The organism is Achromobacter xylosoxidans (genome assembly GCF_002192695.1).
In the GTDB taxonomy this organism is placed as follows: domain Bacteria; phylum Pseudomonadota; class Gammaproteobacteria; order Burkholderiales; family Burkholderiaceae_B; genus Achromobacter; species Achromobacter xylosoxidans_C.
The window spans coordinates 169,929-227,599 of record NZ_MTLG01000112.1 but is presented as its reverse complement, the minus strand read 5'-3'; the positions used below and the strand labels follow the sequence as shown (position 1 = coordinate 227,599).

The window sequence follows — 57,671 nt, the reverse complement described above, 5'->3', positions numbered from 1 at the left end:
AAGCTGTAATCAGAAACAGCATCCATCATTCCATAGGGATTACTTTCGAGTTCGGCCAAAAACTCCACCAGCGCAGCGGATTTTTTATCTTTAACCGAGTACCCTACGGTCTTGATGCGCTGGATGGCAAGTTCCGCCAGCCCAATCACTTCGTCGTTTTGTTTTTCCACGCGAAAGACCGGGGGGGTGGTCAACCGAACAAGAAGTCTCCTTTTCAGGGCTTCCAATTCCGTCAGAAAAGACGGCGTGCCATCTTCGCTGCGCCAAAGGCTGGCTTCGTCTAGCAGCTTGCGTTCGCTTTTTTCAAGAACATCGCTCAGGTCGTCCAAAGCGTCCGCCGCCCTTGCCGCACCATCATCAGCGAAACTTTCGAAGCGCACACGCAGACGGCGTACGGCAACAAGCCATTGGCCTGAATCGACGTTAAGTCGCTCTTCACGCATCAGGTTCTTCGCCAGATTGTCCGCCCGCCGCGCGTCGTCTTCGCCAAGCACCGAAATGCCAAGCGCGATGATTTTCCTGACAAGGCTGGCGGCCAATGGGCGAGTCGGTGCCTGGACATATTGCAAGAATAGGTTTTTTATCTCCCTTTCCTGCTCCACCCCAGCAAGCTGCGGATTACGGTCGCGCAAATCAGCGGCTAAATTCGAGCACCAGTTTTCAAGATTGCGTTCGAAAGCACTGTAATCATCTTCTGCTGCGCCAGATCGTTTTCCGAATTTCGGCACGGGTAGGCTGTTGAGCGAAAGCCGCTCGATCATGTTCTCCACCGCGTCGTGCTGAAACCCCGTCAATAGAATTTGACCTTTGACACGCACACCGCGCTTGTCTGCCATCTCGTTCAGGCGTTCTAAAATCGCAGCGATAACGGTTGTCTTGCCAGTACCAGGCGGACCTTGAATAAGCGCGATGTCGGGTGTGTTCAATGCGACCTCAACGGCTTTTTCCTGCATCACGGTTGGGTCATTGCGGAAAATTTTCTTACGAACAAATGCTGTAAGCGGTGGAATATTTTGCGGCACACGGATTTGTGCAATTTTCCCATGCTCTTCAATCAATAAACCCAACTGAGGGTTAGCGCTACGTCCCTCCAAGATTGCTTGACGGGCGGCCATTCGGCGCTCGATTTGGGCAACATCACCTTTGAGTGAGAGAATGAGCGTGCCGGATACCGATGGCAGAATTTCGGTTTTGAGCGCAAGTGAGCGGGTTTCCTTGTCAAAGTTTTTTACTGCAAAAGAAACCCACTCTTTGCTCTGTATGAATTTTTCTCCAATCTTCTTATCGAGATCCGCAGCACTTTTTATGCCTTTTTCAAAATCTTTGAAACTCAAGTTCTCATTCAGCAAATAGTCTGGCAGCTCATCTACGAGTTCGAGCTCTGGTACTTTATTTTCAGCCAAGGTGGTTATGGCTAAATCAGAGGCTTCGACAATGCGAACCGTAACAGTCCCGTCCCGCCTCTGCTCCATATCCGTGAACTGCAACGTGCCGACTGCACGTGCCTGATTGAGCAGCAGTTCACCTTCAACCTCACCAAACTCGTCCCACTTTTTCAGATAGCTTCCATCGTCCTGAGTGAGTGCTGTCATTTGCGCTTTGGCAAGAATTTGCACTTGTCCCGCCTGTGTCCAGTCCACAAAACGCAGCCTGCCTTTGGCGAGGCGTAAGGCGCGGTCAGGCTCGTTCTTTGGCTTGGTCAGGCGGGTGGCGATGAAGATGGAATTTCCGCCCGGTATTGACTTTTCAGTAGCAACGAAGCGGATAGTGTCGCCGGTAATGCCGAAGGAATTCTTTTGGCTTGCCTCTGTCCTTGTTTCGTTTGGTGCATTCTCGCCGTCTAGTTCCAGCTCTCCATGAATGGCAGAGCCAGAGGTCAGAAAGAAAAAATTGTTTTCGCCTTGCTGAAAGCTGCAGAGTTGGCCGAGTTTTTCGTAGGGGCTCTGGCCCTTGAAGCCATGCCCCATCTTCTTCAGTCCCTTTTCCACATATTCATCCACGCCGATTTCGACGTCGCCCATTTCCAGGCATTCACCAGTGAAAAAAGCGACTTGCAATTCGACGCTGCCATCGGCGGCGGGGTTTGCAAGTTGGGCGAGCAGGGCACGACCGCTGGCCAGTTCGGCGTTGAGGCGACGAATATCTGCTGCAACGACAGGGCGGACGATGGCCACCGCATTCTCCAAGCGAATTTCAAATTCATCCGCGTGGGCTGGTCTGGCATCCACCGAGAAGATAGGCTGCTCTGGCAGGGCTTCGCCGTTGTCAGACCGCTTGATGCGGACACTCAGGATGTTGGTGGGAATGTCCTGAAACTTCATTTGCCGCCCTCCACGAACTCAAAGCTGAGGTTGTCCGGGAAAGGCTGCGTGCCTCGCACAGGGACTGCGGTTTTTGCCGCGAAGTTGAGCACGGCTTCGTATACCGTGTCGTCGTGATGCTCGAATGAAAACGGGTAGAACAGCCGTTTCGGCAGCAGGAACGCCGTGGCGCTGCCGGGAATCAGGATTTCCCAACGCGGCGTTTTGACGCGAATGAAGGCCGAATGCGTCGCGCCGCAATACGGGCATTGCGCGTGTTCATCGACGAAATGACTCATGCCACATACGGGGCAGTCCAGCGACAGATCCGCAGCCCTTGCAAGCTCCAGTGTCCAGAACGCTATTGGAGGTCGGCGGTGCGGCAGTTCCCGTCCCGCACCGAAAGTTTCCTGAAATAGGCGCCGCAATCCTTCTGTTGCAACCAACGCGCGAGGCAGGCCACCAACACCTTGGTTGGCGTCGTCATCTTCGTCATCCACGAAAGGTAAATAGCCGGCGTATGCCCGATCTTCCATATTGGTGGGCGCACCGTCGCCGCTCAGCTGCGACTCAGCATCCCAACCCCCGTCCTCGTCCACCGCTTGCAGCACTTTGTTGCCGATGAAAGGGTGGCATAGAGCCAGCAGCTTGAAGGTCATTACCGCGAAAGCCCAACAATCCGTTCGCGGGCGGGACTGATCGCGGCCCTGCACCACCTCCGGCGCACCGTAACCAGGCGTATAGACGGACACGCCGCCGCTGGATAATTCCAGGCGCATGTTGTCGGCATCTATGAGCCAGACATCGGGAGTGTCGCCTTCACCAAGGAACGCATTGTTGGGGGAGAGGTCGCCATAGACCAGTCCCGCGCTGTGAAGGCGAGCGAGGATGGCGGCGCACTTTGCCAGCGCTCGCAGACGACGACGTGTAGACCCCGTGCTGGCGTAATGCAGCAGTCGAAGCGCCAGGTCCTTGTCAGGAATCTTCGTCAGCCATTGCGGCAAGGCTTGCCTTTCATCTTCTAGCTTCTTTTTGCTTCTTCCATCCAACTCGAAAACGGTGAACGGCTTCATGTCGTTCAACAGACGCATCACATAGCCCGGCTTGTCACGCAGAATGGCGAGTGGCAGGGAAACGGGGATACGTTGCGGTATGGGCAGCAGGCGGATGCGTTGGAAACGCTCGCGCAGATTGGCGTTTTTATCCGGCTGGCCGGATGCATCCAGCGGTTGCTTGACAGCCAAATCTGCATCCTTGGTGCGATAGACCACGCCTTGTCCACCGCGTGCAAGCTCATCGGCAATGTGATGGACATTGCCGTATTCATCCACAAGTGGCTTAGGAGCCCGGAGTTCGGAGTCACTCATCTGCCACCTCCTCACTGCACAGGCAGGCGAGGGTTTTATCGTCGCTGTGCTTGGGCGTAGGCCAGTTTTCGAGCATCTCGTGGATGCGCCGGTTGGCGCTTACCGAAGCGAGGGTTCGATGCGCTTCGACGAAGCTGCTCACAAACCCGTCAGCGTTATCCAAATCGTCAGCCACGCCATCGGTGCAGAGCAATACTGCGATGCACTGCTCCGCCGACAGCGACAAATATTGCCAGTCTTTGGCGGAGACATTGGCGGAAAGCGCAGTGGTGATATTGGAGAAGCCTTGCGTCTTGTTTTCCGACAGCGAAACGACTGATCCATCGGACTTGACAAGGGCTGCAAGTCCGTCGCCGAGCATTCCTATGTGGATCACGCCATCCAGACGTAACGCGAAGAGGCAGGTGGCCGCACAATCGCGAGGTTCCAGCGGGGCGACAAGCCTTAGCCAGTTAGCTTGGATGCTGCTGAACAGCGAGTTGCGTTCGATTTCACCATCAGGGCAGCAAGTCAGGACCGCGAGCTCAACAGCGAGACAAGCGGCATCGCTGCCAAAGCTGGAGAAAGGCTTGGAGCCAACCCCGTCGGACACGACGATGCCATCCCCCCAAACATGGTGGAACTTCGCCCACGCATCCTGATTTGGCAAACCTTCGGCGATATGGTGCGGGCCGCGAACGCTTGCCCCAAAACTTTTCCAAAGCGTCATGCCCATTCCTCATCCGCTTGCAGCCAGTTATCGAGCACGGAGAGCACTTCTTCTGCGACAAACACCTTTGCGCCTTTGAGCCCCTTGGACAGATGCGGGTTAGCATCCGCGCCGATTTGGATGACGCGCAGTGTGTCCGGCGGTAAGCCTTCCTGCCAGCGGCTCAGAGTCTTCACGTCGTCTCTTGTCCAGAATCCATCCGTGAGAATCAGAACCTTTCCATCCGGCTCGCTACCCAACAGTTGAACCAGCGCCTCGCCATTGGTACCCCCTTGGCAAACCAGCATTTCCACCGGGAGATCCTCCTTGACGCTCCAGTTCGGGATGTTGCGTGCCTCACTGCTCCAAGCACAAAGGTGGATTTCCGCCTGTCCATAGCCCTGCCGCACCCATTGCGCCACGGTCGTGGCCAAGGTTCGCAGGATGAAGGGCTTACCTCCTTCACTCATGCTGCCGGAGATGTCGCAAACCAAATGGAGCATCATGGCGTTGCCTCACTCGCTTCAGCCCGCTCAGTGATGCTGTTCATCATTGCCTTTATCTGCTCAGAAAGTGATGCACCACTCCAAAGCGTCAGCCTGGCATCCTTTATTTTTTTCTTGGCCGACTCAGTATTTGGCGGAACACAGCAGGCAATGATGCCGCGACCTTCAATTCCCCCGTAGAAGCGCACAAGATTTTGCAGCTTCATAATCTGCTCTTGCGTTACATTGCCTGCCTTGCATTCCACGATATAAAGTGAATAGCCATCGGTGAATGTGATATCCAACTCGCTGTATTCAACGCCGAAGCTCGAATAGCCTTTCGACTCTTCTAAACTCAAGTTCAGCTTGACATTGATACGCAAGTCTTGAATAACGCCAGCGTCTTCGTAGGGCTTACATTGCAAATAAACAAACTCCTCGAACCAGCCGCCAGATAGGTATTTAGCGAAATCAGGCCATTTCTCAAATACCATATCCAATCCGTAGCCTTGGACGGATACTGTCTCCATGTCATCCAGCTTGAATTTGAAGCCATCACGACAAATTTCGAATGGTCTGAATCCATTGTTATAATCGGTCAGTTCTCTATAGAACCTACGCACCTTTTCACGATATAGCCAAAGAGTCTCAGTTAGAAGTTGGCGATTCGGCGACATATCATTCATAAGGGAGCTGCCGGCGATCATCAAGCCGTCGCTATTAAGGCGCAAGAATGTTTCAATTGAATCAATCTGCCTGATTTTTTCACGCCGAACACTATCAATGAAAGTAACGCAACGATTCTTGCTATCAAAATAAAACGGAATGGCACCCAGTTCGCGCGCAGCAGAGAGTGCACCTGCAAACATTAATTTTGTGCCGCCGGTTAAATTGATTCCAACTCGTGTTTTTTCTGGAAATTGCTTTGCCAGCTCGGTGATTCTTTCGTGAACAGCACGATCATCCCAAGGGTCAACGGTAAGTTCGTGTAGGTCCCGGGAGCCAATAAAGGCTCGCATACATGTAGCAGGGAAGTCTTTTGAGTTAACAAAGATGTGATGCGCCGACTCAAATTGCCGGATGCTTAACAAGGCAGGCATCCGTTGCTCACCAAAAAGATGAAATGTCACATCGAACCCGTTGGAGATGTCTCGAATCGCAGCCTGTTTTACGCTGTGTCGCTCAAGCCACTCGGCAGGCAACGCTATGACTTCAGGTGCTTTGCCAATGATGGACGACGCTATGAGTCTTTTTTTGAGTTCAGGATAGCTCAGCGCCGCGAGCGCCCAGACAAAGGCCATAACCGGAGTTCCTGGGCTGAGATAAAGCGTGACAAGCTTTTCACCTGACTCCTGTTCCACCTCATTCAGCGCCCGCATCGCGCCTGCGTAAATACCTTCGGTGTCGTTTAGTTGGCAAAGCTTTTCGCTTTTTAAACGGATGCTTGCGTCGCAGCCCAAGGCTGCGGCCTTCTTTTCCAGCCAAGTCGAAAAATGTTCATGGGCGACAGCCGTATTGGCAAACCTGGAGACAAAATGATTAGTGGCCTTCCAATCCTTCTCTTGTCCCATGTTTCGTATTGACGCCAATTCGAGTGCGAATGCCTTCTGCACCTCGATCAATTCGCTGGCATCATTATCCATCCGGGTATAGCCCAAGATGACGATATCAGAATAGGACGCACCCGCAAGGGCACTCGCAATAGGGCCATCGGTATTCTCAAACCCAAGAGACGCGCGAAAATCGGTGATTCCATACCACGTGAGCAGAAATCGCTTCATCGAGTGCGTTCCTGAACATATGGGCGGAACCATGTGATGTCATTCGTCATTTTGTTTACAAATACAGCTCTGTTCGGTTTTTCAATGCCTTTGAACTTACCAATACCGCCACTCACAAGCGATCCGGCATCGTCTTCGTTCATGCAATACGCCACGCGCAATTCGAAAAATGAGAAAAGGTCTTTGCAGGTACTGGCACAGCGCTGCCAACGGTCGACAAAGGCAAATACAAACGTCCCCTTTCTTGGGCCGTCCTCGGCGAGACGCTTTAGCAAGTCAGACGGGGTTGGTGGTTCGCCTGGCTTGGGCGATCTAAACGCTGGGGCTGGCTGGAGCGCTTTCTCGGAATCCAGGCCATCGACAATCAACGCGACGCGGCGATTCCCAATATCGTCTGATATCGCTTGAAGTGGTAGTTCGGCTATATCGTCGAACATCTTGAGGCGTACACCGAGCAATTGCACTGCGGCTGAGAATCCTCCTCCAGGGGGGACTCCGCGCGCGTTGAAATACACGATTTCATCAAAGCCATCGACGAAAGCCAGACTGAAAAGCATAGCGGACAGGAGTCCGTCGTGAATCTGATCGTTGTAGCCGCTGAATAGAACATTGAACGCGGATCGACGAGTAAGTGGCACGGTCAACGGTTTTGAATCGAATGCGAGGTTTTCGCCCAAAAGAAAAGTTTCTTCATGCGCGCAAGCTGTTTGATATTCAAAGGGAGACGGCATCTCAGGAAGGAATGCTCCGCTGAAAACCTTTGTTTTGGAAGCCCCCCCAGAAGGAGATGTACGCTCTATCAAATTCGTCAGCAAATCACGTCGATGCTCACTTTCTCCGGCGAATGGAATCATGAACTTCACATTGCCGGATTTGGCACCGTTAGCATTGTTGATAATGCCTTCAGGTGGGCTGCGCAGCTCCGCAGCTGCCCAGTTCCCGCCCCCGAGGATCATTGCGGAATCTTCCTGCCCACAAGCCAGTGCAATACGGCATCCCAACTGGGTGATGATGCTCCCGATTGACTGCGCGTTGATGCCTTTCAAAGTCTGAGTAGCCAAGAGGATGTGAATGCCAAACGAGCGTCCCTGTTTCAAAAGCTTCGAGAGCAGCTGCTCAGCAGCTTCTGCTACCTGGCGACTTTCTGAAAACAGAACCTGGAACTCGTCTATGATTAACAGAACGCGGGGTAACCGTACTCCGGTTGATTTTCGGTATTCGCCGAAGTCGTTAACATTTTTCGACTTGAATATGCGTGCGCGAATTTCCAGTTCGCCCACAAGATGCCGTAGTACAGTGACACCATACTCAGGATCACTTTCCGTAGCGACAAGACGGGCTTGCGGGATTGGCGGAGTTGCGTAAACATTGAACTCAGTCGACTCCTTGTAATCCAGTAGATAAAGATCAAGCTCTTCGCTCGGATATTTCTCGCACAGCGTGTGAATCAAAACATGGAGCAGATTGGACTTTCCCGAGCCCGTCTTCCCCGCAAGCAGCACATGATGCTCGGAGTCCGTCGCGCCCAGTCTCAGGGTCGCGAAGTCGCCTGCAGTCGTCCAGCCGATGGGAATATCAAAGCCACCAAGAGTCGTCTCTCCCTTGCCGAAGCTCGTCCAGAGATCAGGCATCGTTTTCTTGAAGCGCGTCTTAGCAGCACAATCTTCAGCGAGCCTTGCGATAAAGCCATCCAGCACATCTTGTCGCGGCCATTGCTCCGGTTGATATGTGAATGACAGCCCACCAGCCCCAGCGCGTTGCAAGAGATCATTCAGTTGCGTGGTTGAGTTTTTCAGCGTGGCGTTGAGCTTTTCATATCGCCGGTCTTCCAGGCGCTGCTCATCAATTGCAATGATGGGCAGCACGCCGCAGCGTGGACCGTTTTCGCAGATGCGTCCAAGGAGCCAAAGAGATTTTTCCGATATCTGCTCTGGCACATCAAAGAGCAGTACTACCTTGTAAGGCAACGGGGCATCGGGTTGAACTGCGTTGTATTTCAACCAGTTGGATGCCTTCTCATTGAACCGCAGCTGGATCAGCTCCTCAATTTCGTCCGTCAGTTTTCCGAGCGCTGCTTCGATTTCGTCCGCACGAGTAAGAACATGACCTTGCGGCACCAATTGCTCAACCTTCAGCAATGGTAGGAACGGCTCGACCGATTGACCCTGCTGTAGGGGGTCAATCAGTGTCAACTCTACTTGACCTGCAGGCAAAGCCGACAGCAACCGCAACAAGAGACAATGCGCGAGTCTTTTCTTCTCCGCATCGCCTTGCGGAAAAACAAGAGCGCTGGAAAAGGGGAAAGAGATGACTTTTGGGGCTTGACAAGAGAGCTTCTCAAAAGAGACTTGCTCCGAGCCAAGCACAAGACCTGCTGGAATTTCCGATGCCATCAATGGCTTGTCTACGCCAAAATCCACGAAGGCAGGCTGATGTTGTCTGAGCTGTGCACTTGCGTTCGCTATAGCAGTTGCATTACTTTCCCACTCTCTGACAAAGCCTGCCTGCCAATTCGACTTCCTTATGCTCCGATTGCGCTCCTGGTCTTCGTTCAATGTTTTTTTAGTGGCATTGAATTCGCGGTCGATGCGCGCACAACCTTCTTGATAGTCCGCAATTGCCTTGTGTAGCTTGAAAATTACGCTCTGAAAATCCTTCGCGCTTTCACTCATTGATTCCACCCACTGTCTTTGAACTGGAGCTCGCGAACGTCATTCAAAGTTCGATCAATGGCGAGCGACTGCAGCTGGTAAGCCGCATTGAAAATGCGGAGTGAATCGACTTCCTTGAGAATCGGATCAAGTACATCAGCAACAATGGACGCGCCGAACGTATCACGCACTCCCTCGCGAAATTTTCCAGCGCACATCGCAGCCATTCCAAAGGCCTCATCAAACATTAGCTTCCTCCTCTTCCATATCACCATCGATTGGAAGTTCGAGAACATAGTCGTCAGCTACCGAGAGGTTTGGAAACAGGGGCGCGCAAATAGTCCCAGGCAACAAGTAGCTCGATTCGAACTCAGGGTTCTTGGCCCTGATTTCGCTTAGAAATGCGCGCCACTCTTCCTCGGACAACTCAATCGATCTGCAATCAACTGTCAGCTCCAAGAGGCGTGCGGTGGACGCATCCACGCCATCCATATCTCCGACATTTACTGCATGCAGGAGGACATCAACTTCAGCCCGGACTTGTGCGAGAAGGTCATGGCTAATAATTGCGAAACGTATTTTCATGGTTGCTCGTCCTCGTTATGGCGGATGAAATCAAGACAGGACTGATCTATTTCATTTTTCCTTGGCAACATTCCCACCATTGGTGAGCCAGCTTCGCGCAAGGCATCGCGCAGTTCTTTCTGTTTTTCTTCTGGCAAATCGTGGATGTCTCGCGAGCAAAGAGTGCATTGCGCATCTGCTTGCTTGTGCCCTTCAGCCTGAAAAATCATGTGATCTTTCTGCGAATAGAGGTATTCCGCCTTGCCGCATTTCACTTCGAATGCCATCGAGCCGCCCACCGGAGCCCCCATGCCCTCACCACGCCCCAGAATGACCGGAACCCGCAAGTCGGTGACTATCAAATCTGTTTTTGTGTAGCGTCCGTTGTCGCCCACAAAGGTTCGCCCTTGCGTCTCGATCCGGCCGCCAAGTGGCGCAAGTGCGTGCCGAACTATCTGTTCCCCGAATTCACCACTCAGGTGTATCCGTGCCTTACGTGCGACGATGTTTCGCTCTGCATCACCCTTGGCGACTACCCATTGGTTCCGAAATTTATCGACCTGCTTGCGATACGCTGGATCACGGTCGTAAAGATATTCCTGAAGCAATCGTCTCTGCTCTGACGATAGGTTCATGCGGTCTCGCAATATATCTGGCGTCACGGGACGGCCATCTTTGGCTGGATCCCATTTCAACCAAGCATGGAATTGCGCAGCGGACGGGTTTGTCGCGAGATAAGCATCCAGTGCTCCTTGCGCGGATATCAAGCGTGCAGTGCCAGCTTCAATCGCCTGATCGACAGTTGCCAAGTGCGCATTGCATGCTTGTAGGGTCTGCTCCAGGGTATGCTCTGCCATCGCCTGCGCCTGCTTCGCAAGATCCACGCGCTGCTCCATGGATATGCGATCTTCTGTCGCCACATCAAGCTCTGCTCTTGCTTGCTCCAGCATGCTCTGAGCCTGCTCAACAGCGGCTTCTGCTTCGGCGACGGCAGAGTCCTCGCCGGAGCAGTCCGGGCAACGTCCATCGTCATCGTGCGGCTGAGAAAGGCAAGCAGATAGCGCAGACTCGGCGGAAGAAAGCGAGCTCTGACTGCTATCGAGCGCTTGCTCAGCGCCGTCAACATTTTGCGTGGCGGCTTGCTCCTGCTGGATGGCACTTTCCAACATGCTTGCGCTGTTCTGCGCTTCTTCACGAGCCTCTGCGCATTTCTGCTCCGCAACAGCAATTTGTTCGCGGCATGCGGCCTCTAGCGCCTCGCGCACTGACTGCAGATCGCGCACGAGGTCTTCCAAATTCTCCACTTGCCCAATTGAAACTTGTGCCATTGCGACCTCGCTGCCCTTAGCTTTGCAAATAATCCCGCAGCCGCGCCGCGAGCGCTGCCAGATATGGAACCTGCTCAGACGCGTTGTCGTTGAAGTGTTGCAACTGCTGAACGAGCGCGTTGTAATCCTCCTCAAATCGCGCCCGCTTTTCGTCTTGCCAGGTGTCTCCGAGTGAAGCAAAGGCACCGTTAAGATTGCCGACAGCATCGTTGAGCGAATCAATAAATTGTTGTAACGAATATGCGAAGCGCTCAAGTTCTTCTGGATCGCCGATTGCTTGTGCCATTACCAATACCCTCCATCTTCTGTCGAAGAACTTTGTGTCACAGAGTTCTGTTTATCCTGGCGTGCTTCGATTGTGGCCGGCTGGATGTCAATGGTGCTCGCTTCAGGTACATTATTTGGCGTCTGTGACTTCGTGCGAATGGTCACCGACATGGTGACAAACTTGAAGAAGTCACGTAGCTGCTTGGCGTTCTCTGCGTAGAAGAGGCGATTCGAGGTGCCTTCGATAAATTTCCCAAGTACCGCCTCGTCAGCATCAGCGCCTATCGCCATTGCCAAACGGTCACATTTTGCAGAGCGTCCGTCGCTAATAAACGCGTTCAGAGGTTTTTCCCACGCATCATTAGGCCCACCATCAGAGACCAATACGACCGTTGGACGATACGCACGCGAAGGAATGACATCTTTGTCTTCGATCATCGCTTTGGCCATTTGCAATGCCGTGCCAAGCGGAGTCATGCCGCCAGCTGAAAGGTCCTGCCAATGAATATCGCTGGCACTGGCAAGCGGCTGATGCAGCGCTACCTGAGAACCGAAAGTGATGATCGCCACATGGATTTCAGTTTCACCGTTCTCGGTGTCGCTGAAGGTATCCAACATATCGCGAACGGCATCATTCACATTGCGGATTTTCTCTCCGCTCATGCTGCCGCTGACATCGAGAAGAAGCACGACTGGTAGAGGTTTCGCTTTCGGTGCCGTGAATTTCGACGGATCGAATGGGATATTGCTCATATAAAAACTCCTTTATTCAAAGCTACGGTGTTTGCACGTAGGCATGACGAAAACTTATCGTGCCGTCGCGACGGCAGAACCTACCCCTTTGCCGTCTCGGTCAAAAGATCACCAACCGAGCGCGCAACCACATACCGGGCTGGGTTCTCGCCGCCCCCCAGCGCAGTGAAATGCGCCTTGCCGCATTCGATCTTGGCGCTCTCCTTGTCGCGCAGGTCGTCGGTGAACAGGCTGCTTTTGGTTTCCACCACAAAGTACAGGTGCTGGGTGCCGTCTTCTTCCACCAACACGGCCCAGTCGGGGTTGTAGGTGCCAAGCGGCGTGGGCACTTTGAACCAGCCTGGCAGCTTGGCGTAGAGCTTGATGGCGTCATTCTTCTCCAGCCTATCGGCGAAGTCCCGCTCGGTGGTCGAGTCGTACACCACGTGCTCGTAGATCGACTTCTGGGTATCCAGCAGCATGTTCTTCAGATAACCGGTGAGCTCTTCCTTCTCAAACAGCTCCTGCGCATAGACATGCTGGTCACCGAGCTTCTGGTACTTGATGCCATCGACCAGGGCCAAGCGCTTGCAGCGGTTGATGGTCTCGGCAGCCAATTCAATGAACTGCTGGGGATTGCGTTTGAAGTCGTCAAGGCGGCCGCTTCCCGTCAGGATGCTGACGATGGTGCGCCGGGTGAGCTGGGTGCGGTCCTGCAGGTCAGTCAGCAAATCCGGCAGCTCGATATCCGCCTCGTCCAGCACCACAGTCGCCGCACCCGCTTTTTCCGTCGCGGCGACACCCGCCTTGCCGATAGCGATGTCGGCCTTGCGCCATTGCAGCCGTGCCTTGGCAATCACCGGGGCCTTCTGCAACGCTGCGATGCAATCCGTCACCAGCTTGGCGTTATCGAACTGCACGCGGTACGTTGTTTGGTGCTTGATACGGTCCCACAGCGCCTTGAAATCGTCGCTCAGATAGACGGCCTTGCCATCCTTGCCCTTGCGCAGCGGCACTTGCCGGCGCTCATCGGCATTCTTGATGTCGAGCCGACCCGACACCTTGCGCAGCACTTCGGCAATCTGGCTCTTTTGCGCATCGAACTCAGCTGGCAGTTCCAAGGTGCCGTTCTTCAGCGCCGTTTTCAGCGAATCCTGCACCTTGCCTTTGGCATCAATATGGCCGGCGGCTTTCAGGTGCTCCCACAGTGTCTTCGATTGCTCGATGCCCAGCGGTGCGGCGTGCCCATCAGCGTCGGTCACGGCAATGGCGGCAAATTGATGCTGCTCCACGATGCCAAAGCGAATGCCTGTGTCTTTCTCGATTTCCTTCTGCAGGTTTTCGGCAAACTGCTCGTAGTTTTCCGTGGCCACCACGGTCAGGGTGTTGACCTCGAAGCCGCGCACCCGCTCGCCATCCTGGTTGACACACAGACGCAACCCACGACCAATGGTCTGGCGGCGCTCGCGCTCGGTCTGGATGTCGCGCAAGGTGCAAATCTGGAATACGTTGGGGTTGTCCCAGCCCTCCTTGAGCGCGGAGTGGGAGAAGATGAACTTCAGCGGCGTGCCGAAGGACAGCAGCTTCTCCTTCTCCTTCATGATCAGGTTGTAGGCGCGCTCGGCATTCTCCCGGTTGCCCGCATTGTTCTCGGCGGTATCAAGCCAGCCGCCTTTCTTGTCGATGGAGAAATAGCCGTTGTGCACCTCCTCGGCGGCGGACTCCAGGTCGATCTCGGCAAACAAACTCTGGTAGGCCGGCAACTTGGCGGCACGGCGATATTCCTCCTCGAACATCTGCGCATACACGCCCTTGACCGGCTGGCCGTCGGCATCGTACTGACGGTACTTGTCCACCGCGTCGATGAAGAACAGGCTCAACACCTTGATCCCCAATGGACGCAGGTGCTTCTCCTTGTCCAGGTGCTCCTTGATCGTGCGGCGAATCATCTCGCGTTGCACGGCCAGCGCATCCACATCTCCGTGGGCCTGGCCAGGCTGCAAAAACACTTCGCCGCCGGGGTAGCGCAGTTCCATGAACTCGTCACCCTTGGCCGTATTGATCTCACCCACCCGAAAATCGGCGTAGATCGCGCGGCCATCGGCGCTCTGCTGAAGGTCGTCGCCATCGCTGACCGTCACCTCAACCCGCTGAACGCCAGTGGCGGTCTGTTTATCCAGCTCGACCTTGGCGCTGATGCGGCCGCGCTTGTTTTCCACCTTCACCAGGCGCACGAAAGGCTTGTTGTGCGCGTCCTCTACCGTGGCCGACGCCACCTCGATCTGCTTGACCAGTTTGCGCTCATAGGCATCCACCGCATCCAGGCGGAACACCATATGGTGCTTGTCCACATGGGTAGCGGAGTAGCGCAGCGTGCAGAGCGGGTTCATGGCATCCAGCGCTTCCTTGCCACGGCCTTCCAGCCCGCCGTCCACGCTTTGCGGTTCATCCACGATGATGATCGGCTGGGTTGCCTTGATCAGGTCGATGGGTTTCTCGCCGCCGGTTTTCTCGCTCTCTTTGTAGAGGTTGTTCACATCCTTCTTGTTGATCGCGCCCACCGTCACCACCATGATCTGGATGTTGGAGCTGGTGGCGAAGTTGCGCACCGGCCCGGGCTTGCCCGAGTCGTACAGGAAGTAATCGAACGGCACGCCCGCGTAGAGCCGCTTGAAGTGCTCCTCGGTGATTTGCAGGGTCTTGTAGACGCCTTCCTTGATCGCCACCGACGGCACCACGATCACGAACTTGCTGAAGCCGTAGCGCTTGTTCAGCTCGAAGATCGTGCGCAGGTACACATAGGTCTTGCCGGTGCCGGTCTCCATTTCCACAGTGAAGTCGCCCGAAGTCAGCGAGCCGGAAGGCGGCAAGCCACCGCGCAACTGGATGTCAGCCAGATTCTTGAGCAGCTCGTCATCGAGCAGCGTCAAGCGGTTGCCAACGCCAAGGTCGGACTGCGCCACGCCCAGTGACATCTGCACGTCATCGGGCAATTTCATGGTCACCGTGAATTCGGTGCGGCAGACCTCCTGACCACGGAAAAGATCGCATACAGCCTCGATGGCCTGCATCTGGTAGTCGAGGTTGGGCTCGAAGTGCAGTTTCATGGCAAGCCCCCTTACAAGCTGCGCACGTTCTGGATGCCGTGTTGCTCCAGAATGGCTGCGAGATTGGTTTTGGCCACGTCATCGGCAAAGGCGCTGTCGCGGAACACGCAGGTGGTGTCACCGGCAGGGGCCAACTCCTTGTGCCAGCCGATGATGCCCTGGGCGAGCGGCTCTACCTGTTCGCGGGTGATGGTCTCAGCCAGGCACGCCAGCAGCACGCCGCCGCCAATGGCATGGACGTGAAGGCCTTCGATATTGCGCTGTTCGATGGGCACACACAGATCCAGCCCCAACTTGAGCAGCAGTTCGTAAAGCACATCAGCCTCGCTGCGACCTTCGAGCAGATGATCCTGATGGTCGAATAGTGTGGCTTCCAGATCGTCTGGTTTGGGATTCCAGACGCGGATATTGGAGGTGTCGAGCTTGAACGCGCGAAAGCCAGTGTCGCCCCGCCAGTCAGGATGCTCGGCCTTGAGCTTGGCGCCGGCACGGCGCAGGCGTTCCTTGGTCAGTTCGGCGATGGTGCGCGGCTTGCCCAGCCGGTCGCAGAACTCGGCGGCCACCTTCTGATCCTTGTCCTCCGAATCAAGGGGTTCTGGGAGTTGGACTAGCACAAATTTTCTTTGAATCTGGTCCTCAGCACTCTGTTCGTACACGGCATGCGCCGTAGTCCCAGATCCAGCAAAAAAATCCAGCACTAGATCGCCCGACTCCCGCACCCAAAGGCGAAGCATCCGCCTAATCAATTCGACTGGCTTTGGGTTGCTGAAAACAGAAGCTCCCATTAACTCCGACAGCCTAGAGGTTGCCGTGGATGTGTAGAGATTTTGGTCCCACCAAGTGGTGTCAGTCTTTCTCGACTCGATAGCGTCTTTCAGATAGTACTTCTGTTGAAGATTGGATCCCACTTTAACGACGTGCCCTTCGTTCCACTTCTCCCTCATCGTTTTCTCAGAGAAGCGAAAGTATCCAGTGACCCCTTCGAATGTGTAGAAGGGATTTCCTTTCGCCGCGCCACCCGGGCCATCCACAGGAACCAACTTGTAGTTTCCGCGATCATCCTTTAAGTCGAAGCCATCGAGATTTGGCTCCAAGCCAAAACGATCCCGCTTGGCAAACACTTCTTCCCTATTTTTGGCGAAAAGCGCGATCAGATTGTGATTTGATGAAATGATCTTGTCATTGGACACCGATGCGCGGGCTTTATGACATATCGTCGCAATAAAGTTATCTTCACCGAATACTTCACTACCGATCGCCTTCAAATTGCTCGCCTCATTATCGTCGAGGCTCACAAAGATAACTCCATCATCACGCAAGAGGTCTCTGGCGAGCTTCAGTCTCGGATACATCATATTCAGCCAGTCGGTATGAAACCGCCCGCTGGCCTCGGTATTGCTGCTGATCTTCTGTCCGCCTTCGATTTGCCCGGTCAGTTCCAGATAGTTTTTGATGTTGTCCTGAAAATTATCCGGGTACACAAAATCCTTGCCAGTGTTGTACGGTGGGTCGATATAGATCATCTTGACCTTGCCGGCATAGCTTTTTTGCAGCAGCTTGAGCACTTCGAGGTTGTCGCCCTCGATCATCAGGTTCTGGGTGGTATTCCAGTCCACGCTGTCCTCCGGGCAGGGGCGCAAGGTGCCAGTGCTGGGCGTGAGCGCCAGTTGTCGCGCGCGACGCTTGCCGTGCCAGTTGAGACCGTACTTCTCATCGGCATCGGTGACGCTGGCATCACCCACCAGCGCCTTGAGCACGTCCACGTTCACCGCCACGCCGTTCGCGCCCTCAGTGATCAATTCCGGGAACAGCGCCTTGAGCTGTTCGATATTGCCCGCCACCAGGTCGGCGGACTGGGCTTCGGGGCTGGCTGCCGTGAGTTTTTCCATGGTCTTCTCCGTCATTCGTTCAATCTTCAAAGTTGTCGGCGCGCAGCGGCCAGTTCGGCCTGGATGCGCTTGAGCGTCAGGTTCAGTTCCACCTGGCGCGCCAGTTGTTTTTCCTTGGTGGCTTGCGCTCGCAGGCGGCCGATCTCGTTCTCCAGCCGCTCACAATCAGCCAGCGCCTGCCAGCGGGCAGCCGCTTGTGCCGGGGTTGTGTCAGCCTGGTAGGTTCCCGTCAGCCGTGCCGCCTGCCAGGCCCACACGCGCTCCATCCAACCCTGATAAAGGGCATGCAGCGTGGTCTGGGGTTGGCGTGCAATCGACAGGGACTGCACGAAGGCGCGCTCGATTTCGGGGGCTATTGTGTCTTCCACTGCGGCGGCATCTTCGGTTGCGTGGGGCAGCGAGGCCAACACTGGGTCGCCGTCGAGCACGACCTTACCTGCCTCGTTCTGCGCCCAGCGTTTGTGCGCCAGCGAGAGGGTCAGTGCCTGGCCTTGCACAAGCAGCAACACGGGATACGGCACGGCCCGATGCACCAATTCGGCAAGGCGAGCGAGACTGGCGGGCTTGACAGTGCCACGCAGGGTCAAGCCAAGCACGGTGACTTCCAGGTATTCACGCTGCGCGTCCCGGTAGCTGGGTACGCCAATGGTGTTGGGCTTGAGTGCGGCAAGCCACTGGATTTCTTCAATGGCGTCCGTGATCAGGCGCTTGTCGGATGCCGTGGGCGCACCGTTCTCCAGCAACAGCTTCTTGGGGACGCGCTGGTCCACCCGTGCGCTGTCGGGAAGACACAGTGCTGCAACGACATCCGTCCGGTTCATGACGACAGTTCCGCGCCAAAGGCCTTGATGGTTTCTTCGCTGTCGCGTCCGGCAATGGCTTTGCCCATGGCCTGTTCGATGAGCTTCAACAGCGCAGCAGCGCGTTGGCGGATGAAAGTATCAAAGTCGTCCGAGCGAAGTGCCTGTACCGGAATCACATGCGAAGTCAGGAACTCATCGAGACTGTCGGGGGCAACCTGCTTGGCCTTCTGGATACGGGCGAGGTAGACGCTGGGGGCATCGCCACTGATGAAGCGGTTGGTGCCTGCCGCCAGCGGAGCCTTGTTGACCACGCTGTTCCACTTTTCCTTGGGCAGCTTCTGCTTTTCGCACCAGGCGCGGGGAAAGACGTGGTGGATGTCGATGGCGTTGTTGAAGTAGGCATTGAGATCAATGGGCGTGCCGCTGGCGAAATCACGGCCGCCGTGCTTCATGAGCAAGGCGGCCAGGCCCTTGTAGGCCGCTGCGAGACGGCTTTGCAGGGTAAGCAACCTTGTCGGCGCGAAGTTGGCATCGCGAACCGTGCGCGGTTCGCCACCACCTTCGATCCAGGCGACAACATCCTGGATGTCCATGGCAAAGCGAGTCTCGTTGGCTCCGCCGTACAGTTCACCGAGCACACCGCTCCAGTACCAGCGCAACAGCTTCTGTTTGACGCCGTGCTGTGTGGTGCGGTCTGCTAGGTGAGCACATATGGCTGACAACGGTATGAGCTGTGTGGCATAGGGCAGGCTGCGGCCATCGAAGATTTTTTCTTCTGCAAGCAACTCTGCCGCGCGCTTGAACCCTTGCTCCAGCGCGGGTTCGAACGCCTTGAAATCCGCCAACGGCAGCCGCAGCACGTCGGCACGCTTGCAACTGACGGGCGTGCCCTGTGCCTTGTGCCTTTGATAATTGGCCAGCAGGGTCACGGCAGTGAGAAAGCTGGTGCCGTCCACTGCCGTGAGCACGTCATGCTTGACGGTCAACCGCTCCCGCCGGGCCTCCCAGTCGTCACGCAGATTGAATTCATCGGCTGCGAAGGTGGCCGTCATCAGCTCGAAAACGGTGAGCGTCACGCCGCCGGTATTGACCTTCTCGAACACCTGGCACACGGCTTCGCGTGGCGTGTCCTGAGTCAGCTCGATGGCGGGAACCTTGAACTGCTGGAAGCGTAGCCAGATGTCGTTGCGGAATCGTTGCATGAACTGCATCGCTTCCGCTGCGAACTGGTGATGGGCGCTGAAGCCGCTTTCCCAAGCCATGAAACCCTGAATATCGAAAAGCAATGTCACAGGGAAGAGGCGTTGGCTGTATTGCAAGTCTGGCGTGCTGACGTCCAGCTCAACCTTGCGACCGAAATCGGACGTGACTTGTAGCGTCTCCGGCACCGAGAGAACGGCTTCTTCGCGGTCTGCCGATTCGTCCAGGCATTGGGCCATGTCAAGGAAATACAGGCGGCGAATGTTCGCGCCTTTCTCCGTGCGCGTCGGCACGGGCTGGCCGCTGCGCAGCGCCAGGTACATCGAGGTCAGGCGTTGCTGACCATCAAGTACGAGGGTCTTTGGAGTAGGCGCAGGCTGCAGGTTGACGCCGGCAAACAGCCGGGGCTTGAACGGTACCCCACCTGCTTCCAGAAACATGACCGCGCCGATCGGGTAGGACAGCGAGAGGCTCGCGATCAACGACCGAATATGGTTGTCATCCCACACCCAGCCGCGTTGGAAGTCAGGAAGCTGGATTTGCCCCGATGCGATTCCATCGAGGACATCTTTCAATGCGGGTTCGGCGGTGCGAAAGCTCATGCGGGTCCTTGTAATCAAATACTTTTTTCATCGGGCAGCACGACGAGAAATGCCACCACCTCGAAGTCGTCACTGCCAGCGAACTCGCCCTTCATGGCGTGCGTGCCGCCAGGTGTGAAGAGGCTGGCAACGGCCCGTTCCTCATGCTTGCCGGCGACGGATGCCACGGCCGCCGCGAGCAGCTTCTGGGCGTGGCGCATGTCCTCACCGCTTTTTGTCGCCTTGTCGAAGCGCGCGCAGGCACTGTCATCCGGCCGTTCTCGCCCCAGCGCCAGGCGCTTGAGGCGATCCAGGATGCGCTTGGCCTGCGGGTAGGGCAGCAATACGTGGCCGTCATCGCCGACATGCACCAGGTAGTGCGGCGCGAGCGGGTAGTCGGACGACGCGGCGGATTTTGCCGTCGGGCCGCAGGCTTGTAGGCAAAAGATCACTCCAGGGGGAATGTCGGCATCCAGCGTGGTGGTGACCGCAAAAGCCCCAAGCGGCTGGGTGTCCAGCTTGCCGGGGTGGCTTTTAAGGAACTGCGCGAGGTCGATGCGGAAGTCGGTCAGGGTGAGGTCGGTGATCGCCACGCCGGTGGACAGATCTTCCATGTCGATCACCGTGTCCTGCAGCTTGAGCAGTTGCTTGCGCCGGTACTCCAGATCGTTCATGGCGTTGCCGGACTGCTGTTCGATCAGGTTTTCTTCGCCGGTGGCCGAGATATCGAGCAGCACCATGCGCCCGCTGACGCGCTGTTCCAGGTTGATGTATTCCTCCAGTTCCATGTTGGGCCAGAAGTTCACGAGCTGGATGCGTTGGTTGGGCGAGCCTATGCGGTCGATACGCCCGAAGCGCTGGATGATGCGCACCGGGTTCCAGTGAATGTCGTAGTTAATCAGCCAGTCGCAGTCTTGCAGGTTCTGCCCTTCAGAGATGCAATCGGTGGCGATCAGCAAGTCGATTTCGCCTTCATCCGCCAGGTCTTGCGGGCGCTCCTTGGCGCGCGGCGCGAAGGCTGAGAGCACGTCTCCCATGTTCTTGCGCAGACCTGGCAAGGTGGACTGGATGCCGGCGCTGCCGGTGACGACCGCTGCGTGCATGCCCTGCTTATCCCTGGCCCAGGGGGCAAGTTGGGCGTAGAGATAGTGCGCCGTGTCCGAGAAGGCGGTGAACACAATGATCTTGCGGTTGGCTTTACCATCGTGGGTGTTGATGGGTTCGGCGCATTTGCGGGCAATCATGTCGCGCAAGGCCGCCAGCTTGGCATCACGGGCGGCATCCACTTGGCGCGCTGCAGCCAGCAGAGTCGCCAGGCGGTTGCGGTCTTCCAGTAGGTCCTGCTTCCAGCGGATCAGATCCACATCGCCCAGCAGCACCTTGACTTTGCGACCGACCAGCAAGGTCTCAAACGCCGGGTCGTCGATATCGACGTCGGCAATGTCGATTTCCTCCAGCGCTTCGGCATGGGATTCGATGCGTGCCAGTGTGTTCTCTACATCCTTGAGTTGGCGCTGCACAGTCAGGGTGAAGGCCGATACACAGCTTTCCATGCGTTTGAGCACGTTCACGCGCAGCAGGTGGATCAGGCTTTCCTCACGATCGGCTTGCCGGAAAAAACCTTCGCCACCACGCACCTGGGTGCTGTATTTGGCGTCGTAGGCGGCCTGCTTGTGGGGCAGCACATAGCGCAGCGGCGCGTAGCTGGCGAGCGTGAGCCGACGGATTTCCTGGTTGATATCGCGGATGGCACGAAATTCGCCCGCAAGGTCCACGTCGGCCTTGATGTTGATGGGCGGCAGTCGGTCGGGAAAGCGGCCGGTCTCGCTGGTGCCGTAATACTTCTCCACATGCCGCCTGGAGCGGGCAATGGTGAGATGGTCCAACAGGGTGAAGTAGTCGAACCCCAGCATTTCTACCAACTGACCGGGAGTCTTTTCACCTTCGTCCAGCGCCAGCCAGCGATTGAATTGCGCCTGTGCCTTGCGGGTCGTCGCCTCGATGCTGGCGATGCCGTGTTCCATCAGGGCGGTATCGTCGCCTTCAGTGGCAAAGGCAATCTGGTTGCGCAGGTCGGCCAGGCGATTGTTCACCGGCGTGGCCGAGAGCATCAGCACGCGGGTCTTGACGCCTTCACGGATGATGCGTCGCATCAGGCGGTCGTAGCGCGACTCCTTGCCCTTGTGCGTGGCCTTGTTGCGGAAGTTGTGCGACTCGTCGATCACCACCAGGTCGTAATTACCCCAGTTCACATGTGACAGGTCGATGTCACCTGAGAGGCCGCCATCGCGCGACAAATCGGTGTGGTTGAGCACGTCGTAGTTAAAGCGATCAGCTGCAAGGATGTTGCGTTTGTCGTTGGCCTTGTAGAGCGTCCAGTTGTCGCGCAGGCGTTTGGGCGCCAGCACCAGAACGCGGTCGTTGCGCAGCTCGTGATATTTGATGATGGCCAGAGCTTCAAAGGTTTTACCCAGCCCTACACTGTCGGCGATGATGCAGCCGCCAAAGCGGTTCAGCTTGTCGATGGCACCCACCACACCATCGCGCTGAAACTTGAACAGCTTCTTCCATACCACGGTATTGCGAATGCCGGTGGCTGACTTGACGATGCGCTCCTCGTCCATCTCGTCACCGCTGTCCTGAAACAAGCGGTGCAGCATCAAGGTGTAGATGGTGAAGGGATCGCGGTGCTCACCCAGGCCTCGCAGCGCCTCAAGTACGGATTCGTGCTCTTCTCCCTGACCCTCGGAGTCGGTTGAAGCAGTAGTTTGCAAGGCTGCCCACTGGTGATCGAACCATTGGGCGAGCTGCGCGGCTTCCTCGGCCGTTTCTGACGCCTGAATCAGGTTCAATGGGTTGCCTGGCGTCAGTCCAAGGCCAGACGTGTTGAAGGCAAACGAGCCCAGGACCACTTGTGCAGGAGCCCCGTCCGGGCCGCGCATGACAGCAGCCCCCTGTGGCACCGACCTCGATGCCCGCCGGAGCGCCACTTTTTCACTGATCCATTTCGCGCACTGATTGGCCAGCCAACGTGCCTGCAGACGATTGCGCGCTGCACGGTCGCCCTCCGTTCCCAAGAATTCAAGTGCCTCGTTATCAGGAGGCACAATCAATTGAACTTGATCCAAAGCGGATAACGCCTCCCGAATTTCCGCAAAGGCGTAAAGCGAGAACGAAGGCGTTACACAGTCGAGTCGGTTGCCGTGTTTTAGATGGGGCCTCATCAAGTCGATGACGCGCTGTGTTCCGGTGTTTTGGATCAGCTTCATAGTCGTTTCCGTTCAGTCAGCAATCGACATTTCTGCACTCGGCGATGCATACCCTGGCGCAAGCACTGCATTGCGCACGCCATAAATGGCGAGATGGTCTTTCAACCAGAGCCGATATTCAGGGCCGCGCAGGCTGTGGTCAGGGGAGCAGTCCACACTCCACTTGCGCAGGATGTAGCCGGCCGTGGCGGCTCGCAGCTTCATGTGCAGCACGCCGCCCTGCATGCCGTAGTCCATTTCAGTGATTTCGGGTCGGGGCTGATCTGGATGGGGCACCAGTTCCAGCTCGACGATCCGGGTCCACTGAATGTCTTGATCGCTCATCTCATGGGGAGCCACTGACTGGTCCTTGAGGATGACGGGACGTTTGATCCGGGTGATGACGAAGTCCCGGAAATCCTGGGACTTGCGATCGAAGGCGCGAACGTGCCAGCGCAGACCGTTGTCGATCAGCGCGAACGGGACGATCTCCCGCGCGGTGCGGCCACTGGAGATGGAGTGGTATTCGATACCCAGGGGGCATTCGTAATGGATGGCCCGAGTGACGCTCGCCAGGATTGCTAGGTCAGGGTGAGTGAGCCGGGACGGGCTCTCGCTGGCCACCCACGCCTTGATGTGCATCGGTTCACCGTCGCCAAACCCCTGCGTCAGCCACGACAACACTCGCTCGGGTGGGAAATCGAAGATCGGCTGGAAGCTCGAACCCAGGACGTAGAACTTGCCTTTGCCGTCGTAGTCGATATTGCCCGGTGCCAAGTCCTTGTACAGCGCCAGATCCCTGGACGCGGCAGCGGACTGGATACCAAAACGCGCGACCAAGTCCTGGCGGCGCATCTCCCCAATGAAGCGCAGACGCAATTCCACGAACGCGAGGCGGTCACGCTGTGGTTGGGTTAGATCGGCAAGCTGTTCGTGGGGCATCCTGGCTGGCTCGTTCGGGTTAGCGAATGCTTATGCAGATTTCTGCCGAAAGTATATGGTCTGTGTGGAAAGACGTCTATAAATCCAAGTTGATTCGCTAGTTAGCTGCATTATGATAACCATTTTTGAGGCGCAAATGAGCGATCCGGCGTGGACTGGCGTGCATCCAGCAGGTCACTGCGGACGAGAACTGGTGCGAATAGATCGCTGATACGGAACAGGAGCACGGCCCATGGAACTGCGACACCTTCGCTGCTTTGTGGCTCTCGCAGAAGAGCTGCACTTCACACGGGCCGCAGAGCGCCTGCATATCGAACAGCCACCGCTGTCCCGCGCCATCAAGGAGCTTGAGGATGATCTGGGTGTGGTGCTTTTCGAGCGCAACCGCCGAGGCACGGTACTGACCGAGGCGGGTGCAACGTTCCTGAAAGATGTGCGCAGGGTGTTCGCCGTCCTCAAACAGGCTCAGGAGAACGTCCGGGCGGTCGCTGCGGGCTTGAGCGGAAGCCTTCGCATCGCCGTATCCGACGGCGCAATCGATCCCAGGCTGTCGGCCCTCTTGGCCCGCTGCCGCGAGGAAGAGCCGGAGATCGAGATTCGCCTGTCCGAAGTGCCGTTGGCCGATCAGTTGCGTGGTTTGCGCTCAGGCGACTTCTCGATCGGGTTTGCGCACACGGCGGAAGTCGGCGACGGCATCGTTACCGAGCCACTCTGGCACGATCCGCTGGTGGTTGCCGTGCCCGCCCGGCATCCTTTGCTTTCACACAAGGCTGTTCCGCTGCATCAGCTTGCGAGCTACCCACTGGTCTTATGCGATCCGCAAGTATGCGAAGGCTACCATCGTGAACTGGCGCGGCTGCTGCGACCTTTGGAGCGTCCCCCTGACGTCGCCGAGCACGTGTCTTCATTGGACATGATGCTCACCCTGGTCGGTGCCGGCTACGGGGTGGGCTTCATCACCGAAACCAGGATCGCGGCGAGCCTGCGCCCCGATGTGGTGATCCGCCCTCTGGCCATGGATTCCGCAGTCATCACGACCTACTTGCTACGGCCCGCCGGCGAGGACTCGCCGGTGTCGGTGGAGCGGTTCATCGCACGCCTGCGCGCGCATTCGGACGATTGATCGGCAGCGGCCAGGACTGGCTGCCTGAAGCCTGCCAGCGCGGTATCCGGGGGAGAAGTCTCGTCAATGATGTTCACTGGTGGTAAAATTTCAGGGTACTTACGCTCGTCGCAACCCGTGAGAAAGCAAGCGCCATGAATGTTGGACAAGCCATTCGACTGTGCCGAACGCAACGGGGCGTCTCTCAAAGCACCATTGCGAACCGAGCCAATTGCTCCGTGTCGTACTTGTCGATGCTTGAGAACAATAAGCGCGACCCGACACTTTCGACGGTTACAAGAATTGCCGAGGCATTGCATGTGCCTGTCGGCCTGCTGTTCGTTCTGGCTGCCGACCAAAGCGAACTGGGTGCGATAGACGAGCACGTCGCCGATCAGTTAATGCAGTCTGCGCTGGCATCACTGGGAGCATCGGCCAACATGACAGCGCAGGTGGGAGGCCACTATGGCTAATGCCGAACAACTCAAGGCGTTGGTGAAATCCCATATCGAGCGGGATGACCAGCATTTCTATTCTGTTGCCATGCAGGTCGCGGCCCGTGAAGCGAAGGTAGGTCACGGCAAGCTTGCCGAAGAACTCCGCGACATGATCGACGCGGCAAAAGCCCGTGTCGCGCCGGGTGGCCCCGAGGGCAAACTGGTGCCGTTGGCTCGTCCTCGCGGTGAGTTGGCAAACTTGCTGACGGTTTCCTATCCGAAGAATCGTCTGTCGGACATGGTGCTCGATGCGGAGATGGCCGAACAACTTGGTCGCATCATGAAAGAGCAGAGGCATCATTTGCGCATCCGCGAGCATGGCCTGTCGCCAAGACGCAAACTGCTGCTGGTCGGGCCACCGGGCACCGGCAAGACGATGACCGCCTCTGTGTTGGCCGGTGAACTTGGCATTCCGCTGTTCTCCGTTCGACTGGATGCACTGATCACCAAGTTCATGGGGGAGACCGCCGCCAAGCTGCGCCAAATATTCGATGCCATCAATGATGTGCGAGGCGTCTACTTCTTTGACGAGTTCGACGCCATCGGCTCACAAAGAGGGCTGGCTAATGACGTGGGTGAGATTCGGCGGGTACTGAACAGTTTTCTGCAAATGATCGAGAGCGACCAATCCCATAGCTTGATCGTTGCAGCAACGAACCATGTTGAGATCCTTGACTACGCGCTTTTTCGCCGATTTGATGACGTGATCGAGTATCGGCTCCCGAGCGCGCCGCAGGCTACCAAGCTGATCCAGTCGCGGCTTGGGAAGTTCGCGCCCAAGCCCTTTCCGCTCAAGGCCATCACAGCCAAGGCAGAAGGCTTGAGCTACGCGGAGATCAGACGTGCCGTAGATGAATCCATCAAGGAAGCCGTGATGCACGACGAGGAGCGCGTAAAAGCAGATGTGCTGACACGTGCTTTCGATGAGCGCCGCAAATTAAGTCTCAGAATGAACAACAAGAAGGTCGCACCGAGCAATGCCGGATCAACTACAAGCTAAGCGCCCACATTTCATTCTTCGAGACACATCTCAAGCCGTCGAGTTCAAAGCGCACTCTGCTGGCGGTGGATCGACACGCAGCGTGCCGACGTTGCCCCGGCAGCAGCACGGTGCATCCCTTCGCGACCAGGTTGAAAACTTGAAGCCCGCTGCAGCAGAGGCGGTGCAAGGTCAGCGAGACCTGCAACTGGAAAGCGGGTTGGGCTTGCAAATCCAGTTTTCCAGCCAACCTGATGTCGAGTTGGCATTCGAGAGCTTGGCGAACGAAACCAGGAACATTGAACTTCTCAGTGTTCGCCGCGAAGGCAACCAGACCTTCGCCAATGTCTTCGTTCCTGATGGAAAGCTGGCGCACTTCGAGAAATACATATCCGACTATCTGGAGGAGAAGAAGGACAGTCGCGGTCAAGCACGCGATCACCGGAAGTTGTTGGATGCCATCGAATCCATCCGAACTGCAGAAATCAGGGCTCTGTGGACTGACGCTCCCGAACTGCTGCCTGACGATCTTGCGACCGCCTTCTGGTGGGAGGTATGGCTTCCGGTTCGAGGGGCGGGGCAGCGGCAAGTCGTTGTAGAAGACTTCAAGAAGCTTGCTCGATTGGCGGAATGTGTCGTCAGTGACAAGCAGGTCAATTTTCCCGAACGCACGGTGTTGTTGATGTATGGGTCGCAGCAGCAGTTCTCGCGGTCGGTGATGACGCTGAACTGTGTCGCTGAACTTCGCTACGCCAAGGAGACGGCCGAGTTCTTCGACGGCATGGGCATCAGTGAACAACGGGAGTGGGCGGACGACTTGCTGCGTCGCGCCCAGTTGAGGCCATCAGGCGACACCGCTCCGCGAGTCTGCTTATTGGATTCCGGCGTGACGCGCGCGCATCCGCTCTTGGAGCCGTTGATGGATGCGAGCGATTTGCATACCGTGGAGCCAGCCTGGGGCGTGGATGATGAGGCCAATCATGGCACTGGCTTGGCGGGCTTGGCTGCCTATGGCGATCTCACAGACGCCCTGGCGTCTGCGGATTCGATCAACGTCCCTCATCGGCTGGAGTCGGTCAAGCTGATACCGGCGGAAGGTGCGAATGAAGGCGATGCGCGCCACCATGCTTACCTTTTCATGGAAGGCGTTGCGCGGCCTGAAATCTCCGCTCCGAATCGGTCGCGCGTGTTCGCTTCGGCGGTGACAGCCTCGGACTACCGTGATCGTGGTCGTCCTTCCTCGTGGTCTGCTGCCGTCGATAGCCTTGCTGCGGATACCGATGGGGTCGGTGAAAGCCCGCGTCTGTTCGTGCTGTCCGCCGGCAACACGCGCGACCCCAATGCATGGGCGGGGTATCCAGATAGCCTTTCCACCAATCTCGTGCATGACCCTGGCCAGGCATGGAACGCGATCACGGTGGGCGCTTTTACCGACAAGATCGACACGGAAGGTCATCCTTCCTTGAAGCCCGTTGCCGAAGCCGGCGGCCTCAGCCCTTTCACGACAACAACCAGGACGTGGGATCGCGCATGGCCCTTGAAACCCGAAGTGGTGCTGGAAGGAGGCAATGCAGCCAAGGATGAGCTGGGGGCGGTAGGCATGGCCAGCCTGAACTTGTTGACGACCCATAACCAGCCGTTGGATCGCTTGTTCACTACCAGCAATGCCACCAGTGCCGCATCGGCATTGTGCGCGGGAATGGCGGCGCAGATCATGGCGGCCTATCCGCACCTCCGACCTGAAACCGTGCGTGCGTTGCTGGTACATTCGGCGCAATGGAGCGAGGCCATGCGGGGGATGTTCTTGCCCGCAGCGCCCAACAAGGACGACTACGTTCACCTGATTCGCCATTGCGGCTGGGGAACCCCGGACTTGAACCGCGCGCTCTGGAGTGCGGGAGACTCGCTGACCCTACTGGTTGAAGACGTGGTGCATCCTTATGCGAAGGTTCAGGGCAAGGGCATCGTGACGCGCGACATGAATCTGCACTCCTTGCCTTGGCCGAAGGATGAGTTGGAGGCGTTGCAGGACACGCCCGTCGAGATGCGCATCACGCTCTCCTACTTCATCGAACCCAATCCATCAGCGCGTGGTGTTGCATCAAAGTATCACTACCCTTCGCATCGCCTGCGATTTGATGTGCAGCGTCCGCTTGATGCATCCACCGAGAATTTTGTCGCACGGGTGAATGCGGCAGCGCAGCGCGAGGATGAGGGTGACCCTGTGAACCCCTCAGATCCCAATTGGCTGTTGGGCGAACGGCAGCGGCATCGTGGTTCGCTGCATCAGGATGTCTGGAAAGGTACGGCGGCTGACTTGGCCAGCCGTGGCTTCATTGCTGTGTATCCTTCGGCTGGGTGGTGGCGGACACGGCCTGCGCTGGAACGTTATGGCCTGCCGGCGCGATATAGCTTGGTGGTATCCATTCAGACCCAGCAGACGGACGTTGATCTTTACGCTGCTATTTCCCAGAAAATCCCTGTGGCTAATGTTGTGGTTGTCGATACGTAAGAGGCATTCCAGTGTTCCGCTGTCGGGCTAAGCACCCGCCCGGCGCCGTTGGCTGCGACAGCTTGCGCTGCCAATATCCGAAAAGACACTTACGACCGCTATGCCGAATCTTGCGGCTCACTGCCCGCGCTGAGGTTCTTTTCAGTCGCGGCCATCAATTCGCTGGCGCTTATCCCGAGTGCGGCAGCGATTTTCAGTATCAAAGGCAGCGTCGGCACATGCTCCCCGCGTTCGATCTTGCCCATGTGCGAACGCGATATTCCCGCCTGATACGCAAAATCGTCTTGAGCGACCCCCTGCGCGACGCGAGCGGCACGCACGGCCCGCCCGAAAGCTAATGCTGGTTCGGATTCATATGTGGGTGTGCCAGGTGGACGACCTGGCTGAATAGTAAGCTTCTGCATCAACAGAAGCGTCAAACAATCCTCTTAAATTAACCACGTTAAACATATAGACGTTAAATTTCTCTCTTTACTATGATGCTGGTTTGCCCTTGACCTGCTTCGTCGCTTCTGTAGGTTCTCCGTGGACAACATCACCAGCCAACCCGCCCACCTCAGGCTTGCGATTGCGCCAGGCGTATCGTCATCTCAGCTCTCGGCGCTGCTCGCGCTGCAACGAGCGGAAGAACCCGAGGTCAGCATCACGTTCTTTGAAGTGGCAGGTGACGAGCTGCTTGATGGGCTTCGTGAAGGCCGCTACGACGTGGGAATGTCGCTTCAAGGAGCGAGCGATCCGGCCCTGGAAACCCAGCCCTTGTGGATTGAGCACATGGCCGTTGCGATACCGCTGAGGCTTCCCTTGCTTGAGCAGGCATCGCTCACCATCGCCGACCTCCAGAACTATCCGATCTTTCGCTGGGAGGCTGAGACCTGTTCTTCGCTGGATCGTCGGCTGCTCGCGCGTCTGCCTGCTGACCCGCAGAACCTTCAGTACGTGACTTCCTTCGAGATGATGGCGCTATGGGTTTCTGCCGGCTACGGTGTCGGGGTATCCGCACAATCGCGTATCAAGCACGCCCCTGGATGGGGAGTCAGCATGCGACCACTGGACGACGGCCCCTACGAAATCGTGACGCACCTGCATAGGCCCCAGGGGCAAGCGAACCCTGTTTCCGAACGGTTCGAGCGCAGGGCACTGCAGATCGCAAAAGCGCTCCCTTCCTGATCGCAGTGGCTGTCGGTAGCTGCCAGCAGAGGGCGGTGGATTTATGCCTTTCGCCAAGAGGGGTGATGTGGTACATTCAGAGGCCACTTCTGGTTTTAATAACCAGAAAAAATCTTTATTAATCAATGGGTTGGCTGCTTTGGGTGATTCCCTTCGCCCGCTCCAATTACGCTCCCCATCCAGCGCGTCGCTTTGGGAGGTCATTCCCATAGGCCAGGGCGAGCCGCCCTTGCGAATCAAAGATGGTCAAGCGGCAACGCCGTGGTGTACTTGAGTTCCTCCATCGCAAAACTCGAACTGACGTCAAACAGTTCAGCGACCTGGATGAGCTTCTTGTAGACGAAATCGAACCCGGCGATATCGGGCACCACCACCTTGAGAAGGTAGTCGGTGTCGCCGGTCATCCGATAGAACTCCATGACCTCCGGCATATCCTTGACGCCCAGCGAGAATTTCTCAAGCCAATTGAGGTCATGGCGATTCGTCTTTATCGAGACGAACACCGTCACGCCCAGCCCCGCCTTGTTGTTGTCCAACAGGCAAACCTGGCGGCGTATCAGGCCGGACGCCTGCAAGTGCTGAATCCGCTTCCAGCACGCGGTCGGGGACAGGTGGACCTGTTCCGCGATTTCATTGTTCGAGAGGCGCGCATCAGTCTGAAGCAACGCGAGGATGCAGCGATCTTTCTTGTCCATGGCTCACTCAACTTACCCTCCCTTTTGCGCGGCAGGCATATCCGGGATGCCGTTGCCGCCGCGCGGTTCGGAGGCCAAACCTGAGATCGATGTTATAGGCGGCCTTACCTCGGGGCGATACAATTCATCGAGCCAGACTTACAAGAAATTTTATATTTGAACCGGCAAGCCGGAGGCGCGATGCAAGAGGTGGACCTTACTCTCACCCAGACTTTCTTCCTCGTCGCACAGGAGGGCACGTATTCCGCCGCGGCGCGCCGGCTGAACATCACCTACCAGTCGGTGGCCAACCACATCCGGCGCCTCGAGCAGCGCGTCGGCGAGAAGCTGGTGGTGGCTGGGCGCGGCGCCAAGTCGATCAAGCTCACGCCGCGCGGCACCAGCCTTTACCGGCTGCTGGCGCCGGAATTCGATGTCATGCTGACGCGCCTGGGCAGCCTGATCGACAAGGAGCGGCCGGTCATCCGTATCGGAATGCCGCACGCGATCTTCTACTACCTGCTGCCGCCAGTGCTGACGAAGTTTCGGCGCATGTATCCCAACGTCGAGATCGTCGGCTACGAAAAGGACGTTTCGTTGCCGGAGCTGATCCGCAACGGCTCGCTGGATGTCTGTTTGAGCGAGCGCTATTTTGGCGACACCGTCATTCCGCAACGCGTTATCTGCCACTATCAGCCGGCGCTGGCGTTCCCGTCGAGCTGGCCCGCGCCAGCCGATGAAAAGGCGGTTCCGGAATGGGCGCTTGGACGGCCGCTGGTGACCTATGAACCCGGCCAGATGCTTCGCAATATCGCGCTGGACTATTTGTCGGTCGGCAACGAGCAGCCCAAGGTCGCGGTATCCACCTCGACCAGCATGAGCGTCAAGCGTTGCGTCGATGAAGGCCTGGGCTTCGCCTTGCTTCCTACCTGGTGCATCGACGAGTCGGATCGGCGCCTGAACTGCATCGCGCTGCCCAACGCGCCAAGGATTCCCATCTATTTCGGCGAAGCCATGTTCCTGAAATCGAATCCGTTCGTCCGTTCGCTGCACAAGCTTTGCCTGGAGATTTTTCCCACCACCATCGAAGAGCGCGCGGGCCGGTGGAGCTCCCACAACGCAAGCAGGCCGAAACGCGCGCGCTCCGCTGTCCGAAGCTAAGGCCTTTCATCCGTGCCGGGCCTGACCGGCATGGCCAGTCCGCCTGCGTCAGATTGTCAGGATTCGGCGGTGATTATTTTTCTCTTTTTGCCTCCGGAAGGGGTAAAAAATCGAAGAGTTTTCACCCGCTAACCTCATAGACTTGATCACGTCATCAGTGGTCACCGACTTCCCGTGGAAGCGTTGGCCGTGCATCCACGGAGATTGAAGTTCATGAGGCAAAGCACTCAACTCGTCAGCGCAGGCCGGCATCCGGAACGTTTTGGCGGCCTGGTGAATACCCCCATCTGCAGGGCGTCGACGATACTCGCGGGCAGCATGGCGGAATGGGAAGGCATGAAGCGCGCCCGCGCCGCGCAAGAGCCGGGCGCCACCACCTATGGCCGCTATGGAACCGCCACCGCCCACGCATTCGAGGAGGCCATGGCTGCCCTGGAAGGCGGGCACCGCTCCTTGGTCTTTCCATCGGGCCTGGCGGCCATCGCCACGGCGCTCACCGCATTGCTCAAGGCCGGCGACCATATCCTGGTGTCGTATAGCGCCTATTCTCCGACCCGCTCCTTCCTCGATCGCGTGCTCAGCCGTTTCGGGGTTGAGGTACAGGTCTACGACCCTGCTTGCGGCAAGCGCATCGAATCGCTCATGCAGCCCAATACGCGTGTCGTATTTGTGGAGTCACCGGGTTCCGAAACCCTCGAAATCCAGGATATTCCCGCCATCGCGGCGGCGGCGCACGCGCACGGCGCCTTCGTCGTCATGGACAACACCTGGGCCACGCCCTTGTTCTTCAAGGCTTTCGATCATGGCGTCGATGTGTCCATCCACGCCGCGACCAAGTACATCGTGGGCCATTCGGACGCCATGCTGGGCGTGGTGACCTGCAACGAAGCCACCTGGCCCAAGGTCAAGGAGACGACGCAGGAAATGGGCCAGACGGCCAGTCCCGACGATATCTTCCTGGCGCTACGCGGGCTGCGCACCATGGACGTGCGGCTGCAGAAGCATATGGCGTCGGGAATCCGCGTGGCTCAGTGGCTGGAGCAGCAAGCCGAGGTCGAGGCCGTGGTGCATCCAGCGCTGCCCTCGCACCCGGGCCATGCCATCTGGAAGCGCGATTTCAATGGGGCGAGCGGCCTTTTCACGGTAGTCCTGCGCGCAAGCGACGACGAATCAGTGGCCGCCTTTGTCGATACGTTGCATCATTTTGGAATCGGCGTGTCCTGGGGCGGATATGAAAGCCTGGCCATACCGTTCACTCCGGGTAGGCACCACGGCGATCGCTGGCCTCACAAGGGCAAGGCAGTACGCATGCATGTGGGGCTGGAAGACCCGGAAGACCTGATCGCCGACCTGAAGCAGGGCTTGGCTGCGATGGTCGCCTGCCAGCAGGCGCAGCAGCAAGATACCCGGAAAGAAGCCGCCCGCTCGGCTTGAGTCTTACCCATTCTTGATTTGGACATTACTGGAGATATACATGAGCAAGATGAAGATCACCGGGTCCTTCGTGGCCCTGATTACGCCCTTCAACAAGGACGGCAGCCCCGATTACGAAGCCTTCCGCGAGCTGCTGAAGTTCCAGGAAGACAACGGCACCAGCGCCGTGCTCATCATGGGCTCAACGGGCGAGGTTTCCATGCTGTCGCAAAAGGAGCGTCAGGACATCATCGTCGAAACCGCGAAGATGAAGACCGGCAAGATGAAGCTCTTCTATGGCTGCACCGGCAACAACACCGAGGCCACCATGGATTACCTGCGCTTTGCGCGGGCCAACGGCGCCGATGGCGCGATTCTGGCCGCGCCCGCCTACATCTGCGCCTCCGAATCGGACATCGAAAGCTATTTCCTCGAAATCGCCGATGCCACCGACCTGCCGCTGGGCATCTACAACAATCCGCCGCGCGTCAAGAGCGACCTGCACTGGGACCAGCTGCTGCGCATCTTCAAGCACCCGAATTACGTGGTCCACAAGGAATCCACCACGCGCGTGGGCCAGGTGGCGCAGGTGCTATACGGCGCGCCCGACGTATCCGTGATGTGCTGCGATTCGCCCAATCTGGGCCTGGTCGTGCCGACCATGAGCCTGGGCGGCCATGGCACGGCCAACATGACCGGCAACATTGCGCCGGCAGAGTTGACCGAGATTTCCCAGCCCTGGACGTCGCCCGAGGTCAGCGTCAGCTTCCGCGAGTCCTATTTGCGCAATCTGCAATTGCTGCACTACTCGTACTCGGCCATCAATCCCGTGGCCATCAAATCGCTGATGAAGGCCGTGGGCCTGCCGGCAGGCGAACTGCGCAAGCCGCTGCGCGCGCTGGAAGGAGAGCCCTTGCTCAAGGGCCTGCGCGCGGTCAAGGCGCTGGGCCTCGACAAGAAGTACGGCTGGAATTCGCTGCAGCTGAAGGCCGCCTGATCCGTTGCAGGACGAGTCCGGAAAGGACGTGCGTCGGAAGATTGTCCGCCTTGCGGCTTCCTGATGACGGAACTCCTTTCCGGCCATTTCATGGCATGGCTCGGGCTGCGCCTTTGCAATAGGAAACGCTATGGATTTGGGAATTCGAGGCCGCCATGCGCTGGTTTTTGGCGGCAGCAAGGGAATGGGCCGCGCCTGCGCCCATCAGTTGGCGAGCGAAGGCGTCAACGTGACCATCGCGGCGCGCACGGAAAGCACGCTGGCCAAGGCGGCAGATGAAATCACGGCGGCCACGGGAACCCGGGTCCGCTATGCGGTTGCCAATATCACCACGGATGAAGGGCGGGAGGCGGCGCTTGCGGCGTGCCCCGCGCCCGATATCCTGGTCAACAATGCGGACGGGGCGCCGCCCGGTGACTTTCGCCAATGGACCCAGTCCGACTGGCATGCAGCCCTTGATGCCATGGCTCTCGGGCCGATCGACATGATCCGGCGGGTCGTTGACGGCATGATGGAACGCCGCTTCGGCCGCATTGTGAATATCGTTTCACGCAGCGTCAAAACGCCGCAGCTTGAACTCGGCCTTTCCAATGGCGCGCGCTCCTGCTTGGTGGGTTTTGTTGCGGGCCTGGCCCGCCAGACGGTGCGGCACAACGTCACCATCAACAACCTGCTTCCGGGCGTCTTCGCCACCGATGCGCAGCGGCATCACATAGAAGGAATGCTGGAACCAGGCGGCAAGAGTTTCGAACAGCTGTGGACGGAGCGCGGATCCAACAATCCTGCCGGACGCTACGGCGAGCCCGAGGAATTGGGCGCGCTTTGCGCATATGTCTGCGCGGCCCAATCCGGCTATATATGCGGACAGAATATCTTAATAGACGGCGCCGCCTATCCAGGCACCTACTGATTCGCCTACGATCATCCCCGCTTTCCACACCCCCCTCTTTCATGGATTGCGGGCACGGGGAGGGGAGCGGTACTCGTTGCCCAACCATTTTCAATGAGATCGTTCGTCATGCGTAATACCCCTTTTCGTTCTCGCCGCTTTTGCATGAAAGGCATTGCGGCAGTTGTTGGCAGCTTGGCCGTGCTGGGCTCGGTACAGGCGCAATCGAAGTCGGACGCCTCCTATCCCAGCCGCCCGATTACCATCGTGGTGCCTCACCCTCCTGGCGGTTCCGTCGACGGCCTTGCGCGCATATTTGCCGTGAAGCTAGGCGAGGAACTGAAGCAATCGGTCATCATCGACAACAGGGCGGGCGCGTCGGGGATGGTGGGCGCGGGCGTGGTCGCGCGTGCGGCGCCAGATGGCTATACGCTGTACCTGAATGCCTCGATCCACAACATCAACCCGCTGCTCTATGGGAAGAAGATGACCTTCGATGCGGTGAAGGATTTCACCCCCATCAGTGGTCTGGCCCAGGGCGCATTGATTTTCAGCGTGAACAACGATGTCCCCGCGAAGACCGTGCAGGAATTCGTCGGCGCGGTGAAGGCAGCTCCCAACAAATACAATTTTGCAACCACGGGCTTTGGTTCGGCGGGGCACCTCGCCATCGCGCAGTTCGCCTATGAAGGCGGTCTTGCCGATCTGCAGATCCCGATCGTCCTCTACAAAGGCGGCGGCCCTGCCTTGACCGACTTGATCGGCGGGCAGGTTCACGCGCTGGCCGATCCGATGCTCTCCTCGCTGCCCATGGTCAAGTCAGGCAAGATACGTGCGCTGGCGGTAACCGGCGACAAGCGCAGCCCCTTGCTTCCGGACGTTCCGACGATGCGCGAGGCCGGGCTGAAGGATTTCGAGTTTTATTCCTGGTATGGCTTGTGGGCGCCCGCCAAGCTGCCGGAGCCGATACTCAAGACGCTGGAAGTCGCCACGCAGAAAATCATGACGTCCGCCAGCATGAAGGAGCAACTCGACAACCTCGGCTTTGAAAGCTCCTACAGGAACAGCGCGGACTTCGCGCAGTACATCCAGGCCGAGACGACCAAATACAACGCCATCATCAAGCAGGCCAATATCACCGCGGACTGAGGCCGCTTCCCCAGGAACCAGAGCGCCCCACCCAGGGGCGCTCTGCGCGTTCAGATAAGGCCGCATCCGGCCATCGGGCCTGAGGGCTATGCGGCGCGATCCAATTTGACGATTACCGGTACCTCCAGGGCCCGCACCAACGGCGTAGCTTGTTCCCAGCGCACCACCTCCACCAGTGCAGACTGGGCACTGCTTCCCTGAGTCAAGCGGGAAGTGCCCACGTCGATCGTCAACACGTTGGGGTTGCCGTGGATCTCCAGCTTCTCGTCGACAGCGTCAAACCATGCTCCCGTAGGCAGAGCCACCACGCCAGGCTTGAGGTCGGCGTCGATCACCGCGGTCGCAAGGCAGGCGCCACGGTCGTTGTAGACCTTGACGAGATCATGTTGGCCGATGCGCCGCGCTTGCGCATCCGACGGCGCGATGCGCAGCGCCTCCCGGCCATTGACCTTGAGGTCCACCGATGTCTTGCCGCCGTCCATTTGGGAATGGAGCTTGCCTGCGGGCTGCGGGGTGAGCAGATGCAGCGGCCACTGGGCCGCCTTGGGTGATCCAAGCCATTCGTCCGGCGCCAGCCAACTGGGGTGGGGCGGGCAATCGGCATAACCGAATCCGGCGATTTTTTCCGAATACAGCTCGATGCGCCCCGACGGGGTACGCAGCGGATTGGTTTCGGGGTCGCGACGGAACTCTTCGAACAGCACGAACGGTGTTTCTGGCTCGGGAATTTCCACGAACCCGCGGCTCCAGAAAGCATCGAAATCAGGGGCCGTATGGCCGCTGCCGCGCCATTCCTTGACCATGGATTCGTAGATATGCCGTACCCACTCCATCTCGCCCCGGCCTTCGGTAAAGGCATGTTCGTAGCCGCCCAGCGCGGCCAGTTCCCGGTATATGTCGAAGTCATTGCGGCTGGAGCCGATCGGCGCCAGGGCCTGATGCATGGCGAACACGTGGCGGTCGCGCGTCGAACCGCCGATGTCGTTTCTTTCCAGCGTGGTGGTGGCCGGCAGCACGATGTCCGAGCGTCGCGCCATGGGTGTCCACCAGATCTCGTGGGCGACTATTGTTTGCGGCCGGCTCCATGCGCGGCTGAATCGATTCAGGTCCTGCTGGTGGTGGAAGGGGTTGCCGCCGGCCCAGTACACCAACTTGATGTCCGGATAGGTACCTTCCCGCCCATTGAATTCGTAGCGCTGGCCAGGATGCAGCAGCATGTCGGTGATCCGGGCAACAGGAATCACCGAGCCGGTCGGATTGCGCCCTGATTCCATGGCGGGCCCTGCAATCTCCATGCGCGGGTTTCCGGCGCCATTCATGGACGCATGCCCAAACGCAAAGCCCCCGCCAGGCAGCCCGATATGCCCCAGCGCAGCGGCAAGCGCAATGCTTGCCCAATACGGCTGTTCACCGCGATGAGCGCGTTGCAATGACCATGCGCAAGTCAGCATCGTGCGAGTGTTGCGCGCCTGGCGCGCGAGCGCGCGGATCGTCTCGGCCGGGACATCGCAGATCGCCTCGGCCCATTCGGGCGTCTTGGGGGTTCCGTCCGCCTTGCCTGCCAGATAATCGCGCAAGGCCGGAAATCCTACGCAATGGACCTGGAGGAACTCCTCGTCGTGGACGCCATCGGCGATCAGCGTCTGAATCATTGCCAGCATCAAGGCGGCGTCGGTGTTGGGACGAATGGGAATCCAGCGCGCGCGCACGCCGGGAGGAACATCGCCCCGGGTTGGGCTTATGACCACAAGCTCCATGCCCGCTGCCACCGCCCGTTCGATCTGCCCGGGCACGGGATGGTCCCCGGCGCCGCCCGAGGTGATCTGCGTATTGCGCAACGGCATGCCGCCAAATGCGATCAGCAGCCGCGTATGGCTCGTGACGCTGTTCCAGTCCGTCACGCGGCCTGTCACCGGCGTATAGGTGCCGATCACATGGGGCAGCAGAAACTGCGCGGTGCCCCAGCTGTAGTTCCCCGCCTGATTCGTAAAGCCGCCGCCGGCGTTCAGGAAGCGGTGCGTCTGGGTGCGCGCATGGTGCAGCCGGCCTGCCGATGACCAGCCATATGAGCCGCCAAAAATGGCCTCGCTGCCATGCTCCGCCCTCACACGCTGGAGTTCCGAGTGGACTGCCGCAAGGGCTTCGTCCCAACTGACCTCTACATAGTCGTCACGTCCGCGCTCGCTCCCGTCGCACAGGTGCCGATCGCGCAGCCATCCCTTCCGAATGGCTGGCCGGTTCACCCGTAGCGGCGAGTGGACCATGGCAGGCATCGATTGCAGGATGCTCGAGGGAGCGCTGTCGTGGGCGAACGGCTCGCAATCGATCAGCCGGCCGCCTTGCGTGACCGCGGTGTATGCGCCCCAGTGAGAGAGCGAGGGGAAGCGGCGAATCTGTTCAGACATGATTTGACGAGGTTCTGGCCCAGGGTTCGCGCATTTCGAGGATCCGGACCGATTGCGAATATTCAACGCGCCATTCAATGCTAACAACACGGCAGGTGAATATTTTTCCCATTCACGCGGGTAGACATCAAAACAATGAAATAAATTTCACTCCGGCACCCTTTATCCTTGAATCCAGTCAGGCGGGGCACTGTCGGGCTGCACCTTCCGGCCACGCCGCGGATATCGCGATCGACCAAGACAACCATGCCCATGAAAGTTCTCATCCTAGGATCCGGCGTAGTCGGCGCCACAACGGCCTACTACCTCTGCCGCGAAGGCCACGACGTCGAAGTCGTGGAACGCCGCTCGGCGGCAGGAATGGAAACCAGCTTCGGCAATGCGGGCGGTTTGTGTCCGAGTTTTGCAGCGCCATGGGCGGCGCCGGGAATGCCGCTCAAGGTATTGAAGATGGCGTTGCAAGCCGATGCCCCTGTGCGCTTTTCGCTTTGGCCCGAATTTGAAAGGCTTCGTTGGACCCGGCGCTGGCTGATGGAATGCAATGCGCCGCGATTCCGCGTCAACAAGCTGCGCATGCAGCGCGTGGCCCACTATAGCCTTGCTTGCCTGAAACAGCTGATGGCCGAAACGCCGATCACGTTCGATTTTCATGCGGGCGGCGTGTTGCAGCTATTCCAGACCGAAGCGGAGTGCCGGTACGGCAATATTGCCGCCAGCGCACTGAAGGAATTCGGCATTCCCCACAGTGTGTTGAACGGGCGCGATGCGCTGGCAGTCGAGCCGGCCTTGCGAGACGCCACCGCCAAGATCGCGGGCGGCCTTCATTTACCGGCCGATGCCTCCGGCGATAGCCACATTTTCTGCCAGGCATTGGCCGCCTGGCTTCAGCGTGCAGGCGTGAAGTTCCGCTTCGACACCGAGGTGCGGCGATTGCTGCATGAGGGCGGGCGGGTGGTGGGTGCCGAGACCTCTGGCGGCGTACTGAAGGCCGATGCCACCGTTGTCGCCTTGGGCAACCAGGCTCCCGCATTGCTTGCGCCGCTGGGGATCGAGCTTCCCGTCTATCCGCTCAAAGGCTATTCCATTACCGCGCGGGTGACCAATGCCGATCAAGCGCCCAATATGTCGGTCATGGATGAACACAACAAGGTCATGATTTCACGACTGGGCAACAGAATCCGCGCGGCGGGCATGGCCGAACTGGTTGGCCACGACCTGTCATTGAAGGCGGGCCGCAAGGATGTGCTGGTCCGAGCGGTGCGTAGCCTGTTCCCAAACGGTATCGACTATGCCAACGCCACGTTCTGGGCGGGCCTGCGCCCCATGACGCCGGATGGTCCCCCCATTCTCGGAAGCTCGGGTTGGAACGGGCTGTTTCTCAATAGCGGGCATGGCTCGAACGGCTGGACCCAGGCTTGCGGAACGTCCCGGATCGTGGCGGATCTGGTATGTGGCCGCAAGCCCGAAATCGACCTCGAGGGGCTTACGATCGAGCGCTTTCGTAGCTAGGATGCCTATTTCACCCGGCAAACCTACAGGTGGAAATCGCCTGCGGCTTCCGGCTGATAAAGCACTTTCCTGATCCCGATCCGGCGGGTCCGGTCCGAAATCCGCCAGTCGACGGTGTCCCCTTCTTGATAGCCCAGGATGGCGGCGCCTACGTCGGAACATACGGAAAACTTTCCGGTACTGCTGTCGGCGTCTTCAGGGTAGACCAGGGCCACTTCCATTTCTTCGTCGTCCAGCTGCAGCAAGGCCCTGGAGTTCATCGTGACCACGTCCCGCGCTACCTGCTGCGGCTTGACGATGATGGCTCGCTCCAGCTCGTGCTCGAGCTCGACAATAGTCGGGCCTTGCTCGAGTTCGATCAGGCTCTTGAGCCGGGCCTTGTCGATTTCAGTGATGTAGATATCGGTGGAGTCGCCAACGGCGCCTTCGCGCAAGAGCCGGAGATAGCGCCCCGCAGTCATGGAAAACGACTTCAGTGTCGGCGTTTCGGCTTCAAGCAGAAAGCCGCTGCGCAGAAAGGTCTTCAGCGAGCGCGCGTTGTCCGGATGAATCTTGGCGATGAGCTTCTCGGCCCGCATGTCGAGGAAGGCCAGCTTCATGCCTTCGCGGATCGTGCTGGCGCCAAGGTTGCGGCCCCAGTTGTCGCAGTCTCCGATGACCAGGACGATCTCGCAGTCCGGGCCGCTCTTGACCAGGCGCACGAAACCGATGGGGACGTCGTGCCGGTCATAGGCCATGAAGAACCGGCCGCCTTGGTTGAACAGATGAGTCAGGATCGGCAGTTGCGTCCGATCGATGGCTTGCTCGATGAAGCGGGAGACATGGCGCGAATCGCTCAGATAGCAGGTAACGCGTTCATCTTCCAACCAATCCATCAGAGTCAGCGCATGTGCCCGAGTAATTTCCGGGCACAGCGAAATGAAAGGCTTGTTCATCTTCACCACACTCATTTGTAAAGGATGAAAGCCCTTCATGGCGACGGCCATGACGGTTCTTTCGGCAAACCGCGCATTTTAGGACGGAATGCGGATGGATGCTGGGCAGGCCCGGAAAGGACGCCGCGTGCCAGGCCGGGGAGGCGTGTCAGATCGGATGAACCCTGCGCCGGCGCATGATCCATTGCCAGGAATCCACATACAGTTTCGCCGACCCGGAAAAAGCGATCAGCATGGCTGCGCCGGAAAGCGTGGGCCATCGCTGCGCCCAGGGATGCTCGAACACCATGAAGACGAGTATGTGCCCCAGCGCGGCCATCAAGGGCGCGCCGATCATCCATCCCGCAAGAAACCAACGGTCGTAACGGGTAAAGACCTTCGCGAAGCTGAGGTGATAGGCTACGCGTGCGACGTAATAGGACAGTACCAGGGTCAGGAAAATGAGCGCGAGGCCGGCTAGCGTAAAGTCTTCCGACACGCGGACCTGGTACCAGCTTTGAAATATCGGGTCGCCGATTTGAAGCCACTGGATTACCGGCGGATCGTAGTGCACGATCGGGACTATCCCGACCCTGCGCGCAAGCCACCCCAATCCGTGGAAGCAGTACCAGGCAAAGACGATTGAAGCTGCTCCGCCGAGCAGCATGCGCAGCCGGTGGCTGGCCGCCGCGGAAATTCCCATAGTGTTCGAGTCCCTGAGTGTTCCACGCGCATTCCTGGCGATCCCAGCAGCCAGTCCCCCGCATGGCATGGGCCATGTATTCTTGCATGCCCATGCGACCGCCCCGAGTTTCGCCAGGGCGCAGGATATCTCCGCCCGCTACTCCTCGCTTCCATACTGTTCCATCTTCCATCGCGCCCGCGGCCCGCGCTGCGTGTACTCGCGCCGGTAATCCGCCGGCGTAACGCCGAACTTGCGCTTGAAGGCGCGGCGGAAGGCCGCGACGTCCTGATAGCCGCAGTCATTGGCTATGTCCTCCACCGAGCGCAGCGTCACCTCCAGCCACATCTGGCTTTTCCGCATCCGTACGTCAGTGAGGAATTCATGAGGCGTAATCGTCAGGTGCATCCGAAATAGGCGCGCCAGGGTCCTTTCGCTGACGGCCGCATGCTGCGCGGCGTCGCCTATCGTCACGGCTTCCTGCGCATGCGCCAGCAGCCACTGGACGGCCCGATATAGCGGGCTGTCGCGCGTGAGGCCGCTGACCTTGTCTATGGGCAGCGTCGAGGCGATGAACTGCCGCGCGGGATCGAAGACGAGCTTGTCGCGCGAGGCACCGGCCAGTCCGGCGATGCCTGCGCGGTCCATCAGCTCAAGCACGCAGTCATAGGCCAATGAAGGGGTGCCAGCCAGCAGGATGCGCTCGTCGGCCCAGACAATTGGATCGTTGGCGATGGCCAGGTCCGGATGGGTGCGCGCGAAACCTGATTGGTACGCCCATTGCACGGGCGCTTGCATCCTGTCCAGGACGCCCGCCGCCGCGACCAGCCAGACGCCGGTGCCGACCGCGCAGACATAGCGCTTATCCGCCACGGCGCCGCGGATTTCGCGCAGCACGGTTTCGTTGCTTGCGACGCAGGCGCGCAGCTGCGGCACCGAGACCGTTTCCAGCGGAGGCACGAAGATGGCGCGCTCCGTTGCCGAATCCGGCGCGCCCGGCGGCAGAAAGCACTGGTGTTCGGATGCGGAGTCCGTTCCCGCCGGCAGGGCCGCGCCCGCGCAGCGCCAAGTCACCACATGGCCGGACGCCTGCCCGCTGCGGCTGCGGGCAATACCGTTGGCGGTGCGGAAAGTATCGATCGCGGCATGGATGGGGCCATTCAGCCTGCCGGCTGGCAGCAGCAGGTCCACATGCAGAGGGTAGTTGTCTGGAGCGGCACCCATGATGTCTGTCTGGAGCGCGGTGTTTCCGCAGGAGATCGAACAAAATCAACACGCAGATATTAGATCAACCGATCCCTCCAAGGAGCTTTTCGTGCCTTATGCAACCGCACCCGACGACACCCGCATCTACTACGAAACCTATGGCGACGGCGCGCCCGTCCTGTTCATCCATGGCGGCGGCGGCAACACCATTTGCTGGTACCAGCAAGTGCCTTTCTTCGCCGGCAAATATAAGGTCATCGTGATGGACCTGCGGGGGTTCAAGAACTCTCCCTGCGCGCCGGAGGGCAACCATCCGCGTCATTACCCCGCGGACGTGCTGGCCATCCTGGACCAGGAAGGCATAGGCAAAGTAAACCTCGTGTGCCAGTCGCTGGGCGCATGGGCGGGCCTGCCGCTGGCCGTGAAGCAGCCGGAACGCGTCCAGACGCTGTTCATCAGCGGCTCGCCGACGCCAGCCTATTCGCCCGAGACCTGGGAGATCCTGCGCAAGGCCGGCAAGACCTTCGATGACGGCCGCCATGACCTGCGCAGCAAGAGCATCGGCTGGAATCGCAAGAACGTCGAAGCCCGGCCCGAGATGCTGCACCTGTACGGTTGCATCAAGGCGCTCAACCCGAAAGGCTTCCTGGCGCTGACCATGCAGGCCGACGACGTCAAGATCCATCCATCCGAACTCGCAGGCTACCGCGTGCCGACCCTGATGACGGGCGGCAGCCACGATGATTTCCTCACGCCGGAAAGCCACCATCTGGTCGCGGAGTTGCTGCCTGGCAGCCAGAAGTACACCTTCGAAGAATCCGGCCACTCGCCGTATTTCGAAACGGCGGACGAGTTCAACCGCGTGGTGCTTGAGTTCCTGGACGCGCACAACTGATTCCGGCTCCCGCAAGGAGGAGACAAAATGGCTGTCATCAAGAAAACACTGGGAATAGCGCTGGCGTGCGCCATGACGCTGAGCAGCGTCGTCGCCACGGCTCAAGCTTCCTACCCGAACCGGCCCATCCGCTGGATCGTTCCCTCTTCGGCGGGCGCTCCCATCGATGCCATTGGACGCAAGCTGGGCGAACTCATGTCCGCGCAGCTTGGCGCGCCCATCGTGATTGAAAACAAGCCCGGCGCGGCCGGAACCATCGGCGCTACCGAGGTGGCGCGCGCCAAGCCAGATGGCTACACCATGATGCTGAGCGTGGGTGATGCGCTCATTTCTTCGACCGTCACCATGAAGGTGCCCTATGACCCGCAGCGCGATTTCACGCTGATCAGCAAGATTGCTGCTTCCGGCCCGGTGCTCGTCGCGAACAAGTCCATGCAGGCCGCGGATCTGGCGGGCGCGGTCCAGCAGGCACGGACTGCGCAGATTCCCCTGGCTTATGGTTCATACGGCCCGGGCTCGTACCCGCAGCTGATCATGGAGAGCCTGGCCAGGCAGTCTTCAGTAAAGTTCATTGATGTCCCCTACAAGGGATCGCCGCCGGCCATGACGGATCTGTTGGGCGGCCAATTGGCGTTCACCTTCACCTCCACCAGCATTGCCGCGCCCATGATCGCGGACGGCAAGGTCAAGGCCATCGCCGTCATCGGCGACAAGCGTTCGGCGTTGCTGCCGGAAGTCCAGACCTTCGCCGAAGCGGGATACGACGCCTTCATATTCAAGAACAAGGCCTGGGTCGGCTTGAGCGGCCCCGCCGGCATGCCTGCGGACGTGGTACAGAAGCTTGCGGCGGCGGCCCGGCAGGTGGTGCGCGATCCGGAGTTCGGCAAGTATCTGGAGAACATCGGCTTCGATGCGATCGGCAATGCGCCGGAGGAATTCTTGCGGGAGTACCGGGAGGAGTATTCGGTGGTGCCCGGGCTCATCAAGGAACTTGGCAGCCTGGGTCAATGAAGGGCGGAAACGGGCGAGGTCAGGCGGGAGTAGTATTCGAGCTGGACGGGCTTATTCAGGCTCTTTCTTGTTCCAATTAGACAGCCTTAGCGAGAATGACGATGGAATCGCTTGTCGAGCGCCAGGCGCCGATTGATTTTGAAGTGGCCAATGCATTGATCGTGGCAACGCCGGAGTCATGGAGCATCGCGGAAATGGTGGTTCACCGGGATGATGATGCCTCCTATGAAAGGATGAGCATTTCAATTTCGAGCCCGGAAGGGCTTCGGGATCTCATCGGCCCGACGGAGGAAATCCAGGCGGGACTCTATAAGCTCTCCGGCCTGTACAGAGAGTTCGGGAAGACATGGGCCTCGGTCACGTATAGGGTGGAGCTGTTGCCTGACGGAAACTGGAAATACAACGCCAGATTCACGGATTGATCTGTGCCGGGAATGGCAAGGTCGGGCCTGATCCGGGCGCGGCTGCGGATATCGCTGATATTCATTCAATATCAAATCTAAAATTCTTAATATTAGACAGGCCTGTTAAGCACGCCTAAAGTCATCCGCTGGAACATATGGCCAGGACCGCCGCCTAGAGCGGCCGGCCATCCACCCAAAGGAGACTTCCATGCTGCACCGCAGACAGATGCTGACGGCCATGTTGGCCGTGGCAATGCTTGGCGCCGCCGGCCATCAGACCGTCGCGCTGGCCGAGACCTTCCCCTCCCGGCCGATCAAGTTCGTGGTGCCGTTCGGCCCCGGCAGCGGCACCGATACCTCGGCCCGCTATTTCGCCCGCCAGCTGCAGGAGCTGACCGGGCAGCCGGTGGTGGTGGAGAACAAGCCGGGCGCCAATGGCTTCATCGCGGTGAAGAACGTCCTGTCGGCGCCGGCGGATGGCTACACGGTCTTCATCGGCAGCAATTCGACGCTGGCGGTCAATGCGGCGCTGTTCAAGGCGCTGCCGTACGACCCGGTCAAGGATTTCGCGCCGTTGACCATGATGATGCGTTCGCCCGCCATGCTGGCCGTCAGTCCGCAGGCGCCGTACGGCACCCTGAAGGACTTGATCGCCTATGCCCAGGCCAATCCCGGCAAAGTGAATTTCGGAGCAGGGTCGGCCGGCTACCAGTTGATGGGCGAATTGCTGAACGACAGCGCCGGCCTGAAGACGGTGCATGTGCCGTTCAAGGGCGCCGGCGACGCCATCATGGCTGTGGCCGGCGGCACGGTGGACTACACGTTCGCCGAGGTGACCGCGGTGCAGGAACTGGCCAAGGACGGCCGCGTGAAGGTGGTGGCGGTGGCGTCGGACCAGCGTGTCGGGACTTCGCCCGACGTGCCGACCGCGACCGAAGCCGGCCTGCCCGGATTCGAAGCCTACACCTGGGTGGGCGCGATGGTCAGCGTCAAGACGCCGGCTGAACAGACCGCGCGCCTGGCCGAGCTGTTCACGCGCATTTCCAAGATGCCCGAAACCCGCGCCTTCTATGAACGCCTGGGCGCCACGCCGATGACGGGCGGGCCTGCGCAGATGCACGAATTCCAGCAGAAGGAAATCGCGCTGTGGCAACGCATCGTCAAGAAGGCGAACGTTCCCCAACAATGAAGAAAGAGGCGAGCATGACGTCGCAAGCCCTGCAGAATGTGAAGGTGCTCGATCTGTCGCGCGTGCTGGCCGGCCCCTGGGCCGCCCAGACGCTGGGCGACCTGGGCGCCGAAGTGATCAAGGTGGAGCGGCCGGGAACGGGCGACGATACGCGCGCCTGGGGACCACCCTACGTGACCGATCCGGTGGGGCAACCCACCGGCGAGTCCGCCTATTACATGTGCGCCAACCGCAACAAGCAGTCGGTCAGCATCGATTTCACCAAACCCGAAGGGCAGGAACTGGTGCGGCAGCTGGCGCAGCAATGCGACGTGCTGATCGAGAACTTCAAGACCGGCGGCCTGGCGCAATACGGGCTGGACTACGCGTCGCTGAGCGAGCTGAACCCCAGGCTGGTGTATTGCTCGGTCACGGGCTTTGGCCAGGACGGTCCGTATGCGCATCGCGCCGGCTACGACTTTCTGATCCAGGGCATGGGCGGCCTGATGAGCATCACGGGGCATCCCGACGGCGCGCCCGGCGGCGGTCCCATGAAAGTGGGCGTGGCGCTGACCGACATCCTGACGGGGTTGTATGCCAGCACTGCCATCCTGGCTGCATTGCAGGCGCGCGCGCACACCGGGCGCGGCCAGCATATCGATCTGGCCTTGCTTGACGTGGGCGTCGCCTGCCTGGGCAATCAGGCGATGAACTATCTGTATGGCCAGCAAACGCCGCGCCGCATGGGCAACGCGCATCCGAATACGCTTCCGTACCAGGACTTTCCGACGGCGGATGGGCACATGATCCTGGCCGTCGGCAACGATGGGCAATTCGCGCGGCTGTGCACCGCCATAGAACGGCCGCAATGGGCCGAGGACGAGCGCTTTGCGCGCAATGCGGCGCGGATCGCCCATCGCGAGGAGCTGATCGAAGGCTTGCGCGCCATCACCGTCACCCGCAGCACGCGCGACTGGGTCGCGCTGCTGGAGCAGCACGGCGTGCCTTGCGGACCCATCAACACCGTCGCGGACGTATTTGAGGATCCGCAGGTCCAGGCGCGCGGCCTGCGCATGAGCATGCAGCACCCGCAAGCGGGCGAGGTGCCGCTGGTCGCCAGCCCCATCCGCTTGTCGGATACGCCGGTGAGCTACCGCCACGCGCCGCCGCAGCTGGGCCAGCATACCGATGCCGTCCTGGCCCGCCTGCTGGGCTTGAGCGCGGATACCCTGCACACGCATCGAATCAATGGAGTCCTGGGATGAGCAGTCTGAATTCACTGGCATTGCCGCTGACGCGCATTCCTCCCGAAGACGAGGCCCTGCGCCCCGCCGTTCGCGCCTTCCTGCAGGAAGCAGTGCGTGATATGCCGGCGCATATCCGGGCGCGTTCCTGGGGCGGCTACGACACCACGTTCAGCCGCCGCGTGGGCGAGCGCGGCTGGATTGGCCTGACCTTGCCGCGCGAGTATGGCGGCGGCGGACGCAGCGCCTTCGCGCGCTATGTGTTGGTAGAGGAATTTCTCAATGCCGGCGCGCCGGTCGGGTCGCATTGGATTGCCGACCGGCAGAGCGCGCCGCTCATCCTCAAGTACGGCACTGAGGCCCAGAAGCGCTTCCACGTTCCCCGCATCTGTCGCGGCGAGTCCTTCTTCTGCATCGGCATGAGCGAGCCCAACTCGGGCTCGGACCTGGCCAGCGTGCGCACGCGCGCAGTGCCGAACGACCGCGGTTGGCTGCTCAACGGCCAGAAGATCTGGACCACCAATGCCCATCACTGCCAATACATGATTGCGCTGGTGCGCACTTCGGGCGGACCGGAGGACCGGCACAAGGGCCTGTCGCAAGTGATTGTCGACCTGTCCCTGCCCGGCGTGACGGTGCGCCCGATCGAGGATCTGTCGGGCGACAGCCACTTCTGCGAAGTGTTCTTCGACAACGTGCAGCTGGACGCCGACGCGCTGGTGGGTGACGAAGGGCAGGGCTGGGAACAGGTCACGGCCGAACTGGCGTTCGAGCGCAGCGGTCCGGAGCGGCTGTATTCCAGCATCGTGCTGTTCGATCAATGGCTGGACTATGCGCGCCTGCCCGCCAATCGCACGCCCTCGGCGCAGCGGCTGGCCGGCAAGGTGCTGGGCCAGCTGACGCCGCTGCGGGCCATGTCGGTGTCGGTGCAGGAGAAGCTGACGCGCGGCGCCAGCCCCATCGTGGAGGCGGCGCTGGTCAAGGAACTGGGCACCACGCTGGAGCAGATGATCCCGGCCTGGATCGCGGAAGACCTGTACTCGCGCGAGGCCGAGGACATCCCGGTGGAATTGCTGATGACCCTGAAATACGTGACCGAGGCGTCGCCCTCGTTTTCCCTGCGGGGTGGCACCCGCGAGATCCTGCGCGGCATGATCGCGCGCGGCCTGGGCTTGCGCTGAAGGAGCATGACATGAGCGACAACGATCTGTACGCCGATGCCGCGCGCCAGGTGCTGGCGGACCATTGCACGCCGCAGGCGGTGCGCGATATCGAAGCGGGCGGCGACGCCGCCGGCAGGCTCTGGCAACAGCTGGAGGAAACTGGTCTGGCCGACGCGCTGGTCGGCGAGGACGAGGGCGGCTCCGGGCTAAGTCTGGACCAAGTATTCGGCGTGCTGGAGCAATGCGGCGCCCACGCGCTGCCCTTGTTGCTGGGCGAGACCATGATCGCGCGCGCGCTGCTGCCGGTAGCGCAACGGCCGGCTGGCAGCATTGCTTTGGCGCGCGGCGTGCAACAGGCGGATGGCGCCTGGCATTGCGCGCTGGTGCGCGGCGGCGCGGTGGCTGACAGCGTGCTGGTGCAGACGGGCGATGCCTGGCGCCTGCTGGACGCCGCGCAGGCGCACAAGCAGCCCCAAGCGCTGGCATTGGACGCCGCCATGAGCTGGACGCCGGCCCAGGTCGCGGCTGCGTCGCTGGCGCCGATGGACGCAGTCATCGACGTCCGGACCTTGCAGGCCTGCGTGGTCGCGCCGCAGATGGCCGGCGCGCTGGGCAGCGTGTTGGAGCGCACCCTGCAATACGCCAATGAACGCCAGCAATTCGGCCGGCCCATCGGCAAGTTCCAGGCCATCCAGCATCAGCTGGCCGTCATGAGCGAACATGTCTGCGCCGCCCGCATGGCGGCGCAGCTGGGCTGCCATGCAGGCGGCGTGGCGCCGGACCGGCTGCGGGTAGCGGTCGCCAAGGCGCGCTGCAGCGAGGCGGCGCTGGTGGTGGCCGAGCTGGCGCACGCGGTGCACGGCGCCATCGGCTTTACGGAAGAATACGATCTGCAGCTCTACACGCGCCGCCTGCATGCCTGGCGCCAGACCGCGGGCAGCGAGGCCTACTGGCAGGACGTGGCCGGCGCAGCACTGTTCGCGCACGCAGGGCCGACCCTGGACCTGGTGCGCACGATTACCGATGTCCCGGCGTAAGCCCGGCTTTCAGGAGACACTTGCATGGCATTTCTGCAGATAGAGCGCGAGGGCGGCATTGTCGTCGCCACCATGAACCAGCCGGAGACGCGCAATGCGCTGACCGGCAACACCGCCATCGAAGAGATCGTGCAGCTATGCGCGGACATCCGCCAGGACGCGGGCGTGAAGGTGTTGATCCTGACCGCGGCCGGGCCGATCTTCAGTTCGGGCGGCAACGTCAAGGACATGCGCCGCTTTTTCGACGACGCGCTGACTCCCGAGCGCATCTGCGAAGAGTACCGGCAGGGCATCCAGCGCATTCCGCTTGCGCTGCATGGCCTGGACGTGCCCGTCATCTGCGCCGTCAACGGCCCGGCCATCGGGGCCGGCCTGGACATCGCCTGCATGTGCGACATCCGCATCGCCGCCGACACGGCGACGTTCGCCGAGAGCTTCGTGCGCGTGGGCATCGTGCCAGGGGATGGCGGCGCCTGGCTGCTGCCGCGCGCCGTGGGCATGGCCCGCGCCAGCGAAATGGCCTACACCGGCGAGGCCATCAGCGCGCAGGATGCGTTGGCTTGGGGCCTGGTCAGCCGCGTGGTTCCGGCGGCGGAACTGCTGCCGACCGCCAGGACGCTGGCCGCGAAGATCGCCGCCAATCCGGGCGGCGTCATGCGCATGACCAAGCGCCTGCTGCGCGAAGGCCAGCACAGCAGCCTGGCATCCTTGCTGGAGTTGTCGGCCAGTTATCAGGCGCTGGCTCACAAGACTGCAGAGCATCGCGAGGCTGTTACCGCGTTCATTGAAAAGCGCCCGCCGCGGTTTTGAAGGGCGGCGCTGCCGATGGCGCGACGCGTCGGCGGCGCCGCATCGGGCTTCGCGGCCTACTGCTTGTCCATATACGTCAGCGCGGACGCCACCAGCGCGCGCACGCCCACGCGCAGCGCGCTTTCGTCGATGGCGAATTCCGGCGAATGGTTGGGAGCGCCGCTTTTGTCGCCGAATGGCGAGGCATTGATGAACCAGAAGACCGAGGGCACCTTGCCGCTGACGCCATAGGCGCCGAAGTCCTCGCTGCCGGTGGATGGCGCCGGCATTTCAACCGCCTGGCCGGCGCCTGCCGCTGCCTGCCACGCAGGTACCAGACTGTGGGTCAGGGATTTGTCGTTGTCGACAACCTCGTAGCCGGTATATATGTCCACCTTGGATTTCAGGCCATAGGCCTGCGCAATATGCTCGGCGCGTGCGCGGATCGCCTCGTGCACGATGCGTTGGTTGTGCGATGAAAGCGAACGCACCGTGCCTGCCAGTTCGGCGCTTTCGGGCAGGATGTTGGGGCGCCGCCCACTTTGCAGCATGCCGATGGACAGCACGGTGACGCCGTCGGACTGGTCGACCTTGCTGCTGGTAATCCCCTGCAACGCCAACGTCAGTTCGGCCGCGGGTACCAGCGCCGGATTGGCGGTCCATGGCCGGCCGCCATGGCCACCCTTGCCATGCAGCGAGATCTCGAAGCGGTCGCCGCTGGCCATGGTGGGGCCGGCGCGGTAGGCGATGGAGCCGGACGGGGCGCCGGCGCTGATGTGCTGGCCGAATACCACGTCCACTTTGGGATTCTCCAGCACGCCTTGCGCGATCATGGCCTTGGCGCCGCTGGGCTCCTTGTCGGGCCCCCATTCCTCGGCGGGCTGGAACAGGAAGACGATGGTGCCGGGCAGTTCCTCGCGCATCGCCGACAAGGCCTTGGCCGCGCCCAGCAGCATTGCGACGTGAGTGTCGTGGCCGCAGGCGTGGGAAACCGAGACCTGCTCGCCGCGCCAGGTGGCCTTGACCTGCGAGCGGAACGGCAGATCGTTGCGCTCCTCGACGGGCAGGGCGTCCATGTCGGCGCGTAACGCCACGACAGGTCCCGGCTTGCCGCCCTTGAGCACGGCTTTGATGCCGGTGCGTGCCACGTCGGTCTCGATGGTGATGCCGGGCATGGCGCGCAGGGCATCGGCGATGTACTTCGCCGTTTCCGTCTCCTGGAACGACAGTTCTGGATGCTGGTGTATGTGGCGCCGCCATGCGATCACGTCGGGCTCGGTCTGGTCGGCCTGCTGCAATCCGTTCCGTAGCAGGCCGGCGCCGGAGGCGGCGACAGGCGTGGCCAGTGTCAAGCCGACAAGGGAGGCGAGAAGCCGGTTGGTTACGCTCATGCCTTGCTCCAATCAAGTGTTCGCCTCGGGCCCCCGGGGCATGGGTAAGGGTTGCTCAGCGCTGTGCGCAGGCCGCGATCGCGCGTGCGACGTACTCGATGTTGCTGTCCGTCAGGCCTGCAATGCACAGCCTGCCGGATTTCAGCAGATAGACGGCATGCTCGCGGCGCAGCGCTTCAACCTGCTGGGGGCTGAGCCGCATGTAGCTGAACAGCCCTTGCTGGCGCTCGATGTAGTTCCAGGCCTCGGGTTCGCCGGTCAGCAGCGCCAGCGCATGGGACAGGCGCGCGCGCAGGCCTACAAGCCGCACGCGCATCTGCTCCAACTCTTCGGCCCAGGCGTGGCGTAACTCGGGCTGGTTCAGGATCGTGGCGACGAGCGCGGCGCCGAACGTTGGAGGCGTGGAGTAATTGCCGCGGATCAGCGTCTTCACCTGGCCCAGCGCGCGGTCGGCGGCGAGTTTGTCGTGGCACACGATGTTCAGCGCGCCGCAGCGTTCGCCGTACAACGAGAAGTTTTTGGAGAATGAACTGGCGACCAGGCATTCCAGGCCGGCGCGCGCCATCATCCGGATGGGTTTGGCGTCGGCGTCCAGACCTTGGCCGAATCCTTGATAGGCCAGGTCGAAGAAGGGGATCAGGCCCTGGCGCGCAAACAGCTCGGTCAGCAGCTCCCACTGTTCTGAAGACAGGTCCACGCCGGTTGGGTTGTGACAGCTGGCGTGCAGCACCACGATGGAGCCGGCTGGCAGGGCTTGCAGAGCGGCCTGCATCTGCGTGAAACGCACGGTGGCGGCGGCAGGATCGTAGTACGGGTATTCATGCACTGTGAATCCCGCCTGGCGGAAGATCTGGCCGTGGTTCTCCCAGGTCGGATCGCTGACCCAGACCGCAGCGTCGGGGCAGGTGCGGCGCAGCAGGTCCGCGCCCAGCTTCAGGGCGCCGGTGCCGCCGACGCTCTGCACCGTCACCACCCGCTCTGGATCCGGGCCGTCCGCGCCCAGGACCAGGGATCTGGCGGCGTTGCGATACGGCGCCGATCCCGGAATGGGCAGGTAGGGGTGCGGCTTGCCCGCCTGCACGAGCATGTCGCGCGCCTGGCGCACGGCGCGCATCACAGGGATGCTGCCGTCCTCGGCAAAGTAGGTGCCGATGCTGAGGCTGACCTTGTGGGGAGCCGGATCGTTCTGGAAGGCTTCAACTAGCGCGAAGATCGCGTCGCCGGCCGCAGCGGGCAAGGGGGAGAAAAGGGACTGCATGGAGCTGCCTCGTGAGAAAGATGCGGCCGTGGCGGGCCAGGATGTCAGCGTGACGCTTGGATCTGCACCGCCAGCGTGCCGATGCCTTCGATCGTCGCGCTGATTTCGTCGCCGACATTGAGGAACGTGCCTTGCGGCGCGCCCACGCCGGCGGGCGTGCCGGTCAGCACCAGATCGCCGGGCTCCAGCGTCATGATGCGGCTCAGCGTCACCAGCTGCTCGCGGATGTCGAAGACCATGCCGCTGCTGCGGGCGTCCTGTTTGACTTGGCCGTTGACGCTCAGCTTCAGGCCCAGGTCCATGGGATCGCGAATGAACGCCGCGGGCACCAGCCTGGGTCCGAGCGGGCAACTGGTGTCGTGCGCCTTGCCGGCCACCCAATCCAGTTTGTAGAAAGTGTCCGGCGCTTTGTTGAGATCGCGGGCCGACATGTCCACGGCCACCGTATACGCCGCCACATGGTCGAGCGCGTCTTCCAGGCGCAGGTTCCTGGCTGTCTTGCCTATCACCAGCGCCAGTTCGATTTCCCAGTCCAGGCGCTGGCAGCCGATGGGCATGTGTACCGTTGCGCCCTCGCCGACCACGGCTTGGCGCGGCGGCTTGAAGAAGAAAAACAGGCGCTGCGCGGATTTGTCCGCGGCATTTGGCACATTCATTTCCGCCAGATGGTCATGGTAGTTGGCCCCCGCGCACAGCACCTTGCCGGGATACTGCAGCGGCGCCAGATGGCGGACCGGACTGGCGACTTCATGGCCCGCGAGCGCCGCGCGGCGGCCGGCCGCCAGTTCCAGCAGCGCCAGCGAGCTCGGCCAGTCCTCGAAGAGCTCCCGGACGGATGCGTCCAGCGCCGGAAGGTCCAGGATCCGCGCGCAAGCGGCCAGCGGATAGTGGCTGCCATCGATCTCCAGGCAGGCGACGGGACGGGACGCGACGTCGAGAGTGGTCAATGCAAACATGGGTATTGATCCGGTGAGATGGAAGAGAGGGGAGGGGCGTCGCTCAGTCGATCACGAAACCGGACTGGGCCACCGTATCGCGCCATTGGCCGAGCTGCTCGCGCGCCAGCGCATCGACGGCTTGGGGTGTGCCGCCGGCTGGCCGCATGCCTAGCTCGGCGATACGCTTGGCCACGTCAGGCAGGGCCAGGATCTCGTTCACCGCCGTGTTCAGCTTGTGGATGACCGGCTCCGGCGTGCCTGCCGGCGCATACAGCCCCGCCCAGCCCGAGGTCTCCAGTTCGCCCAGCCCCAGTTCGCGCATGGTCGGCGTTTGCGGCAGCGCCGGTTCACGCCGCGCGCTGAAAGTCGCCAGGACGCGCAACTTGCCTGCCTGCGCCAACGGGACCACTTCGCCGGCGTCCATCACGATGGCATTGATATGGCCGCCCAGCAGCGCGGTGACGGCGTCCTTGCCGCCCTTGAATGCGATGTGATCGAGCGGCGTATCCAGGCGCTTGGCCAAGGACACGCCCAGGAAATGCTGCAGGCTGCCGGTGCCGGATGTGCCGTAGAACGTCTTGCCCGGATTCTGCCTGGCCCAGGTCCGGAAATCGTCGAACGAAGCGATGGGGCTATCGGCTGCGACCGCCAGCACGATGTCCCAGCTCACCAACTGGGTCACCGGCTTGAGGTCGGTGAAGGGGTCGTAGCTGAGCTGGCGGAACAGGTGCGGGTAGAGGAAGATGGCCACGCCGGGGGCCACCAGCAGGCTGTTGCCGTCGGGCGCCGCGCCCTTTACCGCCTGGATGGCGATTCGCGTCTGTGCGCCAGGGCGGTTCTCCACCACTACCGGCCGCTCCAGATGGCTGGGAAGCTTCTCGGCCACGATCCTGGCTATGGTGTCGAACGAGCCGCCGGCTGGCAGGCCGACGACCAGCTTTGCCGGCTGTTGCGCATGGCCGCAGGCCGCCATGAACAGGCCGGCCAACGCCAGGTACTTGAGTCGGGTGATAAGGGAGGTCCCGCCAGGCATGGCTGTCTTCATCTTGTCTCCACGGTCTTTTTATCTGAGTTTGACCCTGGCCAGGATTGTAGATGCCTGGTGAAAACCGTCTAATGAAGATTAGTCATCGGGTGAAAACTGAAAGGAATGGCTGAATCCCGCAATGATGCTGTTGTTGGCGCCTAGGGACAGATGGGCTGGTCGCGGCGGGCGCCAGCGTTCCAGTCCACATCAAGCGCAGATATCGGCGAAACCTTTCGCGTCCCGTTGTCGATGCATACGAGGCCGGCCTTCCCCGTGGCGACCGCGCGCCCGCTCTGCTTCTCCGTCAGGTGAAACTCCAGATCGAAGCCGTACTTGTTGAAGTTGGCGGGTGCGATTTCGATACGCAATACTTCTCCGTGGTGGCTTTCGGACTTGTATTGAAGGGCAAGGTCCGCCACTACGAAATGATGTCCCTCGATGTCTCGTTCCTGATAGCCCAACGAGTTGATGAACCTGACCCTGGCCTCCGAGACCAGGGTGATCAGCTGGGCATGGTCGAGGTGTCCCCCGTAGTTGATGTGGCCGGCATAGATCTGGATCTCGGTGGCGTAGGGGTAGTGGCTTCTGGGTTCGAACAAGAGGCGTGGCACGAGAGGACGGCTAAAAGAGTGTGTATTGAGGCGATGAATCCCGCGCCCCGCCTATTGGGGCTAGCAGCGGCTGCTGTCAGTGGCGGAGTCAAGCCGCGCGATCAGGGCGGGCAGCTCTCGTTTAAGCACCTTGCCCATGGGGTTGCGTGGCAGTGATTCCAGGATAAACCAGTGCCTGGGGACTGCGTAGTCAGCCAGCCATTGGATGCAGTGCGCCTCCAGGCGCTCGGCATCCAGCGCCGCGCCGGGCCGGAAGACGATGCAGGCTGCCGCTTCCTCGCCCAGCTTGGGATGGGGGAACGGGATCACCGCGACTTCCTGTATTTGCGGCAGGCGCTGCAGCGCATTTTCGATGGCGGCGGATGACACCTTCAGGCCGCCGCGATTGATCACGTCCTTGCTGCGGTCGACGAAGCGGAACAGTCCGTCCTTGTCCTGGACCACGATGTCGCCGGTGTGCAGCCAGCCGTCGCGAAAGGTGTTTGCGCTTTCCTGCGGGTTCTCGAAGTAGCCCTGGGCCATGCTGGGGCCGCGAAAGCAAAGTTCGCCTGGCTCGCCCGCCGGGACGGGCTGCCCGTTCTCGTCCACCGCGCGCAACTCGCAGTTGGGCATGGCGGCGCCGATCATTCCCGCCTTGGCGGGCAGCCAGTGCGGCGGCAGGCTCGCGCCCGCAGGTCCGCTTTCGGTCATGCCCCAGATCTGCATCTGGTCCGCCCAGGGCCAGGTCTGGGCTATGCGTTCGATGGCGGCCACGGGCATGGGCGCGCCGCCATAGGCGATCCGCCGCAGGCGTCCCAGGGCGTATGTTCCGCGTTCGCATTCGTCCAGCATGTACTGGATCACGGCGGGCACGCCATGGTAGACGGTGGATTGTTCGGATTCCGCCAGGCGCAGCCGGTCAGCGTTGCCGGGCAGATGCTCCAGGACGAAACCCGCGCCGTGCACCCAGGAGGACATGCATCCAAGATTCAGGCAGGAACTGGTGAAGAACGGAAAGGCGCCCTGGTAGAGGTCGCTGGTGCCCAGCCCGACCGCCTGGCCGACGGCGAATCCGGCGGCGATCATGCTTCGATGGCTGTGGATGACCGCCTTGGAGCGGGAGGTCGTGCCCGAAGTGAAGAGCAGGCATGCGGGCGAGTCCGGTTCCAGGCCGACGACCGCGGATAGACCGGCGTCCGTGCCGTGCAAAGGGTCTTGCCATGCGGTCGCGGCATCTGCGGGTGCGTCGACCTGCACTTGCCGGGCGCGCGTCAGGCGCTGCAAACGGGCGGCCGACGCCATGCCGCAAACCACCAGGGCGGGGTTCACCAAGTCCAGCGCGTGGACGAGATCGTCGTCGGCGGCGCGCGTGTTCATGGGCACGGCGACCGCGCCTATGGCGAAGCAGCCCAGCGCGGTCAGGACAGCTTCCCGCCCGGCATCGTTCGCCAGGTAAATGGCGACCCGGTCGCCGGAGCCGATGCCGACGGTGCGCAGCCAAACGCCCATCCGGCGCGAAAAAAGTGCCAGCTGCGCGTAGGTCAGGCGATCGCGGAAGCCCTGGATC

Annotated in this window: 48 protein-coding genes (2 of these 48 cut by a window edge); 19 read left to right on the top strand and 29 right to left on the bottom strand. The window is 60.0% G+C overall.

Annotated elements, in window-relative coordinates:
- The 17 genes from BRO63_RS28385 to BRO63_RS28305 form a co-directional block, all read right to left on the bottom strand.
- Positions 1–2,321, bottom strand: the 5' portion of a protein-coding gene (locus BRO63_RS28385; RefSeq protein WP_033981978.1) for a DEAD/DEAH box helicase. 1,048 nt of this gene lie to the left of the window's left edge; the window shows 2,321 of its 3,369 coding nt (coding positions 1–2,321); it begins with the start codon at positions 2,319–2,321; its stop codon lies beyond the left edge, outside the window.
- Positions 2,318–3,667 (bottom strand): protein kinase domain-containing protein, encoded by a 1,350-nt coding sequence (locus BRO63_RS28380; RefSeq protein WP_033981983.1) that lies wholly within the window; start codon positions 3,665–3,667, stop codon positions 2,318–2,320. Before BRO63_RS28380 ends, BRO63_RS28385 begins: the two co-directional genes overlap by 4 nt.
- Positions 3,660–4,376, bottom strand: a complete 717-nt coding sequence (locus BRO63_RS28375) for a PP2C family serine/threonine-protein phosphatase (RefSeq protein ID WP_033981985.1) — start codon at positions 4,374–4,376, stop codon at positions 3,660–3,662. Before BRO63_RS28375 ends, BRO63_RS28380 begins: the two co-directional genes overlap by 8 nt.
- Positions 4,373–4,861, bottom strand: coding sequence for a hypothetical protein (locus tag BRO63_RS28370; protein WP_033981986.1), 489 nt, complete (start codon positions 4,859–4,861; stop codon positions 4,373–4,375). The genes BRO63_RS28375 and BRO63_RS28370 overlap by 4 nt, the downstream gene beginning before the upstream one ends.
- A complete protein-coding gene (locus tag BRO63_RS28365; protein ID WP_218824120.1) occupies positions 4,858–6,621 on the bottom strand; it encodes a Card1-like endonuclease domain-containing protein in 1,764 nt (587 codons plus the stop codon). The genes BRO63_RS28370 and BRO63_RS28365 overlap by 4 nt, the downstream gene beginning before the upstream one ends.
- A complete protein-coding gene (locus BRO63_RS28360) occupies positions 6,618–9,293 on the bottom strand; it encodes an FtsK/SpoIIIE domain-containing protein (RefSeq protein WP_033981989.1) in 2,676 nt (891 codons plus the stop codon). The genes BRO63_RS28365 and BRO63_RS28360 overlap by 4 nt, the downstream gene beginning before the upstream one ends.
- Positions 9,290–9,520: a hypothetical protein gene (locus tag BRO63_RS28355; RefSeq protein WP_033981991.1), complete on the bottom strand. Its 231-nt coding sequence runs from the start codon at positions 9,518–9,520 to the stop codon at positions 9,290–9,292. The genes BRO63_RS28360 and BRO63_RS28355 overlap by 4 nt, the downstream gene beginning before the upstream one ends.
- On the bottom strand, positions 9,513–9,857 hold the full coding sequence (locus BRO63_RS28350; protein ID WP_012251128.1) for a hypothetical protein: 345 nt from the start codon (positions 9,855–9,857) through the stop codon (positions 9,513–9,515). The genes BRO63_RS28355 and BRO63_RS28350 overlap by 8 nt, the downstream gene beginning before the upstream one ends.
- Entirely contained in the window at positions 9,854–11,164 is a 1,311-nt protein-coding gene (locus BRO63_RS28345; protein WP_033981993.1) for a hypothetical protein, read from the bottom strand. The genes BRO63_RS28350 and BRO63_RS28345 overlap by 4 nt, the downstream gene beginning before the upstream one ends.
- A 16-nt stretch (positions 11,165–11,180) precedes the next feature.
- Positions 11,181–11,450 carry a WXG100 family type VII secretion target gene (locus tag BRO63_RS28340; protein WP_012206006.1) on the bottom strand — a complete coding sequence of 90 codons (270 nt, stop codon included), beginning with the start codon at positions 11,448–11,450 and terminating at the stop codon, positions 11,181–11,183.
- The gene (locus BRO63_RS28335) at positions 11,450–12,184 is read right to left on the bottom strand and encodes a vWA domain-containing protein (RefSeq protein WP_012206007.1); all 735 of its coding nucleotides are present in this window, start codon (positions 12,182–12,184) and stop codon (positions 11,450–11,452) included. Before BRO63_RS28335 ends, BRO63_RS28340 begins: the two co-directional genes overlap by 1 nt.
- Positions 12,185–12,264: 80 nt before the next feature.
- Positions 12,265–15,270: a type III restriction-modification system endonuclease gene (locus BRO63_RS28330; RefSeq protein ID WP_088142972.1), complete on the bottom strand. Its 3,006-nt coding sequence runs from the start codon at positions 15,268–15,270 to the stop codon at positions 12,265–12,267.
- An 11-nt stretch (positions 15,271–15,281) separates the two neighbouring features.
- Positions 15,282–17,159 (bottom strand): site-specific DNA-methyltransferase, encoded by a 1,878-nt coding sequence (locus BRO63_RS28325; RefSeq protein WP_088142989.1) that lies wholly within the window; start codon positions 17,157–17,159, stop codon positions 15,282–15,284.
- Between the two features lie 26 nt (positions 17,160–17,185).
- Positions 17,186–17,980 (bottom strand): DUF4391 domain-containing protein, encoded by a 795-nt coding sequence (locus tag BRO63_RS28320; protein ID WP_088142971.1) that lies wholly within the window; start codon positions 17,978–17,980, stop codon positions 17,186–17,188.
- A complete protein-coding gene (locus tag BRO63_RS28315; RefSeq protein WP_088142970.1) occupies positions 17,977–19,764 on the bottom strand; it encodes a DUF262 domain-containing protein in 1,788 nt (595 codons plus the stop codon). The genes BRO63_RS28320 and BRO63_RS28315 overlap by 4 nt, the downstream gene beginning before the upstream one ends.
- Positions 19,765–19,778: 14 nt before the next feature.
- The gene (locus BRO63_RS28310; RefSeq protein ID WP_088142969.1) at positions 19,779–23,012 is read right to left on the bottom strand and encodes a DEAD/DEAH box helicase; all 3,234 of its coding nucleotides are present in this window, start codon (positions 23,010–23,012) and stop codon (positions 19,779–19,781) included.
- Positions 23,013–23,024: 12 nt separating this feature from the next.
- The gene (locus BRO63_RS28305; protein ID WP_088142968.1) at positions 23,025–23,933 is read right to left on the bottom strand and encodes a WYL domain-containing protein; all 909 of its coding nucleotides are present in this window, start codon (positions 23,931–23,933) and stop codon (positions 23,025–23,027) included.
- 232 nt (positions 23,934–24,165) lie between these two features.
- Here BRO63_RS28305 and BRO63_RS28300 point away from each other — a divergent pair, with 232 nt between their 5' ends.
- The 4 genes from BRO63_RS28300 (at position 24,166) to BRO63_RS28285 (ending at position 29,023) form a co-directional block, all read left to right on the top strand.
- Positions 24,166–25,056, top strand: coding sequence for a LysR family transcriptional regulator (locus tag BRO63_RS28300; protein WP_033982007.1), 891 nt, complete (start codon positions 24,166–24,168; stop codon positions 25,054–25,056).
- 134 nt (positions 25,057–25,190) lie between these two features.
- A complete protein-coding gene (locus BRO63_RS28295; RefSeq protein WP_023464296.1) occupies positions 25,191–25,508 on the top strand; it encodes a helix-turn-helix domain-containing protein in 318 nt (105 codons plus the stop codon).
- Positions 25,501–26,532, top strand: a complete 1,032-nt coding sequence (locus tag BRO63_RS28290; protein WP_033982009.1) for an AAA family ATPase — start codon at positions 25,501–25,503, stop codon at positions 26,530–26,532. Before BRO63_RS28295 ends, BRO63_RS28290 begins: the two co-directional genes overlap by 8 nt.
- Complete coding sequence (locus BRO63_RS28285) at positions 26,510–29,023, top strand: S8 family peptidase (RefSeq protein WP_034004688.1); 2,514 nt, start codon at positions 26,510–26,512, stop codon at positions 29,021–29,023. The genes BRO63_RS28290 and BRO63_RS28285 overlap by 23 nt, the downstream gene beginning before the upstream one ends.
- Before the next feature lie 98 nt (positions 29,024–29,121).
- Here BRO63_RS28285 and BRO63_RS28280 read toward each other — a convergent pair whose 3' ends face one another.
- Complete coding sequence (locus tag BRO63_RS28280) at positions 29,122–29,427, bottom strand: helix-turn-helix domain-containing protein (RefSeq protein WP_003158903.1); 306 nt, start codon at positions 29,425–29,427, stop codon at positions 29,122–29,124.
- A gap of 121 nt (positions 29,428–29,548) precedes the next feature.
- On the opposite strand from BRO63_RS28280, the gene BRO63_RS28275 reads away from it, so the two are divergent.
- Positions 29,549–30,190, top strand: a complete 642-nt coding sequence (locus tag BRO63_RS28275) for a substrate-binding domain-containing protein (RefSeq protein WP_033982394.1) — start codon at positions 29,549–29,551, stop codon at positions 30,188–30,190.
- A gap of 236 nt (positions 30,191–30,426) precedes the next feature.
- Here BRO63_RS28275 and BRO63_RS28270 read toward each other — a convergent pair whose 3' ends face one another.
- Entirely contained in the window at positions 30,427–30,885 is a 459-nt protein-coding gene (locus BRO63_RS28270; RefSeq protein ID WP_013396409.1) for an Lrp/AsnC family transcriptional regulator, read from the bottom strand.
- Positions 30,886–31,065: 180 nt separating this feature from the next.
- Here BRO63_RS28270 and BRO63_RS28265 point away from each other — a divergent pair, with 180 nt between their 5' ends.
- The 5 genes from BRO63_RS28265 (at position 31,066) to BRO63_RS28245 (ending at position 36,473) form a co-directional block, all read left to right on the top strand.
- A complete protein-coding gene (locus tag BRO63_RS28265; RefSeq protein WP_088142967.1) occupies positions 31,066–32,025 on the top strand; it encodes a LysR family transcriptional regulator in 960 nt (319 codons plus the stop codon).
- 213 nt (positions 32,026–32,238) lie between these two features.
- A complete protein-coding gene (gene metC / locus BRO63_RS28260) occupies positions 32,239–33,459 on the top strand; it encodes a cystathionine beta-lyase (protein WP_088142966.1) in 1,221 nt (406 codons plus the stop codon).
- 40 nt (positions 33,460–33,499) lie between these two features.
- A complete protein-coding gene (locus BRO63_RS28255) occupies positions 33,500–34,435 on the top strand; it encodes a 4-hydroxy-tetrahydrodipicolinate synthase family protein (RefSeq protein ID WP_088142965.1) in 936 nt (311 codons plus the stop codon).
- 130 nt (positions 34,436–34,565) lie between these two features.
- Positions 34,566–35,345: an SDR family NAD(P)-dependent oxidoreductase gene (locus BRO63_RS28250; protein WP_088142964.1), complete on the top strand. Its 780-nt coding sequence runs from the start codon at positions 34,566–34,568 to the stop codon at positions 35,343–35,345.
- A gap of 108 nt (positions 35,346–35,453) precedes the next feature.
- On the top strand, positions 35,454–36,473 hold the full coding sequence (locus BRO63_RS28245) for a Bug family tripartite tricarboxylate transporter substrate binding protein (protein WP_256943426.1): 1,020 nt from the start codon (positions 35,454–35,456) through the stop codon (positions 36,471–36,473).
- 86 nt (positions 36,474–36,559) lie between these two features.
- On the opposite strand, the gene BRO63_RS28240 is transcribed toward BRO63_RS28245, so the two are convergent.
- On the bottom strand, positions 36,560–38,878 hold the full coding sequence (locus BRO63_RS28240) for a molybdopterin-dependent oxidoreductase (protein ID WP_088142962.1): 2,319 nt from the start codon (positions 38,876–38,878) through the stop codon (positions 36,560–36,562).
- Positions 38,879–39,130: 252 nt separating this feature from the next.
- On the opposite strand from BRO63_RS28240, the gene BRO63_RS28235 reads away from it, so the two are divergent.
- Entirely contained in the window at positions 39,131–40,387 is a 1,257-nt protein-coding gene (locus tag BRO63_RS28235; RefSeq protein ID WP_088142988.1) for a D-amino acid dehydrogenase, read from the top strand.
- A 23-nt stretch (positions 40,388–40,410) separates the two neighbouring features.
- Here the strand turns inward: BRO63_RS28235 and BRO63_RS28230 are convergent, their stop codons facing one another.
- From BRO63_RS28230 to BRO63_RS28220, 3 genes are all read right to left on the bottom strand, one after another.
- The gene (locus BRO63_RS28230; protein WP_088142961.1) at positions 40,411–41,373 is read right to left on the bottom strand and encodes a bifunctional GNAT family N-acetyltransferase/nucleoside diphosphate kinase regulator; all 963 of its coding nucleotides are present in this window, start codon (positions 41,371–41,373) and stop codon (positions 40,411–40,413) included.
- A gap of 97 nt (positions 41,374–41,470) precedes the next feature.
- Positions 41,471–42,004, bottom strand: a complete 534-nt coding sequence (locus BRO63_RS28225) for a hypothetical protein (RefSeq protein ID WP_088142960.1) — start codon at positions 42,002–42,004, stop codon at positions 41,471–41,473.
- A gap of 138 nt (positions 42,005–42,142) precedes the next feature.
- Positions 42,143–43,207 (bottom strand): GlxA family transcriptional regulator, encoded by a 1,065-nt coding sequence (locus tag BRO63_RS28220; protein WP_088142959.1) that lies wholly within the window; start codon positions 43,205–43,207, stop codon positions 42,143–42,145.
- A gap of 91 nt (positions 43,208–43,298) precedes the next feature.
- Here BRO63_RS28220 and BRO63_RS28215 point away from each other — a divergent pair, with 91 nt between their 5' ends.
- From BRO63_RS28215 to BRO63_RS28180, 8 genes are all read left to right on the top strand, one after another.
- Entirely contained in the window at positions 43,299–44,084 is a 786-nt protein-coding gene (locus BRO63_RS28215; RefSeq protein WP_088142987.1) for an alpha/beta fold hydrolase, read from the top strand.
- A gap of 27 nt (positions 44,085–44,111) precedes the next feature.
- A complete protein-coding gene (locus tag BRO63_RS28210) occupies positions 44,112–45,095 on the top strand; it encodes a Bug family tripartite tricarboxylate transporter substrate binding protein (protein WP_088142958.1) in 984 nt (327 codons plus the stop codon).
- A gap of 101 nt (positions 45,096–45,196) precedes the next feature.
- Positions 45,197–45,517, top strand: a complete 321-nt coding sequence (locus BRO63_RS28205) for a hypothetical protein (protein WP_143219523.1) — start codon at positions 45,197–45,199, stop codon at positions 45,515–45,517.
- Positions 45,518–45,707: 190 nt separating this feature from the next.
- On the top strand, positions 45,708–46,688 hold the full coding sequence (locus tag BRO63_RS28200) for a Bug family tripartite tricarboxylate transporter substrate binding protein (RefSeq protein WP_088142956.1): 981 nt from the start codon (positions 45,708–45,710) through the stop codon (positions 46,686–46,688).
- Positions 46,685–47,932, top strand: a complete 1,248-nt coding sequence (locus tag BRO63_RS28195) for a CaiB/BaiF CoA transferase family protein (RefSeq protein WP_088142955.1) — start codon at positions 46,685–46,687, stop codon at positions 47,930–47,932. The genes BRO63_RS28200 and BRO63_RS28195 overlap by 4 nt, the downstream gene beginning before the upstream one ends.
- Positions 47,929–49,092 carry an acyl-CoA dehydrogenase family protein gene (locus BRO63_RS28190; protein ID WP_088142954.1) on the top strand — a complete coding sequence of 388 codons (1,164 nt, stop codon included), beginning with the start codon at positions 47,929–47,931 and terminating at the stop codon, positions 49,090–49,092. Before BRO63_RS28195 ends, BRO63_RS28190 begins: the two co-directional genes overlap by 4 nt.
- 11 nt (positions 49,093–49,103) lie before the next feature.
- Complete coding sequence (locus BRO63_RS28185; protein ID WP_088142953.1) at positions 49,104–50,111, top strand: acyl-CoA dehydrogenase family protein; 1,008 nt, start codon at positions 49,104–49,106, stop codon at positions 50,109–50,111.
- A 24-nt stretch (positions 50,112–50,135) separates the two neighbouring features.
- A complete protein-coding gene (locus BRO63_RS28180; RefSeq protein WP_088142952.1) occupies positions 50,136–50,921 on the top strand; it encodes a crotonase/enoyl-CoA hydratase family protein in 786 nt (261 codons plus the stop codon).
- A gap of 56 nt (positions 50,922–50,977) precedes the next feature.
- On the opposite strand, the gene BRO63_RS28175 is transcribed toward BRO63_RS28180, so the two are convergent.
- From BRO63_RS28175 to BRO63_RS28150, 6 genes are all read right to left on the bottom strand, one after another.
- On the bottom strand, positions 50,978–52,291 hold the full coding sequence (locus BRO63_RS28175) for a M20 metallopeptidase family protein (protein ID WP_256943425.1): 1,314 nt from the start codon (positions 52,289–52,291) through the stop codon (positions 50,978–50,980).
- A 55-nt stretch (positions 52,292–52,346) separates the two neighbouring features.
- Entirely contained in the window at positions 52,347–53,549 is a 1,203-nt protein-coding gene (locus BRO63_RS28170) for an amino acid aminotransferase (RefSeq protein WP_088142950.1), read from the bottom strand.
- A gap of 44 nt (positions 53,550–53,593) precedes the next feature.
- On the bottom strand, positions 53,594–54,505 hold the full coding sequence (locus BRO63_RS28165) for a fumarylacetoacetate hydrolase family protein (protein ID WP_088142949.1): 912 nt from the start codon (positions 54,503–54,505) through the stop codon (positions 53,594–53,596).
- Between the two features lie 43 nt (positions 54,506–54,548).
- Positions 54,549–55,532, bottom strand: coding sequence for a Bug family tripartite tricarboxylate transporter substrate binding protein (locus BRO63_RS28160; RefSeq protein ID WP_088142948.1), 984 nt, complete (start codon positions 55,530–55,532; stop codon positions 54,549–54,551).
- Between the two features lie 140 nt (positions 55,533–55,672).
- Positions 55,673–56,113: an acyl-CoA thioesterase gene (locus BRO63_RS28155; protein WP_256943424.1), complete on the bottom strand. Its 441-nt coding sequence runs from the start codon at positions 56,111–56,113 to the stop codon at positions 55,673–55,675.
- Between the two features lie 72 nt (positions 56,114–56,185).
- Positions 56,186–57,671, bottom strand: the 3' portion of a protein-coding gene (locus BRO63_RS28150; protein ID WP_088142946.1) for a class I adenylate-forming enzyme family protein. Its footprint extends 131 nt past the window's final position; only the last 1,486 of its 1,617 coding nucleotides appear in the window; the start codon falls outside the window, past its right edge; it ends in the stop codon at positions 56,186–56,188.

What these genes read in the sequence shown, in the direction of transcription:
- BRO63_RS28320 (WP_088142971.1), bottom strand. Translation starts at nt 17,980, where the DNA reads ATGAACCGGACGGATGTCGTTGCAGCACTGTGTCTTCCCGACAGCGCA.
- BRO63_RS28315 (WP_088142970.1), bottom strand. Translation starts at nt 19,764, where the DNA reads ATGAGCTTTCGCACCGCCGAACCCGCATTGAAAGATGTCCTCGATGGA.
- BRO63_RS28285 (WP_034004688.1), top strand. Translation starts at nt 26,510, where the DNA reads ATGCCGGATCAACTACAAGCTAAGCGCCCACATTTCATTCTTCGAGAC.
- BRO63_RS28360 (WP_033981989.1), bottom strand. Translation starts at nt 9,293, where the DNA reads ATGAGTGAAAGCGCGAAGGATTTTCAGAGCGTAATTTTCAAGCTACAC.
- BRO63_RS28355 (WP_033981991.1), bottom strand. Translation starts at nt 9,520, where the DNA reads ATGTTTGATGAGGCCTTTGGAATGGCTGCGATGTGCGCTGGAAAATTT.
- BRO63_RS28210 (WP_088142958.1), top strand. Translation starts at nt 44,112, where the DNA reads ATGGCTGTCATCAAGAAAACACTGGGAATAGCGCTGGCGTGCGCCATG.
- BRO63_RS28255 (WP_088142965.1), top strand. Translation starts at nt 33,500, where the DNA reads ATGAGCAAGATGAAGATCACCGGGTCCTTCGTGGCCCTGATTACGCCC.
- BRO63_RS28165 (WP_088142949.1), bottom strand. Translation starts at nt 54,505, where the DNA reads ATGTTTGCATTGACCACTCTCGACGTCGCGTCCCGTCCCGTCGCCTGC.
- BRO63_RS28185 (WP_088142953.1), top strand. Translation starts at nt 49,104, where the DNA reads ATGAGCGACAACGATCTGTACGCCGATGCCGCGCGCCAGGTGCTGGCG.
- BRO63_RS28365 (WP_218824120.1), bottom strand. Translation starts at nt 6,621, where the DNA reads ATGAAGCGATTTCTGCTCACGTGGTATGGAATCACCGATTTTCGCGCG.
- BRO63_RS28325 (WP_088142989.1), bottom strand. Translation starts at nt 17,159, where the DNA reads ATGGAAAAACTCACGGCAGCCAGCCCCGAAGCCCAGTCCGCCGACCTG.
- BRO63_RS28295 (WP_023464296.1), top strand. Translation starts at nt 25,191, where the DNA reads ATGAATGTTGGACAAGCCATTCGACTGTGCCGAACGCAACGGGGCGTC.
- BRO63_RS28190 (WP_088142954.1), top strand. Translation starts at nt 47,929, where the DNA reads ATGAGCAGTCTGAATTCACTGGCATTGCCGCTGACGCGCATTCCTCCC.
- BRO63_RS28225 (WP_088142960.1), bottom strand. Translation starts at nt 42,004, where the DNA reads ATGGGAATTTCCGCGGCGGCCAGCCACCGGCTGCGCATGCTGCTCGGC.
- BRO63_RS28290 (WP_033982009.1), top strand. Translation starts at nt 25,501, where the DNA reads ATGGCTAATGCCGAACAACTCAAGGCGTTGGTGAAATCCCATATCGAG.
- BRO63_RS28265 (WP_088142967.1), top strand. Translation starts at nt 31,066, where the DNA reads ATGCAAGAGGTGGACCTTACTCTCACCCAGACTTTCTTCCTCGTCGCA.
- BRO63_RS28380 (WP_033981983.1), bottom strand. Translation starts at nt 3,667, where the DNA reads ATGAGTGACTCCGAACTCCGGGCTCCTAAGCCACTTGTGGATGAATAC.
- BRO63_RS28205 (WP_143219523.1), top strand. Translation starts at nt 45,197, where the DNA reads ATGGAATCGCTTGTCGAGCGCCAGGCGCCGATTGATTTTGAAGTGGCC.
- BRO63_RS28235 (WP_088142988.1), top strand. Translation starts at nt 39,131, where the DNA reads ATGAAAGTTCTCATCCTAGGATCCGGCGTAGTCGGCGCCACAACGGCC.
- BRO63_RS28305 (WP_088142968.1), bottom strand. Translation starts at nt 23,933, where the DNA reads ATGCCCCACGAACAGCTTGCCGATCTAACCCAACCACAGCGTGACCGC.
- BRO63_RS28170 (WP_088142950.1), bottom strand. Translation starts at nt 53,549, where the DNA reads ATGCAGTCCCTTTTCTCCCCCTTGCCCGCTGCGGCCGGCGACGCGATC.
- BRO63_RS28375 (WP_033981985.1), bottom strand. Translation starts at nt 4,376, where the DNA reads ATGACGCTTTGGAAAAGTTTTGGGGCAAGCGTTCGCGGCCCGCACCAT.
- BRO63_RS28340 (WP_012206006.1), bottom strand. Translation starts at nt 11,450, where the DNA reads ATGGCACAAGCAATCGGCGATCCAGAAGAACTTGAGCGCTTCGCATAT.
- BRO63_RS28345 (WP_033981993.1), bottom strand. Translation starts at nt 11,164, where the DNA reads ATGGCACAAGTTTCAATTGGGCAAGTGGAGAATTTGGAAGACCTCGTG.
- BRO63_RS28350 (WP_012251128.1), bottom strand. Translation starts at nt 9,857, where the DNA reads ATGAAAATACGTTTCGCAATTATTAGCCATGACCTTCTCGCACAAGTC.
- BRO63_RS28240 (WP_088142962.1), bottom strand. Translation starts at nt 38,878, where the DNA reads ATGTCTGAACAGATTCGCCGCTTCCCCTCGCTCTCTCACTGGGGCGCA.
- BRO63_RS28330 (WP_088142972.1), bottom strand. Translation starts at nt 15,270, where the DNA reads ATGAAACTGCACTTCGAGCCCAACCTCGACTACCAGATGCAGGCCATC.
- BRO63_RS28280 (WP_003158903.1), bottom strand. Translation starts at nt 29,427, where the DNA reads ATGCAGAAGCTTACTATTCAGCCAGGTCGTCCACCTGGCACACCCACA.
- BRO63_RS28270 (WP_013396409.1), bottom strand. Translation starts at nt 30,885, where the DNA reads ATGGACAAGAAAGATCGCTGCATCCTCGCGTTGCTTCAGACTGATGCG.
- BRO63_RS28245 (WP_256943426.1), top strand. Translation starts at nt 35,454, where the DNA reads ATGCGTAATACCCCTTTTCGTTCTCGCCGCTTTTGCATGAAAGGCATT.
- BRO63_RS28230 (WP_088142961.1), bottom strand. Translation starts at nt 41,373, where the DNA reads ATGGCCGTCGCCATGAAGGGCTTTCATCCTTTACAAATGAGTGTGGTG.
- BRO63_RS28180 (WP_088142952.1), top strand. Translation starts at nt 50,136, where the DNA reads ATGGCATTTCTGCAGATAGAGCGCGAGGGCGGCATTGTCGTCGCCACC.
- BRO63_RS28175 (WP_256943425.1), bottom strand. Translation starts at nt 52,291, where the DNA reads ATGAGCGTAACCAACCGGCTTCTCGCCTCCCTTGTCGGCTTGACACTG.
- metC (WP_088142966.1), top strand. Translation starts at nt 32,239, where the DNA reads ATGAGGCAAAGCACTCAACTCGTCAGCGCAGGCCGGCATCCGGAACGT.
- BRO63_RS28200 (WP_088142956.1), top strand. Translation starts at nt 45,708, where the DNA reads ATGCTGCACCGCAGACAGATGCTGACGGCCATGTTGGCCGTGGCAATG.
- BRO63_RS28160 (WP_088142948.1), bottom strand. Translation starts at nt 55,532, where the DNA reads ATGAAGACAGCCATGCCTGGCGGGACCTCCCTTATCACCCGACTCAAG.
- BRO63_RS28310 (WP_088142969.1), bottom strand. Translation starts at nt 23,012, where the DNA reads ATGAAGCTGATCCAAAACACCGGAACACAGCGCGTCATCGACTTGATG.
- BRO63_RS28370 (WP_033981986.1), bottom strand. Translation starts at nt 4,861, where the DNA reads ATGATGCTCCATTTGGTTTGCGACATCTCCGGCAGCATGAGTGAAGGA.
- BRO63_RS28300 (WP_033982007.1), top strand. Translation starts at nt 24,166, where the DNA reads ATGGAACTGCGACACCTTCGCTGCTTTGTGGCTCTCGCAGAAGAGCTG.
- BRO63_RS28250 (WP_088142964.1), top strand. Translation starts at nt 34,566, where the DNA reads ATGGATTTGGGAATTCGAGGCCGCCATGCGCTGGTTTTTGGCGGCAGC.
- BRO63_RS28220 (WP_088142959.1), bottom strand. Translation starts at nt 43,207, where the DNA reads ATGGGTGCCGCTCCAGACAACTACCCTCTGCATGTGGACCTGCTGCTG.
- BRO63_RS28195 (WP_088142955.1), top strand. Translation starts at nt 46,685, where the DNA reads ATGAAGAAAGAGGCGAGCATGACGTCGCAAGCCCTGCAGAATGTGAAG.
- BRO63_RS28335 (WP_012206007.1), bottom strand. Translation starts at nt 12,184, where the DNA reads ATGAGCAATATCCCATTCGATCCGTCGAAATTCACGGCACCGAAAGCG.